Here is a 57671-nt window from a genome sequence, read left to right as displayed (position 1 = left end):
CACGGGTACTGGGGTAAAAGCGGTGGCTCCGGAGGCTACGCTAGGTGCTTTCACCGCCAGTCCTAACCCCTTCCAGGACAAGGCTAAGATTTCCTTCTCTGTGGCCACGTCAGAGGATGTGCGGCTGGAAGTATACAACCTGCAAGGCAAGTTGATGCAGACCCTGTACACTGGAAAAGCAGAACCTGGCAAGGCCTATGAGTATGAGTTTGACGGCAGCAAATACGTGAACGGCGTGTACATCTGCCGGATAACGGTAGGCGGCAAAACCACCGTGAAACGATTGCTTCTGGCCAGATAACACCACCCACCCAGAAAAGAGGCTCCCCAACGGGAGCCTCTTTTTTTTTGCCCTTCCCTGAAAAACAAGCCCTTAAACCGGAGGGGCCAAAGAGAAAACAGGTATGGGGCTATTTCGTTTTCCTCTTCTTCTGAATTCTGCGTACACTTAGACTTTCATTCACCTAATCCCTTTTCGCAAGAACAACATGCAGCACAACCGTTGGAGTTTAGAAGGCCGCAGGGCATTGGTCACCGGAGGCACCAAAGGCATAGGCGCCGCCATTGCCGAGGAGTTGCTTTCCTTCGGGGCCGAAGTACTCATTGTCGCCCGCAAAGAACTGGAAGTGAACCAGGCTGTCACTTCGTGGCGAGCCCAGGGGTTGAAGGCCTCTGGCATGGTAGCCGATGTAAGCCAGGCCGCCGACCGCCACAACCTGCTCCAACTGGTAGAAAACACCTGGGGTACGCTAGACATTCTGGTGAACAACGTGGGCACCAACATCCGCAGGAAGATTGGCGAGTACACGCCCGAGGAATACAATTACCTGCTCAACACCAACCTGACCTCGGCCTTTGAGCTTTGCCGGTTGGCGCACCCTTTCCTGAAGCAATCGCCGCACGGCAGCGTGGTGAACGTGTCTTCCGTGGCCGGGCTGGGGCACGTGCGCACCGGCGCCATCTACGGAATGACCAAAGCGGCCCTGGTGCAGCTCTCCAAGAACCTGGCGGGCGAGTGGGCACCAGACGGCATCAGGGTCAACTGCGTGGCTCCCTGGTACATTAGAACGCCTTTGGCTGAGCAGGTGCTGCAGAACGCTGAGTACCTGGAAAGCGTGCTGAGCCGTACCCCTACCCGCACCATCGGCAACCCCGAGGATGTGGCCTCCGCCGTAGCCTTCCTCTGCATGCCCGCCGCCGCCTACATCACCGGTCAGTGCCTGGCCGTAGACGGAGGCATGAGCATCAACCTGTTTGGGTAAAATACCTGCTTTCAAATAAACAGAAATCCCTCCCAGGCAGGTAGCTCAGGAGGGATTTCTGTTTTAAGGTCAGCTTGGGATGTATACCGCTACGATTCTTCGGGAGAGGGTTTGATTCCTGCACCAAAGTATTAAATTGATTTTTGAGTATGGTTCAAGTTTTCAACTTGGACCTAAAATGGTCGGAAGTTTTAAACTTCCGTGAGGCGTAGCCTAAAATCGACTTTTGCTTACGCAATCCGTTTATGCCTACCTGTCATTCCTTTTAAAGATGGAATGATCACCTTCTGCACCTCGTGCTGCTCTGCCTGGCAGAAGCAAGGTAAGCAAGGAAGCCTTTTTTGAGGCTGTCGCCTCACGGAAGTTGCAAACTTCCGATCATCATGGGTCCAAGTTTATAAACTTGAACCATGAAAGGATAGAAGAAAAAAGTCCCCCTTTGAAGGGAGCCGATATGCGTACAGACATATAGGAAGGCATTCTCTCAGGACTATATGGTTTCAAAAACATGTTTAAATGGCCATGTCTTGCTCACCTAGTGTACATCGTTTCAACCCTGCTTTTCAGAAAAAAGGCCTGAAACGCAGGGAGGCAGCCCAATTGACGCCATATCCTGCAGTCTTCTTTCCTGCGTTTACCTTCCCTGCTATAGCTCCTTTACTGGTAATCTGCTAGTAAAGGTAGAGGTCATTCAAGCAGCCTGTGCTTTTGAGGCAGTTTCCTCAGAAACAAGCCTCAAACAACTGCTAGGTACGGTTACCGCAACTCCTTCAGGGCCTGGTAATAATTTTCCATGGCCTGGGGGTGGGTGTGCAGGAACAGGAAGGGTTCAATGAGTTCCAGCTCCATCAGTTGGAGTTCCTGGCCTACCACCACGCCATCTACGCGGGCGTACAGGCAGCCTTTGGCAAACTGGTCTACCAGCTTCTGGGCCTGGGGCAGCAGGTGCGCCGGGGCGGGTTGCGGATGGATGGTGCCCCCAAAGAAATGCTGGACCCTGAAATCACCGGACTTCGCCGACTTTAGCAGGCAATGGCTGTAGGTACCGTTGAAGAACAGAAATGACCATTCGCCTTCCTCCTGAATCTGGGGCATGAAAGGCTGCACCAAAAAATCCTCTTCGCGCAGCAGTTCTTCCAGCTTCTGTTCCACCGGCCCGGCCTCTGCCCGGGAAACGATGAAGGTGTTCTTCGCGCCGCCGCTCACGCTGGGCTTTACAATGAGCTTATCGGTCTGGAAGCGGCCGTAGAATTCCTCCAGGTGCGCGGCCGTTCCTTTTTTCAGGAGGGCGGTGGGTACGATGGGCAAGCCAGCTTTCTCTACTTCCAGGAGGTAATGCTTGTCAACGTTCCAGCGGATGGTGGCAAGGGGGTTCAGGGTACGGAGGCCGAGGGCTTCTATCCGGTCCAGCCACGCCCAGAAGGCCGGGAATTTGTCAAAATAATCCCAGGGTGATTTGAAGATGGCGAGGTCAAACTGCGCCCAATCTACGGCGGGGTCGTCCCAGACCTGAGGGGTAATGTCAAGTCCTTGTGCGGTGAGGTAGTTGAGAAGCTCCCCGTCTTCGGAACCGCTTAAAGAGCCATAACTGGTGATGGCGTCATAGGTTACTAATGCTACTTTCAAATCAATTTAAAATTCAGTGGTGGATAGGTAACGCATGGGCTCTAAGGCCGAGAACCTGGTTTCAAAGCAGTTTTCCTGAAACAAGCCCAAAACTTACTTAAGGGGATTGTTCAGGTAATCCAAAGCCAGGTAAGCCAGCGTACGTACGCCCAGTTTCATGCCGCTTTCGTCAATCATGAAATCAGGGGTATGGTGGGCCGGCACCTTGGCGGGGTCCTGACCTTTGGCCATGCCGCCCACAAAGATAAAAACACCCGGCACCTTCTGCTGGTAATAAGCGAAATCCTCGGCCCCGGTAACGGCTTTGGTCAGGATCACGTTGGGTTTACCGGCCACGCGCTCCAGGCTGGGCAGCATGTGGGCCGTGAGTTGCTCATGGTTGTAAGTGACGGGGGTGTTCTTGACGATCTCCACTTCGGCGGTAGCCCCGGCGCTGGCGGCAATGAGCTCGGCGGTGCGGCGAAGCTTGGCGTGCAGTTGGTTCTGCATGAGCGTGTCCAGGGCCCTGATGGTGCCGATCATCTCTACTTCCTCCGGGATGATGTTGGAGCGCACGCCCCCGTGAATGGCCCCCACGGTGATCACGGCGGCGTCTTTGGTGAGTTCCATCTGGCGGCTTACAATGGTCTGGATGCCGGTGATGATCTGCGCTGACACCACAATAGGATCTACGCTGGCCCAAGGGTAGGCGCCGTGCGCCTGCCGGCCTTTCACCCTGATCTTGAAGTTGTCTGAACTGGCCATGGTGCCCTGCGGACGGTATTTCATGGTGCCTACCTCGGTGGCGGAGTTGATGTGCAGTCCGAAGATGGCATCCACCTTAGGGTTCTCCAACACGCCTTCGGCCACCATCACGTCGGCGCCGCCTTCCTCTCCGGCGGGGGCTCCTTCCTCGGCGGGCTGGAAGATGAATTTCACGGTGCCTTTGATATCTTTCTTGTGCTGGGCCAGAATCTCGGCGGCGCCCAGAAGCATGGCCATGTGCGTGTCATGGCCGCAAGCATGCATGACGCCTACCTGCTGGTTGTTGAAGGTGGTGCGCACCTTAGAGGCGAACGGCAGGCTGTTTCGCTCGGTCACCGGCAGGGCGTCCATGTCGGCGCGAAGGGCAACCACGGGGCCGGGCTGTCCGCCCTTCAGGATGCCTACCACGCCGGTTTTGGCCACGCCCGTCTTCACCTCAAACCCAAGGCTTTTCAGGTGCTTGGCAATCTTTTCGGCGGTCTTCACCTCGCGGTTGCTGAGCTCAGGGTTCTGGTGGAAATCGCGGCGCCACTGGATCACCTTGGGTTCCAGTTTATCGGCGAGTTGGTCAATCTGGGCGTACAGGTTAGCGGTTTGCGCCTGGGCGGTCTGTACAAACGCCAGCAGCGCCGCCGCTGAGGCCCATTTCTGGAAAGTATTCATGTAGGTAAATGATTAAGGCTTTGAACGGAAACAGGAGTAGTTGCTACTTCTATGTTACACATAAATTCTGAAAAAACAGTCCGTAAACGCGACAACGATTCTTGTGGAGCCCTGGCCTGTACAACCTATTTTCAGGAAAGGAGATCACCTCTAGTGTAGCTGGGTCTGAAGCAGATGAGGCGGCTGTTTTCCGGCAGTTTCAGGAAAAGAGGCTCTAATCTAAAGTCTCTCCATTTACAAGCCTTTTCCTTCCGTATCTCCGCCTTTGTTGGTGTTATCACCAACAAACCCTAAAAGGGGTTATTCTGCTTGTTGTATCCTGCTTGTTGGTGAGAACATCAACAAAGGCAAAAACAGCCCATAAACGGGTATACCAAGCCTTGTACTGTTTTGGCTGGCACCTCCTGTTTCAAGGAAAGAAAAATCCCTTTATAGTTGCCGGAACTAAGCCTTCAGAAGCTTCTTGTTTTCGGGCATTTTTCAGGAAAAGAGGCACGAATCCGGCGGCTTTCTGCTTCAGCTTCTATCCGCTGATTTCAGGCTGCGCAACCCAGGTTGCAATTCCCCATGTGTAAAATCCCACAAAACCGGAATAAAAGGAGCCCAATCAACAGAAAGTAGTAATTTGAAGTCAAATTGACTCTTTTGATGACACATCACCGGCTTTTCTACTTAGTCCTGCTCCTGCTTCCGTTCTCGCTTTTGGCTCAGTCACCTTACTGGCAGCAGGAAGTTAATTACAAGATAGAGGTCACCCTAGACGACCAGAACCATACCCTCACTGCCACCCAGGAACTGGAATACGTGAACCACTCGCCGGAGACACTGACGTTCCTGTATTTCCACCTGTGGCCCAACGCCTACCAGGACCGTACCACCGCCTTTGCCAAACAGCAATTGCTGAACAACGATGATGAATTCCATTTCGCGCCCCAAGAAGCCCGGGGCTCTATCTCCGGCCTGGACTTCAAGGTGAACGGGCAGGCGGTGAAATGGGAGAAAGACGCGCAGCACCCTGACATCGCGAAGCTGACGTTGAACCAGCCGCTGCCCCCGGGCGGGCGCCTCACCGTCAGTACCCCGTTCCAGGTCAAGCTCCCTGATTCTTTCTCGCGGCTGGGGCACGTGGGGCAGTCGTACCAGATCTCGCAGTGGTACCCCAAACCCGCGGTGTATGATCAGCAAGGCTGGCACCCCATGCCCTACCTAGACCAGGGCGAATTCTACTCAGAATACGGTTCTTTTGACGTGCGCATCACCCTGCCGGCCAATTACACCGTGGGGGCTACCGGTCAGCTCCAGAACCCGGCAGAGCAGGCCCGGTTAGACAGCCTGGCGCAGGTGACGGCGGCCCGAAAGGAATTCAACGCGAAAGACCTGGAGTTCCCGGCTTCCGCGGCGGCCACCAAAACCCTGCATTACCGGCAAGACTGCATCCATGACTTCGCGTGGTTCGCTGACAAACGGTTTCATGTGCTCAAGAGCGAAGTCCTCTTGCCCCACTCCAAACGACCGGTGACCACCTGGCTCCTCTTCACCAACCGGGAAGCCGACACCTGGGTCAAGAGCGTGCAGGATATCAATGATGCCGTCTATTACTATTCCTTGTGGCTGGGAGATTACCCGTATGCCCACGCTACGGCAGTAGACGGGGCGCTGAGTGCGGGCGGCGGCATGGAATACCCCATGGTCACAGTCACGGAACCGGAGGCCATCATCCATGAGGTGGGGCACAACTGGTTCTATGGTATTCTGGGCAGCAATGAGCGCGAGCACCCCTGGCTAGACGAAGGCATCAACAGTTACTATGAGACGCGGGTGAAAGCCCAGCGCAATCCTTACGCCGGTATGCTGTCCAGTGAGGTGAACCAGAACAAAATCGGCCGGTTTCTGGGGGTGGCTGATTTGCCGCCCGCCGCCATTGACAACGCCGCTTTTTTATCGGCGGCCAGCCGAGGGTTAGACCAACCGGTAACGGCGCCGTCTGCCCAGTTCAGGACCTTCAACTATGGTACGGTGGTTTATCTGAAAACGGCGCAGCTGTTCCAGTACCTGGAGAAATACCTGGGCACCGCCCGCTTTGACAGCGCCATGCAGGCCTATTACCGCCAGTGGCAGTTCCGGCACCCATCTCCCCAGGATTTACAGGCTGTTTTAGAGAAATCTACCGGAGAACCGCTGGGGTGGTTTTTCCAGGATCTGCTGCCTTCTACCACCCTACCAGATGCCCATCTGGCCACGGTGACAACTACGGGTGGCACCACCCAGGCCACGGTGCGGCACACCGGAAAGCTGGCCTTGCCGGTGCAGGTGGCGGCGCTCAACGCCCAGGGGCAGGTAATGGAAACGCATTGGACTAAGCCGGGGGAACGGGAACAGACCTTAACGTTTACCGCCGCAGGCATTGATCAGGTGGTGATAGACCCAGAGTACCTCTTCCCGGAACTAGACCGCCGCGACAACCGCTACCGCATGGGCAAGATGTTCCCCAAAGCCGAGCCGCTGCGCCTGCAACCGTTCCTGAGCGTGGATCGCATTGACAAAAAACAACTCTTCTGGGCTCCCTCGTTGGGCTACAACACCCAGGACGGTTTTCAGCTAGGGGCCGCTTTCTACAACTCCTTCCTCACCGAGCACAAGTTGCGCTATGTGGTCATGCCTATGTATGGTTTCGGGGATCACCGGATTACCGGGCTAGCCGATGTGCGGTACCAAATTCCGGCGCAAGGGCTCCTGCGGAAAGTTGAGGCGGGGATACTGTTCCAGCGGTTTGCCAGCTTCCATAGCCTGGCGCCCAGCCTCACGTTCCACAACCGCCTGCACACCCCCACTACGCCCCGGCAACAGCTTAGCCTGGCCTGGCACTTGGTGGTGGATGACCTGCACCCTGATGTGCAGGCCCCGCGCCTGGCGTACCGCCTCCTTTCTGAAAACGCCGTGCAAGGCACCCTGGTAGAAGCCGACGTGACCCAGTTCAGATACGGCATCCAGGAGTTCAGGCAAGGAACGGTGGTCAGCCTGCATACGGAGCATTATGCGCCTACCCGGTTCCGGCTAAGCCTGGAGAAATGGCGCGCCTACCGGCCCGGCAAGGAAATCAGGCTACGGGGCTTTGCCGGGATCATGACGGGCACCCAGACCGGCGAGTTCTACCTGGGCCTGGCCGGTAGCCCCGATTACCTGAAGCAGACGCCCTTCTTCAACCGCACTGACATGTTCACGCAGACAGGTGGCCCCGCCACCATCCGGCAGACCGACCGGCAGGACGGCGGTTTCCGCAACGGGGTACCGGTGGTGAGCCGGGAATGGATGGCCACCCTGAACCTCACCGCTGATCTGCCCGTGACGCCCTTTGCCGTGTACGCGGATCTGGGCCGCGTGCAGGAATCAAGCCAGTTGCTGTACAGTGCCGGGCTGCAACTTTCTTTTTTCCGGAAGGCCTTCCAGATTTACTTCCCGGTGGCGGGCAGCCATTACCAGAAAGAGGTACCCGGCAGCTTCCAAGATTTCAGGAACAGCATCAGGTATTCGCTTAACCTGAACGCCCTGAACCCGTTCCGCCTGCTGGATGAGTTGCAGTAAAACCCGGGCTGAAACAAGCCTTTTCCAAAAGCAGCCCCAGGAGAAAAAGTCTCTGGGGGTTCTGCTGGAAAGAATGCCGTTTTTGGCCTATCTTACAGAAAACAGACGCCAAACCTACCTGCTACCCTTGCCTATGCGCTCCGTCACCCTAAAGAAATGGCAGCTCCCGCTGTTGCTGCTCACCTTGTTCTGCCTTAGCTGTAAACCCGATTACCCCAATCTGCCCGCCATCTCGGAGACCAAGCACTGGCAGGCGGTGGTGGAAACCTCTTCGGGCTCCACACTGCCTCAAGTTTATGATGCCAAAGAGAAAAAGTTCGTGCCGCAGCTGGAAGCCGGTCAGCCCCGCAAGCTGGAGTTTCTGCCCTACCCCGGCAATGAAGGCTTTATTCCCTCTACCCTGGTAGACTCCGTGGAGGGCAGGTCGGCGGCGCCCCTGCCGGTGCTGGTGCTGGGCAACCAGAAAGAGCCGGGCACCGTGCTGGAGATTGTGCCGGTAGGCGTAATGATATTGGAAAGTGACGGGGAACTGCGGCATCTGGTGGTGAGTGTGCCCGCCAAGCCCAATGAGCAAACCATCACCCCCAATTCCTACAGTGATTTCTCGGCCCGTTACCCGGCTGTGAAAAAGATCCTGGAGCAATGGTACCTCAACGTGAATCCCCGTCAGCCCACCCGCCTTATGGGGTGGCGCAATGAAGCCTTCGCAGACCAGCTGATCCAGAAACACGTGAAATAACCAGGAGCCTTTTTGGCTTCTTTTCAGTAAAACAGGCTTAAAACGTCTGGCAAGGGCCTGCCTCTTCGCGGAGCGTGGGTAAACTCTTTTTCCTAAAGCCGGCACAATTCCTAACTTCGCTCATCATAGAACCGATAAAACCAGACCTACATGTTTCCATCCATAAACCCCACCACCACCCAAGCCTGGGCGAAACTGACGCAGCATTACGCGCAAATCAAAGACAGCCACCTGAAAGACGCGTTCGCGCAGGACCCGCAGCGGTTCAAGACCTTCAGCGTCACGTTTGAGAACATCCTGCTGGATTACTCTAAAAACCGCATCACCCAGGAAACCCGCCAATTGCTGGTGGACCTGGCCCAGGAATGCGGTTTGCCCGCCGCCATAGAGGCCATGTTCTCCGGCGAGGAAATCAACTTCACCGAAAGCCGCTCTGTGCTGCACGTGGCCCTTCGGAACCAGGCCAACACGCCGGTGCTGGTAGACGGCAAAGACGTGATGCCCGAAGTTAACCGGGTGCTGGCGCAGGTGGAGAAATTCTCCACCGCCGTGGTGAACGGGGAGTGGAAAGGCTACACCGGCCAACCTATTGACACCATCGTGAACATTGGCATCGGGGGTTCAGACCTGGGCCCCGTGATGGTAACCGAGGCCCTCAAAGCCTACCAGAAGCCCAACATCACCACCTATTTCGTCTCCAACGTAGACGGCACGCACATAGCGGAGACGCTCAAGAAGATCAACCCCGAGACTACCCTCTTCATGGTGGCCTCTAAAACGTTCACCACCCAGGAAACCATGACGAACGCCCACAGCGCGCGCAGCTGGTTCCTGGAGCACGCCCAAGACGAGGAGCACATCAAAAAGCACTTCGTGGCCTTGTCTACGAACGCCTCGGCCGTGGCCGAATTCGGGATTGACACGCAGAACATGTTCGCCTTCTGGGACTGGGTAGGCGGACGCTACTCGCTGTGGTCGGCGATTGGTTTGTCTATTGCCTGCACGGTGGGGTACGAGAACTTCAGGGAGTTGCTGGCCGGGGCGCACGCCATGGACAACCACTTCCGGAAAGCACCGCTGGAAGAAAACCTGCCCGTGCTCCTTGGTTTGCTGGGCATCTGGTACAACAACTTCTTTGACGCCCAAAGCCACGCGCTGCTGCCCTATGACCAGTACATGCACCGGTTTGCCGCCTACTTTCAGCAAGGCGACATGGAAAGCAACGGCAAGTACGTAGACCGCAACGGCCAGAAAGTTAATTATCAGACCGGCCCCATCATCTGGGGAGAGCCCGGCACCAACGGACAGCACGCCTTCTACCAGCTTATCCACCAGGGCACCAAACTCATCCCCTGTGATTTCCTGGCCCCGGCCATCAGCCACAACCCCATTGGCGACCACCATCCTAAACTGATGGCCAACTTCTTCGCGCAGACGGAGGCCCTTATGAACGGCAAGACCGAGGCCGAAGTGGTGGAGGAAATGCAGAATTCAGGGACTTCTGAGGAAGAGATCAACAGCCTGAAAGCGTTCAAGGTTTTTGAAGGAAACCGGCCTACCAACTCCATCCTGTTCAAGCAGCTGGACCCCAGAACCCTGGGCAGCCTCCTGGCCATGTATGAGCACAAGATCTTTGTGCAGGGCGTGATCTGGAACGTGTACAGCTTTGACCAATGGGGCGTGGAACTGGGCAAGCAACTAGCCAAGCAGATCCTGCCCGAACTCACCTCTGCCACCGAAGTCACAGGCCATGACGCTTCTACCAACGGCCTGATCAACCAGTTCAAGGCGTTCAGGAAATAAGTAGAGAACGTGACACCTCCTTCTTGCTTCGTTGCGGGTATCTGTTCCCTAAGGACGGATACCCGCAACGAAGTTTTGTTTTTACCCTGGTTTTGCGGCCTTTAAAAGAACACACTATCACAATGTATGGATATTATCAACTTGAGAAGAGTAACGGAGCTTGACCTTAACCAGCTGCAGGAAATTGGCAGGCAAACCTTTTCAGAGACTTTTTCAGCCGGAAACTCTGAGGAGAACATGCAAAAATATCTGGAGGAAGGCTTTTCCCTTGAGAAACTAACGGCCGAGCTCCAGAACCCAAACTCTGAATTCTATTTTGCGATGCTTGACCACAGGGCCATTGGTTATCTGAAACTGAATGTTGGATCATCACAGACAGAATTAAAAGACGACAAAGCCCTTGAGATTGAACGGATCTATGTGCTAAGGGAATTCCACGGCAAAAAGGTGGGGCAGCTGCTTTATGAAAAGGCCCTGCAAATTGCGGAGCAGAAGAAGGTAGATTACGTCTGGTTAGGAGTCTGGGAGGAAAACCTGAGAGCGCTGAACTTTTATAAGAAAAACGGTTTCGTTATGTTCGACAAGCACCTCTTCAAATTAGGCGATGAGGAGCAGACAGACCTCATGATGAGACGGCAAATGAACGCGTAAATGAACTTCAACCTACAACCTTCCTTAGAGAACCAAACGCTGGTGCTTTCTCCTTTGCAGGAAAATGATTTTGAGGCATTGCATCAGGTGGCCTCTGACCCTAACATCTGGGAACAGCACCCCAATAAAGACCGCTGGAAGGAAGAGGTTTTCCGGGTGTTTTTTGACGGGGCCCTGCAAAGCAAAGGGGCATTCAAGGTCGTGGAAAAAGCCACGGGAAACATCATGGGCAGCACCCGGATCTATGACTATAATGAGCAGGAAGACAGCATTTTCATAGGCTATACCTTTTACGCTACCTCTTATTGGGGAAAGGGCGTGAACCGCGCGGTCAAAGCTATGATGCTGGAGTATCTGTTCCAGTACGTATCAAAGGTGTTCTTCCATATCGGAGCCAATAATATCCGTTCCCAGATAGCCATTAGCCGGATGGGGGCAGAAAAAATCGCGGAGCAGGAAGTAGCGTACTTCGGCGAGGCCACCAAGTTGAATTACGTGTATGAAATCAGCAAAGAGAAGTGGGAAACGGTAAAGGAGAACAAGCAGAGTGGCCCGCCCCCAGGCCACCCTACAGCCGAGCCTACCTCGTGATTACCCCTGGCGGGCTGTTCAGCGGGATTGCCCAACTAACCTGAACCAGGTAAAACCGGGCTTCATTGAAACTATAAGCCTTTCACCTTGCCGCAACACCAACCCTCCGTCCTTGGCCCACATGCCTTTTAGGAGAAGGTTGGGGTTCCTGCTACATCCAAAACAGCATGAGACTACTTCTTTTGACGTTCCTCTTACTGGGCCAATGGGTCGCCTTTGGCCAGACTGGGCTCAAAAAACCTGATTTTAGCCATAAAGTCATTGAAGCCATAGGTGACTTGAACAAAGACGGTTTACCTGATAAAGTCATTGTTTCACAAGACACCCTGCAGGAGCAGGCGCCTTATAGACTGCAGATATTTTTCAAAGACCCCAAAGGCCGCTACAACCTGATCGCGACTTCCACCAAGATCATAGCACCACAGTATCCAGACGGACGGGAGGGATATGAGACAGGGAACAGATTTTCTGAGGTAACTATCAAAAACGGTGTGGTAAGCGTAGGATTTGAATTACTGCGGGGACATTATGTGCATAAATTCAGGTTCCAGAACGGGAACTTTGAATTGATCGGCTTCTCCAAAGTTGCCTCAGACGGACGGGGGGTGATGGAAACCATTGACTTCAATCTGTCTACAGGAATAAGGATAGAGAAAGCGGAACGGTATGATACAGACCAACTGATAAGCACCCAGAAAAAGAAAATCCTTATCAGGCCCTTGCCCAGGTTGCAAGAGGTAGTACCCATGGAAAACGGGCTATACTAAACACCTTGCCGCCGCCTAGGGGCAAACGGCATTTTCGCGCCCCGGCCACTCCGTTCCTACCCAAGGCCATTAAAATTAACCTAATTCCATCCCCCTTAAAACTCAACATCTCCTCTCTTCATGCAACCTCTTCACTTCAACACCCACATTGGCAAGCTGGAATACCTCATGGGCACCCACTATCTGGAGATCCCAGCCCAGATGGTGCAGCAACTGGGAGGCAAGTTCAACGTGCGGCTGTTGGTGACCGTGAACAACACGCTCACCTACCAGGGCGGCATTGTGGCCTTGGGTCAGGGACGCGGCTACATCACCTTGACCAAACAACGCCTGAAACAAGTGGGCCTGCAAGAAGGAAGCCCTGTCTCCGTTTCCCTGGCGAAAGATGACAGCCAGTACGGCACGCCCGTGCCCGAGGAACTTACTGAACTCTTCCGGCAAGATGACGAGGGCAAAGCCCGTTTTGACCAGCTCAAACCCGGCATGCAGCGCTATATCATCCAGCACGTGGGGGCGGTGAAAAGTTCTCAGCTTAGAATTGACCGCTCTATCCTGCTCATTGAAAACCTGAAACGCCTTCAGCCCGGCCAGGAGACTTTCCGGGAGATACTGGGACTGGAAAAGCGGGAAGTGTGAGGGGAGTTCTGAGGCTTGGGTTCTGAGGCTTGGGTTCTGAGGCTTGGGTTCTGATTACAGATTTATAACAGGAAACTACCGCTATACTGCCCGCTCAAAAGACCTCGTAGCGTCCGGAGGACCTGCGAGCGTCTGTGCCAACGGCCTGACGTGCCAAGGTATTTTTGGCTTTTTTCGAAAAAACCCTTCAAAACGGTTTTCCCCTGACTCATTGCCAGAGAATGCCATTCCCCTCTTACCTTTGGCCTTTGGCTAAACCCAACCACGCTTACCTTTTCCTCCATGAACCTCCGCGCCATTTGCACTGATATTGACGGAACGCTGCTCAACCAGGACCGGGAACTCTCCGCCAGAACCATTGCCGCCGTACAGCGGCTAAACAAAGATGTCCCGTTTATCCTGGCTTCCTCGCGCATGCCCAGCGCCATGCGGCATCTTCAGGAACAACTGGGCATTCTGCACCACCCCATGATCTGTTACAACGGTGGGTACGTGCTGCTGTTTGACCACCCCACCGATCAGCCGCAGGTACTGGACACCGTGCAGATACCAGCCGCGGTTTGCCAGTCTATTGTGGCCATGACGCAAGGCACCAGCGTGCACGTGAGCCTGTACCAGAACGATGCCTGGCACGCCCCCCAGCACGACCACTGGACCCAGCGCGAGATCAGGAATACCAAAGTCCATCCGGCCCTTGGCTCTTTAGATCAGGTACTGCAGGAGTGGGAACAAACGGCCACCGGGGCGCACAAAGTCATGTGCATGGGCCCCGAAGACGAGATTCAGCAGATCTGGGAGAACCTGAGCCAGCAGTTCGGGGAGCAGTTGCACGTGTACCGTTCCAAGGCTACTTATCTGGAAATAGCCCCTAAATCCATCTCCAAGGCCTCTGCCCTGCAACTGCTGTTACAGCACCGTTACGATTTCGGGATGGAGGCGGTGATGGCCTTCGGCGACAATTACAATGATGTGGAGATGCTGCAAGAGGTAGGGTTGGGCATTGCCGTGGACAACGGCCGGGCCGAAGCCAAGGCGGCTGCCCGCGAGGTCACTGCGCCCAGCATAGAAGACGGGGTAGCCCTGGCCATTGAAAAGTATTGCCTGTAACACTCCCTCCTTTCGGGTTACCCTGGTTGGCCTTTATGGCCGTACCACCCGTATAGAAGACCTAATCTAGCCCCTCCATGAGAAGCATCAAGAAAGTACACCAAGCTGAATACTCGCCCATTGCCGACCTGGTCACCTATTCGCCGTTGCCGTCGCGCAGTCTGCAGCAGATAGACCCGTTCCTGTTTTTGAACCACCACGGGCACCAGGTGTACCCACCTCACAACCGGGGCTTGCCGTTTGGCCCGCACCCCCACCGGGGTATGGAAACGGTCACGTTTATACTGGAAGGCGATATCCTGCACAAAGACTCGGGTGGGCATGAGAGTGTGATCACGGCGGGTGGCGTGCAGTGGATGACGGCGGGCCGGGGCTTGATCCATGCCGAGGTCTCCTCCTCAGAATTCAAGCATAAGGGCGGGCCGTTGGAGATTTTACAGCTATGGGTGAACCTGCCGGCTAAACTCAAGATGACCGAGCCCCGCTACGAGGGCCTGCAGAAGGAAAGCATTCCCACCTTCACCCCAGAGGGGAGCGACGTGACGGTGAACCTGGTTTCTGGCAATTGGGACGGGCACAAAGGCGCCTTTGAAACTTTGTCTGACATCTTGCTCAGCACTATTTCCTTTAAAGGTGGCAGTAAACTTGCCGTAGAAGTGCCCGCTGAACGCAACATCTTCTTCTACGTCATCAGAGGTACCCTCACCGTGAACGGCCAAACTGTCCCCTTCCGGAACCTGGTGGAATTCCAACAAGATGCGACCCGCGTAGAGATAGAAGCGTCAGAAGACAGTATCCTGCTCTTCGGCCACGCCGTGCCTTTTCAGGAACCGGTGGTGGCGCAAGGCCCCTTCGTGATGAACACGCAAGCGGAGATCCACCAGGCATACGCAGATTACCAGCAGGGCAAGTTCGGGTCCTGGAGCCATTAACCCATTGCATGTCCTCTCCTGTTTTAGGCCTTATTTTAGAATTCAGGGCCTGAAATGGGTCTTAGGCCTTTGTAAATCTGCTTTCTGGTACCGCTTGAGGTAGGTAAGAAGATGATTCCTGCCTGCCTAAAAGAAGGGTCCAAGGGAAATGATTCCATCAGAAAAACCCCATCCTTTGTTTTCTCCCAGCAGGCTCTTTTCAACGCCTTTCTTTCCGAAGGCCCCTGCCACAAGCTACCAATTCAGGGATGGTTTCAAGAAAACAGGCTGTAAACGGGAAGGGCCAGAGCAGTTTGCCCTGGCCCTTCCCGTTTAGGTAGTGTTTCTTACTTAATCTTGTCCAGCTTCGCTTTTACCAGCTCCACGGCGTGGCGCATGTTCTCTATCTCCTTTTTGTTAGCCGCCTGAAGTTTCAGGTTGTCCTCCGCTTCTTTTTTCAGTTGCTCCAGTTCCTGGGCGTTGGCCACCAGAGCGGCTTCCAGTTCCAGCTTTTTCTGCTGGTTTTTGGCAATCCGGGTCTGAATCTCGTTGGCTTCGCGCACCACTTGGTCCGCCTTGGCTTGGGTGTTCAGCACTACTTTCTCGGCATCAGCCACCTGCAGCTGCACGTCTTGCCGGTAGAGGTTGCGGGCAAACTGCTGTAGCATGGCCTCGGCGCGGGCCCATTCCTTGGGGGTTTCTTTCTGACCCAGGTAGGCATTGCCCATGTCTAGGGACCACCACACCGCCGTGCCTCCTTTGGTAGCTTCTACCTTGGAGACAATGCGCAACGGGTTGCTGCTGATAGAGTCAAGGCTAGCTTTGTCAACGGTATAAATACCTTTGCCTGCCTGCGCTTTGGTGGTAGGCAGCAGGGAAGGCCCCTTGACCGCGCCGCCAGCCGTTTCCTTGAGGTAGGCGGCCCAGGCTTTCTCCACTACTTTGCTGTCTAGCTGCACCAAAAGGCGCTGGCCTTTGCGGCTGATGCCGTTCACCGCTACTTCGGCTTCCTCTACCGCTGGGCGTTGTGCCCAAGCCGTGGTAGCCAACCCCCAGAACATCAATAACAGGGCTAGGGCCCTTACCCGCGTACGTGTACTTTGCATGGTCAACTCTTGGTTTTAAAAGCCGTTTCTTTGGCTTGCGAAAGGAAGGCAGGAACTTCTGCCCCGCAAATTTATAAAGCCCCCTTATAGTATAAAAGCGCCAAATGAAAACTAAATTGCCCCTACTCCTGTTTTGAGCCTTATGAATGTGACCGTTTGCCGAAAAGAACATTTCAACGCTGCCCACCGGCTCCATAACCCCCATTGGACGGATGAACAGAACCAAAACGTCTTCGGGTTGTGCAACAACCCCAACTTCCACGGCCATAACTACACGCTCATTGTGAAGCTGACCGGGCCCGTAGATGAAGACACGGGTTACGTCTATGACATGAAAAACCTGAGTCTGCTGATAAAAGCCGAAATTTTAGATAAATTTGACCACAAAAACCTGAATCTGGACACCGAGGAGTTTCAACATCTAAACCCTACCGCCGAGAATATCGCCATTGTTACCTGGCAGCGCCTGCGCCCGCACCTGCCAGAGACCTATGCGTTGTCCGTCACTTTATTTGAAACCGAGAGAAATTTTGTTGAATACCATGGATAGAAGGGATTGGAACGAGGAAGATCCCGAAGAGGAACACGTGGCTGGCTCTTTAGACACCCCCCTGCGCGCAGACGCGTTTTCCCTCACAGATGAGCAGAAGATAGAAGGCATTGCCCACCATTTCAGGGAGATCATGCAGATCCTGGGCCTGGACCTGGAAGACGACAGCCTTAAAGGCACCCCGCGCCGAGTGGCCAAAATGTACGTGAAAGAGATCTTTGACGGCCTCAACCCCGAGAACCGTCCGGTGGCCCGCCTGTTTGAGAATAAATACGGCTACCGCCAGATGCTGGTGGAGCGCGACATCACCCTTTACTCCAGCTGCGAGCACCACTTTGTGCCCATCATCGGCAAAGCGCACGTGGCCTACATCCCCAATGAACACGTGATAGGCTTATCCAAGCTGAACCGCATTGTGCAGTACTTCGGCCGGCGGCCGCAGGTGCAGGAACGCCTGACCCGCCAGATTGCCCAGGAATTGCGTGATGTGCTGCATTCTGACAACGTAGCCGTGCTGATAGAGGCCGACCACCTGTGCGTGATGAGCCGCGGCGTGAATGACGTGAGCAGCAGTACCATCACCTCTGAGTACTCCGGTCTTTTTGAGCAGGAATCTTACCGGCTGGAGTTTCTACAGGCCATACGCAACCACAGATAATGGCCTGCGCGAACCTCTGGAAAGATGAATTTTTCAGGCATACCCGGTGTTTCCACTTTGCTGGTCTGGAGAAGGCGAGCCGCCCTACCCATTTAGGCCAAACGCCGTATACCTTGGTCTGGGCATAGACTGTAGATAACGCAACATGTCAGATAAGATATTGATCGCCGGGGGTACCGGCTTATTAGGGACACGCCTGTCAGAGATGTTGATTGACGGCGGGTATGAGGTAGCCCACCTTAGCCGTACCCCAGATAAGTATGCCCGGTACAAAACCTTCAAATGGGATGTACAGAAAGGCTTCATTGATGAAAACGCCATCCGGTACGCAGACTACATCGTGAACCTGGCGGGCACCTCCGTTTCCGGGGAGAAATGGTCGGCGGCGCGCAAGGCTGAAATCCTGCATAGCCGTACCCACACCACCAACCTGCTGTGCCAGTACCTGGAGAAAACCCCGCACCATGTGAAGGGCTTCCTGGCCTCTTCGGCGGTGGGTATCTACGGCAACTCCGGAGACCGGCTCATGATGGAGGAAAGCACCTACGGCTCAGACTTCCTTTCTGAGGTCTGCAAACAGTGGGAACACGCCTCCTGGCAGGTACACAACCTGGGCATCAGAACCGTCATCTTCCGGATTGGCATAGTGTTGAGCAACAAAGGCGGAGCCTTGCCCCAGATAGCCAAACCGGTGAAGATGCTGGCGGGCGCCCCGCTGGGTTCCGGCAAGCAGTACGTCTCCTGGATCCACATTGACGACCTGTGCCGGTTGTACATCAAAGCCATTGAAGACCGCCAGATGCAAGGAGTCTACAATGCCGTGGCCCCTAACCCCATCACCAATGAGGAACTGACCCGTACCTTGGCCAAGGTGATGCACAAGCCCATGGTGTTCCCCAACGTACCGGCCTTCGGTCTTAAACTGATGATGGGCGAGATGAGCGAGATTGTGCTCAACAGCGCCCGCGTAAGCGCTACCAAAGTGCTGCAGACAGGTTTCACCTTTGAGTACAGCCAAGTGCAGGAGGCCCTGGAATCTTTCTATGACAAACACAGCTAGACTATCAGAACCCGCTATAAAAGCAGAGGCCCGCTTCTTGTGAAGGAAGCGGGCCTCTGCTTTTATAGCTTTATAGTTTCAGGCTCCTTTTCTAAAAAGTCCCCTAAAACTTGGTTAGAACTGCGTAGAGATACTGTCGTTTAACCTCTCCAGCATGGAATCTACGGCCGTGGAATCTGCCACTTTTGGCTTACGCGGCACCACCGTGATGCAGTTATAGGGCTTGGTGATCTTCGTCTTGGGTTTAGGGAAAGGCCCTAGTTTGATACCCAGGTCTGGCTCGCGGTACACTTTCTCCATAAAACGGCCGTAGATAGGCAGGGCCGTTTTGGAACCCTCGCCGGTACCCGAGGTACGGAAGTGGATACTACGGTCTTCGCCGCCCACCCAAACGCCGGTCACCAGGTCTTTGGTCACGCCCATGTACCACCCGTCTGAGTAATTAGAGGTGGTACCGGTTTTGCCGCCTACCTGGTTTCCTTTCTTCCAGAGGTCATACTCCCACAAAGCCTGCGAGGTGCCGCCTGGCTCTTCCATGGTGCCTTTGAGCATGTGCACCATCAGGAAGGCGGTTTCCTCTGAGATCACCCGTTTCTGCTGCGGGTTGAACTGGTCTACCACGTTGCCGTTGCGGTCTTCTATGCGCATGACCAGCATGGGCTTGTTCAGGAAACCGTTGTTCACAAAGGTGCTGTAGGCCATCACCATCTCATAGATGCTCACGTCTGAAGAGCCAAGCCCAATAGACGGCACCGCCGGAATAGGGCTGGTAATGCCCAACCGGCGGGCAAACGTACGCACCTTGTCCCAGCCAACAGCTTCGGTTAATTGTGCGGTCACGGTATTGATGGAGCGGCCCATGGCGTGCCGCAAGGTCATCTGGCGTCCAGATACGGAATAGCTGGCGTTGTTGGGCGTCCATTCCATGGGTTTGCCGTTCTCCACGTATTTGATGGTGACCCGCTGGTCCTGGAACTTGTCACAAGGCGAGTACCCGCCGTCAATGGCGGCGCCGTACACAAAAGGCTTGAACGTGGAACCCGGCTGGCGCTTGGCCTGCTTTACGTGGTCATACTTGAAGTTCTCGTAGTCAATCCCGCCTACCCAAGCTTTGATATGGCCGGTGAACGGATCCATGGTCATCATGCCCGCGCGCAGGAACCGCTTGTAATACCGCAAAGAATCCATGGAGCTCATGGTCATCTCTTTGGGGCCGTTCCAACTGAAGACGGTCATCTTCTTAGGCGTGTTCAGAGCTTCATTGATGGCGGCAGTATCATCACCGAACTTATTTTTCAAGGATTCATAGACCCCGGTGCGCTTTATGGCACTTTCAATAAAGCCTGGTATTTCTTTGTTCTGGTCGTCCACCCACGGGTTCTTGCCCCGCCAGTGGCCCTCAAACCGGCTCTGCAGGCTCTTCATGCGCTCTTTCAGGGCATCTTCGGCCAGCTTCTGCATGCGCGAGTCAATGGTGAGGTAGATTTTCAGACCGTCAGCGTAGATATCCAGCTCCCGCTCCTCGGCCCACTTGCGCACAAACTCGTTCACCGTTTGCCGGTAGTAGGCGGGCACCCCGTCCAGGTGTTGCTCTACGCGGTACTTGAGGTCAATGGGCAACTGGGACAGCGAATCTGCCTGGGCGGCGGTCACCACCTGGTTGCGGGCCATCTGCTGCAAAACCACGTTGCGGCGGGCCAGGGCATTCTTGGGGTTGAACCGCGGGTTATAGGTAGTAGGGGCTTTCAGGACACCCACCAATATGGCGGCTTCCTCTGGCTTGAGTTTGTCTGGCGTGGTGCTGAAAAAGGTCTTGGCCGCCACTTTGATCCCGAAGGCGTTGCTCCCGAAGTCCACCGTGTTCAGGTACATGCCTAGGATCTCGTCTTTGGTGTAGCGCTGCTCCAGCTTGATGGAGGTGTTCCACTCTTTGGTCTTGGCCACCACCGTAGACACCAGCGGCACGTGCCCCAGCACGCCTTTGGTGTTCTTGGTACGGGTTTTATAGAGGTTCTTGGCTAACTGCTGGGTAAGCGTGGATGCCCCCCGCGAATCGCCTTTCAGGTTGTCTTTCACCGCGGCCAGCACCGAGATAGGGTCAATGCCCTGGTGCTCGTAGAACCGTTCGTCTTCGGTGGCCACCAGCGCTTTGATCATGACCGGGGCTATGCTGTCAAAGGGGACCAGGTCACGGTTCTCCCGGAAGTACCGGCCCACCAGCACCCCGTCGGCGGTGTAAATCTCAGACGGCAGGTTGTTACGCGGGTTCTCCAGGTCTTCCAGCCCCGGCGATTCCCCAAACAGGTAGAACAGGTTCTGGTCAACGGCAACGAAGTATAAGATGATGAACAGCCCCCCAAAAGCAAAGAGCTTCCAGAGGTTCCTGATCCATTTATGGTATTTGGTACGCGGGGGTGTACTGGTCTGTTCTTCTGACATGCGGCTATTCACGGGCCTAGAACCCGCTTTCTCAAAAACGCCCAAAGTTACGGGAAAGTGTTGGGTTTCCCGAGGTTGCGCAATTGTTTCAGGGTTCTTTTCTAAGAAAAGGGTAAAAAACAGAAGGCTGCCAAGGGATCGCCTCCACGCCCCCAGATGGAAACACCTCCTGTAAAGTTAACCCAGGGCTGAACCTTTAAAACCATTTCAGCCTCCATCTTTCACCAAAGGAACCGGGCCACGTTTGGGCTCTAGATTCAGAAAAATAGCCGGTAAGTTGTAACTGCAGGAGGAAGAAAGCCCTGAAAGATGCCTGCCTGAACCTGGTGTACACTCCCTTGATCAAAGACGGACCAAGCAAAAGCCGCTGGGTGACGTTCATGGCTAGAAGTGTTTAAACTTTCCGCCAGGATAGGCCCAAATGACAACTTGAAGCAGGTTCTTGCAAGCACCCTTACGTTTACAGGCTCTTTTTGTACAGATGGTATAAAACCTTCTTGTCCTCGTCGGTGAGTACGCCGTTTACCTCTTTCTGGATAAAATGGAGCTTAAACGCCTTGATGGCCGCATCCAGGTTCTTCACGTCATAGCCGATGATCCGGAGGGCATCTTTGGGTTGGAACGAAGCCGGAATGGTGTCAACGGCCACTACCGTAGCAGGAGCCGGCAATATAGGCACTGGTACCGCCGCACTGTCTACGGCCGCAGAATCCTGGTACGGCGGAATCACGGTCTCAAACACCGAGTTACGCACGGCCTCCTCGTCATACCAGATCCCATAGCCGGCCTCGGCCAGTTTCTTCCAGGGAAAAGTGGGGTTAGGGTCTACCTTGCGGCTGGGGGCAATGTCTGAGTGTCCTATGAAATTGGCAGCCGGAATACCGTGCGTTTTCTTCAAAATGGCCAATACCTGCAAGAGGCTGTTGATCTGCTCTTCGGCAAAGGGTTCGGCGCCGTTGTTGTCCAGCTCAATGCCAATGGAAGACGAGTTGAGATCTGTGTTATTGCCCCAGCGGCCAGAGCCTCCGTGCCAGGCCCGCAGGTAATCGCTGAGCATGTGGTACACCTTTCCATCGCGCCCAATCACGTAGTGGGCGCTCACCTGGGTACGGGTCACCGTGAAGGTCTTGAGGGTCTGTTCCGTAGAATTTTGGGCCGTGTGGTGGATGACCACGTAATTGGGCTTTCGGAGGTTGAAGTTCACGGTGCCCACCCACTGGTCTCCCATCTGCAGGCTGTCCTGGCCGGGGGTGGTGACGGGCGTGGCTTGCAGCGTCTTGGCGAAGGCTTTGGCTTTTTTCTTGTATTCGCGGTTGGTGGTGGCGTAAGGATGAGGGGAACAGGCCGCCAAGGAAAGGGAAAGCAAGAACGGAAGCGCCAGCTGAAGTCTGAAAGGTTTCATAGTGGAAGTGTTAGCCGCGTCAAAGATGGTAAATTTTCCTTTGGCGCCTATACCCCAACCTGAACCAAGCTGCTTGCGAGGTGCACTTCCGGATATGTTTGTTCTCCCATTTCCTTAAGCCTTCCAACCAGAATGCAGAAAACTCACAGCCCAGAAAGCCTGAATGGCAGACATGGGCGCAGGAACATACTACCGTGGTTCTCTTCTACTTAGAAAACTGGCTTCTATCCCAGATACCTGTTGGCTTGCCCTCGCTTCACTGAATCCATCGGTTATCCTTTTCCCTGGTCTTACGCGTTCGCACCCTCACCACTAGGAATATTATTTGCTGTTTTTAGCAGATTCTGCCACTTCCATAAAATAATCTTCTCGAAAAGTGATTATTTCTTATAGTATTAATAGTATAACAAAATACACTCAATCAATACCAGCTCTCCTCTGTACTTAATTTCTATATCATTTTACTAATAATCACCTATAACCACAGAACCAGATAGTTAAACTTTACACCAACCAAATATTTGTATATTTAAAAATAGTAATATACTTTTGGGACATAAATAAGAAAAGAATGAAATTAATACATATTACGATCAAATAAGCGCTAAGAATCCACCCAAATTGTATACAGTAAATGAAAAACGCCTACTTACCTTTTGTTTGCCGTTCTACAAGAAGCCTGATGGCTTTCGCTTTGGGCCTGGTTCTGGCCTTGGTTCCCTTGGTAGCCAACTCCCAGGTGGCTATAACTTCAGTTAACGGTTTTGTCTACAAGCAGGACTTCAACTCGCTTGCGCAAGCAAACGTTGCTTTCCCTAACATTGCTCTTCCGGGCTGGCAATTATCAGGTGGCGCCTCTACTACCTTAACAGCCGACGATGGCAGCACAGACGGAAGTGGCTACTACAACTATGGCAGCACTGGCTCTTCTGACCGTTCCTTGGGATTCCAAGGTACAGGTAACAAGGCTGGTGATTTTAGGTTGGCGATGAAGAACACAACAGGAAGCCCTATTAAGTATTTTAAAATAAGCTACAGGGCAGAGGTTTGGCGGAAAACGGTAGGTAATTCCTCTCCCATAGATTTCAGCGTCAGTACTGACCAAAGCACTTTCACCAATGTTGATGCCTTAGATGCAGAAACTTACATCTCTGACAACGGCGGCGCCATTAACGGTAACCAGAGATTTGTCCAGAAAAGCTTTATCATCAGAAACGCGCCCTTAGCCGCTAACGGCACCATTTGGTTTAACTGGACACTTCATTCTAAATGGGGCATTTCCATTGATGATGTCGTGATTGAGCCGGTAAACGTGGTTGACTTTTACAACAAAGCCGGCGAAGATCTTGCTTTATTGACGAGCTGGGAAACCAAACTCCTTGGGCAAACCATTCAGCCCTTAAGTTTCTCAGATGCGGATCAGGTATTCCGGATTGAGAACCCTACGGCCATCACCAATGGCCTCACCCTTTCTACTCACCTCCCTGTGACCGGGGTTGATTCTAAACTGGTGATAGGCGACGGCACAACCCGCATACAAATGACCCTGGCTGGCGGACAGACCCTTAAAGGCACGGTGGATATCCTGGACCATGCCACTCTGATCATCAACACGCCTCAGGTTCCGGTTTTTGGGCAGTTAAGCTCTGGTAGCACCGTTGTCTTTGAAAAAGGCGCGCCCTCTGTCATCCAGGAAGGGACGGAGTTTGGCCGCGTCATCTTCAATACGGCTAATACAAACAAGTTCTCCAAGAAAGTCAAAATCAAGGGACAGCTAACGCTTCAAAACTCAACCCTTGAGTTAGGGGACAATGACCTGGAACTGGCCGCCGGAGCCACTATCGTGAATAGCTCACCCAGAAACTACATCAAGGTGAATGGCAAGGGCCGCGTGCGCAAGGCCTTGAAAGCAGGTGAAGAAGCGTTGCTCCCGGTGGGCAACGCAACATACAACCCGGTAAAGATCAAGCTCGCTTCCGGCTCACAAGAAGACGTGTTCAGTGTAGGAATCATGGAAGGCGTGTACGGTACCTACACCAATGACCTCCCAAACCCCCTCACACTCCTTTCAGAGAACTTGGTGAGCAAGACCTGGGTGGTGAGTGAAGATGTAAAAGGTGGCTCAGACATCACCCTGACCCTCTCCTGGAGCGCGTTGGACGTCCTTCCGGGTTTTAACAAGCTCAACTGCCACATCAAGCACTATGAGAACGGCGTCTGGGATACCGTAGAGTCTACCGCCGCATTACTGGACCCTATCAGTTTGACCTACTCCGTCTCCCGTTCCGGCATCAAGTCTTTTTCTCCTTTCACCGTCGCCAACAGGGGCGAACCAGGCACGATCATAGGCGGCCCTGAGCCATTTGTGCTGCCGGTAGAACTGATAAACTTCCTCGTGAAAGCAAAAGCCAACACCGTAGCGTTAACCTGGGCCACTGCCTCTGAAAAAGACAACGACTACTTTGCAGTTGAGCGCAGCATAGATGGCAAGAACTTCACAGAGGTGGGCCAGGTGAAAGGAAACGGAACCAGCCAGGTGCGTAATGAGTACAGCTTCACTGACTACCACCCAATGGCCGGCACCTCATATTACCGCCTGCGCCAGGTGGACTTTGATGGCCAACACGAGTACTCTCCGGTGCGCTCCGTCAACGCGCAGAACTCACAGGTTGTCTCCCTGAGCCTTTACCCTAACCCCACCCAGGGTACAGAGGTGACGTGGCAAATGCAAGGCCTTGCCCCCGGGGAGGAAGCTACGGTGATTCTAACGGACATCACCGGTAGAAACGTTCTTCAACGCACCTTGCCAACGGGCGGCACAGGAGTTCTGGCCACTGCTGGCCTGAAAGCTGGTACGTACCTGGTAACCGTCCATTCCAGAGCCGGTGCCAAAACCCAAAGGCTGGTGGTGCGGTAAAGAAATAACTTCAGCTATTTAAAGCTCCCTGTGACCGCTCTTTAAAAGCACTCACAGGGAGCTTACTTTTTAACCAGTACCTTCCTCTCCCATGCAGGCTAGGCCTGAAGAAGGCTCCAGACAAGTCATTTCCTCTTCTAGCCTTCTGCTGTCTGGGACTGAACCTTTCGCCGGCCTTCCTCCTTCCCGCTGGAAGCTTACTTTGGGTTCTTAGGCTCAGCCCTTTCCCTCCAATTGGTCATTTAGAGGTAGTTTTCAGAAAATCGGGTTAAAAGGGAGTTCCACTTTTTAGAAAAGGGCACGTAAAATCTTACCTTAGTCTTTTATAGCCTTGTACTTCCACCCATCATGGATTTACCGCCTATTCACCTTGCCCATGAGTTTGAGCCCCTGCCGCCAGAGCTGTACTGCGAGGCTACGGGCCAGCCGTTCCATACCTGCATCACCTGCGACGGTCCCCTGCTGCGAGACGGGGTGAGTTACCTGGTGGAAAAAGCGGTGCGGTTCTACCCCAAAGACGGGGTGCAGGACATCACCTTTGAGTACGCCATGTGCCTGGGCTGTGCCCAGAAACTTCGGGAAGAACTGTCTGTGGAATCCAGGAACCGGATTGACGCTTTTTTTGCGGAACGGGTGAACCTGGTGGCCCGGCGCGAGGCCCTGCTTTCCCTGCCCAATCCCCTGCAGCTGGACCACTGGCTTTCGCACTGTCTGGTCACGGGCCGTCCGCGCGAGGCCTGCAAAGAATACCAGATCTACGCCCAATGTGACGGGCCAGACCTGCTGTACACCTATATGCCCTACCTCATCAGCGGCGAGGCCATGGAGGAAATCCAGGAACTGATTTCGCCGCACACCCGCCAGATCCTGGATGATTTCATGGACACGCATTTCGGCCTGCCGCCAGAACTCCGGGCCTTGCTCCAGGACAAGCTGATCCTGATTTAGCCGCGCCTTTTCTGCCTTCGCTTTGCTTCCAACTTTCCACCCTCCCCATACCCCTGTTCCATGCGCCCTTTCCTTCTGCTGCTGGTCTGCCTTTCACTCAGTGGATCTGTTTTTGCCCAAACCAGGAAAACCGCCCCGGCCGCGGCTTCTTCAGATGCCAAAGCGGTAGAGGCGGCGGTGGTGCGGTTCTTTGACGGCATGCGGGCCAGCGACAGCACCATGGCCCGCTCGGTGCTGGCTCCCAATGCCCGCCTGTTCTCGGTGGGCGCAGGCAAAGACGGCACCGTGCTGGCCCGGGAAACCCCCATGGCCAAGTTTGTGGAAATGATTGGGCAGAAGCACCCGCAGGTCTTGGATGAGCGCATCTGGAACGTGAAAGTGAACCTTGACGGTGACCTGGCCACCCTTTGGTGCGACTACGCCTTTTACGTGGGTGATACTTTCAGTCATTGCGGTGCAGACGCCTTCCAACTCTACCGCAGCGCGGAAGGCTGGAAAATCTTCTCCATCACAGACACCCGCCGCAAAGAAGGCTGTGACCTGAAAGCCGCCCAGGCCGCCAAGGCCAAAACGAGCCGCTAAAGCCTTCCCTGCTTCTCATCAGAGGCTTTGCCGGGGCTAGATCGCCGCTTACCGCCAGCGGCGAATATGTTTGAATCAGGGCTGGTTTATTGCCCTGAAGTAACTTTAGCGTTGTAGGGTGGGCGGGCCAGCCATCTTGTTTGGCAAAATGGAGTAAACCGCTTTGAATCCCTCATGGAATTACTGTTGACACCCCGACCTTCAACCCAGCGCCCAAGTGACTTAGGGTTATCCCTTTTCCTGGCTGGCCTGCTAGTTCTGTTTCTGGCGCCTTTTCCCGGAAACGCGCAGGATCTGCAAACCCCTTTCACCCAGTGTGGCGTGCAAGGCAGCATCACAGTGTTTGACCCGCAGAAAAACCAGTGGACCTTCAGTGACCCTGACGACGCGGAACGGGCCTCTTTGCCGGCTTCCACGTTCAAGATCCTGAACTCGTTGATTGCCCTGCAGGAAAAAGCCGTGCGTGATGAGCACGAGGTTCTGAAATGGGACTGGCAGGTACCCGGCGTCCCCGCCTGGAACGCTGACACCGACCTGCAAGCCGCTTTCCCGAATTCCACCGTCTGGTTTTACGTGCGGCTGGCCGAGCGCATCGGGATGAAGAAATACCAAAGGTATTTGAAACGCGTGGGGTACGGCAATGGCAAAACCACCAATGCCGCCGGCGCAGATTTCTGGAACTACGGTGACTTTGCCCTCTCGCCCAAAGAGCAGATTGCCTTTCTGCGGCGGTTTTATGAAGGCAACCTCCCGTTTGCCCCGGAGAATATCCAGAAGGTGAAGCAACTGATGGTGGCCGAGCAGACACCGCACTACACGCTGAGCGGCAAAACCGGCCTCACCACTTACGGCGGCACCCGCAGTGGTTGGTACGTGGGCTACGTGGAAACCAAAGGCAAGGTCTACTACTTCGCCACGCGGCTGCACCAAGACGCCAAAGCCAAGAATGACCACTTCTCCGCCTGCCGGAAAACCATTACCCAACAGGTGTTGCAGGCGTTAAGCATTCTTCCCACCTCGTAACTTCTTTCCGCTTTAGGTCTGCTTTACAGAAAAAAGGCTCAAAACCACTGAACACAAGAAAGGCGCCCCAGGGCGCCTTTCTTGTGTTGATCTATACTTTTTTCAGGAAGCAGGTTTTCAAGACCATCACGGTTCGTTCTACACGGCCTTCAATTTCTTCGGCGTCATCAGTGAGTCTTATTTTTTTGACCACCGTGCCTCTTTTGATGGTGGTAGAGGAGCCTTTCACTTTCAGGTCTTTGATCACCGTGACATTGTCGCCCTCGCCGAGCAGGGTACCGTTGCTATCTTTTACTTCCATGGGTATGGGCTTGTTGGTAAAAAGAGCCCAAAAACCGATGGGCAGGCCACAAAGCTACTTTCATTTGCCATGCTATACAAACCCGCTTCAACGCCCGAAGGGTTTGCGAGTCCAGCACCGGCTCTGTTTTGGAGCCGTTTTCCATGGGCAAGAACCGTTTGAGGCGGGTTTTCAGAAAATCAGTCCCTAAACGGGTTACCCGATGGTAATAGTATAGGCCGCCTCAAAGGTCTCCTGCGCACCCAGAGACTGCATGCCTTCTTTCTCGCTGAGTTCCACGGGGGCTCCGGCGCTGCCGGCAATGCCATACCAGGGCTCCAGGCACAGGAAAGGCGCACCCACGCGTTTGGTCCAGATACCCAGGAACGGGAAGTTGGCGAACTGCATCTGCACAAAGTGCGGGTGGTGGTCGCTTTTGAGGGTGACCCGCTCTGACCGGAAGTTCTTGAAGACCAGCGCGTCTTTCTCATAATGCTCATACCTAAGCGGCAGCACGGACATGTTGTCCAGCACGGGCTCCGTTTCGCCGTTCTGCAGGCCCGTGCCGTCTTCCAGTAAGTATCTAGATAAGGTCTCCGGCTGGGAGAACTCCAGGTAGTAGTCTTCAAAAGACCCGCCGGACAGCATAGGCACGTTGAAGGCCGGGTGGGCGCCAATGGAGAAAAGCATCTCGCCCTGGCCCAGGTGGTGCACCTGCCATTTCACCTCCAGGGTCTGGTCTTGCAGGGTATACATGATGCGTAGCGCGAAATCAAAGGGATACACTTTTTTGGTGTCAGGCGCAGCCCTCAGTTCATACACCAGTCGGTTTTCCTTTTCTTCCAGCAACGCAAACTCCTGGTCGCGGGAAAAGCCGTGCTGGGGCAGCGAGTAAGTTTGGCCCTGGTGCAGGTACTGGTCTTTGGGCAACCGGCCCACCGTAGGGAAAAGCACCGGCGCATGGCGGTTCCAGAAAGCCGGATCGGCTTGCCAGAGGTACTCGCGCGCGCCGTCTTTCTTGAAGAGGCTGCACAGCTCGGCGCCCACGCTTTTCACGCTCACGCGCAGGTATTCGTTTTCCAGGTAAGTAGTCTTCATGAGAGGAGGTTAAGGGTGATAGACGGTTTCTACGGCTTCCAGGGCTTTCTGTAAGCGGACCGCGGCACTGCCGGAAATCTCTACGAAGGGCGCGCCCATCTGTTCCAGTTCGCGCTTGTACCAGTCATAGAAGAACTGGCGCAAATGCGGATGCTCGCGCTGCGGGTCCGGTTGCCAGGGCAAATCTATGTCCAGCAGCAGGTACAGATCGCAGGCTTGCCGCCGCAGCTCCTGCTGAATGAACGATGGGCAGAAGCCGTACGCGTGCTCAGACCAGATCTTGAGCACCAGCAGCTCGGTGTCCAGGAAGAGCAAGGGCGGGTTCTTCGCCTCCTCCTCCTGCCAGAGCGCCAACTGCCCCTGGGCAATAGTCTCCAGGTCTGGGGCTTCATACGGACGGCCCAACCCATCCAGAAAGGTGCGGGCGTATTCCGGTACCCAGGGCGCGCCGTAATGCTGGGCCAATTGCGCCGCCAGGGTAGACTTGCCGGTACTCTCTGGTCCGGTGATCGCTATTTTAACCAAGGAACTGTTCTTTAAAGCCAACCCGTTCCAGGCCTGTTTTCAAGAAACGGCCCCCAAACGGGAATCTGCGGGCAAGGTACAGAATTTAAGGCGGGCTATTCCTGCGGAGCGGGGTTCTTCTTCCGGAAGTCAAGGTTATAGGTGAGGCCTACCTGTAGGGTGTGGTTGCTCTCAAACCAGATGCCGTTGCGCTGCGCCACGTGCTGGTGCAGGTAGCCTACCTCCAGGGTGGCGTCTTTGTGGAAACGGTAGCCCACCGCGGCATAAGCCCGGTTCTGATCAAAGATATTCTGGGTCACATTGGGCCCGAAATTCACGAACACCTCGTCATACAGCCCCAGATAAAACTCTTTGTCTTCCAAGGTGGCCCCTTGCAGCGGAAGGGTGGCCCTGAACTGGTAGCGCGCGCGGTTCAGGTAGGTATAGTCTTCCGCCCCGGGGAATTTGATCCAGCGTTGCTCCAGCCTGAACCGGTGCTGCAGGATAAAAATGCCCTGTTGGTCTCTGAGCTGCAGTTGCTGGTAGGTGCGCTGCTCGGGGAAGGCCTCACGGGCGGGGTTGTCGCCGTAGGGGTAGGTGCGCACGTAGGCGTAGCCCGCCGCCACCGAGGCCCGGTCTGAGAGGCTGTAGGTCAGCGCTACCCGGGGCAGGAACTGTTGGGGATGGGAAACCACCTGGTAGCGCCGCAGCTGGAACTCAGTGTGCAGGCCCCACTTATCAGTGAGTTTGTGGGTGCCGAAATACATGAACCAGCCGTTGTAGTTGGTGTCATGCCGCCGGTTGTTCTGGGCAAAAGTCTCTGAAAAGGTGAAAAAAGAGAGCAAGAGGCACAAAGAGAGCAGCTTTTTCATAGGCAGGTTATAAGACAGGCGTCGGTTTTATGGCTAGATGCAGGCTAGGTTATCCCGCAAATCAACTATGGAAGACGGTCAACCTCCAAATGGTCAGCCTTTTTTCAGCCTCTTTTTCTGAAAATACCTTGAGAAGGGAACGGGCCATAAACGTAAAAGAGAGACCTCTGGCTTATATCCAAGGTCTCTCTTCTGCGTTTGCTGGCAGAGGCCGCGTACTTCCCTCTGTATAGCTGAAAGAAAGGTTAATTCAGTTCACCCTGGTAGATATGGGTACTTCTTTTCCGGTTTCGGTAATCATCTAAGTTCATGCTGAAAGCGAAGCCAGGCACCCCGTAAATGTAGGTAGGTGACAATTGTACAATGGATGGTTTCCGGCCCCAGCGGTTACGGTGCGAAAGGTACGCCAAGTGCGAAGACAACATACCAATACCCGCACCCACAAACACATCAGACTGCCAGTGCTTGTTGTTCAGCATCCTGAACGCTCCCACGCTGGTGGCAATGGTGTAAGCCCCTATCCCGTACCACGGACTCTTGTGCTTCAACTCTGAGTTTAAAATGGAGGCCGCCAGAAAGGCCTGGGCCGTATGGCCAGAAGGCATGGATTCAAAGTTTTCGCCGTTGGGCCGCTCCTGGTTAGATACCCGTTTTATCCCAAAAACGGTGATGGCGAAAATGGCCTCGGCCTTCAAGATCAGAATGGAGGTATTCAGGAAATCATTGTTAGACTTTATGTTGAAGAGGTTGGCGGCGGCCAGTTCCACATAAGGGGCTATGAGCAGCGGGTTGTCAATCTTGGTCTGGAAATTAGGGAAATGCCGCTGGATGTCTCTTTTGGCGTCATAGCTGCTGTAAATACCGTTGTCTTTGATAGTACTTAACCCGTACGCGATCAAGATGGTAGGGATAATGGTGGCTCTGAAGGCCTTTGATTTGAAAAAAGGCTGTTTTCCAGGAGTGGTAACTGAATCCTGGTATTTTTTTAAGGTATCTGCTGCTACTACCGGAGTCTGGTACTTCTTCAGGGAATCTGCTTCCTGGGCCATGAGTTCCTGCGAAGTCAGGCCGAAACACATGGTAAGGGCAAGCCAAATACGTACTAGGTTTTTCATATGCCAATCATTGTAGAGGTGAGAAAGTAATCCTCTGCATATCGTGAGAAACGGCAAAGGGTTTCCTCTGGCAGGCATTTTTTTTGAGCAGCCCCAGTCACCTCAAGCACCCACCACCAATCAAGCCCCGGAAAAGGAAAAGCAGGATTACTTCTAACCCCTTCTCCTTCCTAAAGTTAGCCAACGCCCAGACCAGTTTCCAGGCTACCCAAAGGTCATGCTTTTCAGGTACCGCACCATAGATTACACCACGGTCGGCGGCAGTAAGAACCGCTGCCAGCCACAGGTTCCTGAGAGAAGGGTTAGCTTGGGAAAATTGAGGTAAGACAGAAACAACAGGAGCGGGAAGCTAGCAGGCCAGGCAAAAGGCCCGGCACCACAGGCAGCTATAATGGCGGAATTCAGTATGCGTAGGCACCTCAGGACTATATGTTCTTGTCCTGCCCAACATTCGCTCCCGCTTCTCCTCCTTACTCCCCTGCTAGACGGCTATCTCCTGAGAAGGGTTGGCCATGCTTTTCTTCCAGTCAAGATAGCCCCACCAGGCCAGGCCCAGGTACAGGAAATACAGGCCGGCGGTAGGGTACAACTCTTTATAGAGATAGATGGGCACATACACGGCATCCACCACAATCCAGATAAGCCAGTTCTCCAGTTTTTTCCGGCTCATGAGCCATTGCGCGCCCAGGCTGACGGCTGTAGTGCCGGCATCCCAAAAGGCTAAGTCGGCGTCTGTGTTCTGGTGCAGGAAAGTGCCCAGGCCCACGGTAAACAGCGGCACGAACACCAACAGGTAGGCCCACTGCCGCCGTGTGGTGCGGGTAACCGGACGTTCCTCGCGTTGGTTCCCTTTGTAGAGCCACAGGTACCAGCCATAGAAGTTGAGCCCGGCGAACATGACCTGCAGCCCCATGTCGGCGTAGAGGCGGGCCTCGTAGAAGATGACAATGTACAAGGTAACGCTGATGAGCGCGGTGGGGAAGGTCCAGATGTTCTGCCTGGCGGCCAGCCACACGCACAGCAAACCGGTCACAACACCTACCACTTCCGTGATGGTATCCAGATCCCATTGGCTGGGGGAGAGAAAGTCCATAGAAAAGAAATTGCCGCCTTCGCTGTTTTGGCGGGCTTTTTAAAAATAGGCCCCTGAAACAGCGAACCGCGAAGGTAACGGCCACAAAAATAGAAGCTTCACGGTGGGTTCAAGCCCTGGCCCTGGGTTTTGGGTAAAAATTTCAGTGTACCTTTGCCCTATGCTCCCAGAGATCACACCCACCCAACTCAAAGAACGCCTGGACCGCCAGGAGCCCTTACAACTCATTGACGTGCGTGAGCCGCAGGAATGGGCCATCTGTCACCTGGGCGGCGAGCTGATCCCGCTGGCAGACCTTCCTAAGAAAGCCGCCTCCCTGGACAAGGAGAAAACCACCGTGCTGATCTGCCACCACGGCTTCAGAAGCGCCCAGGCCCTCCTGTTTTTGCAGCAACGCCACGGCTTCACCAACCTCCTGAATCTGAAAGGCGGTGTGCACGCTTGGGCCCTGGAGGTAGACCCGGCTTTTCCGGTGTATTAGGGAAGTAAGCTTTGGTTCTGTTTTGCTGAAAACAGCCCTGAATTGACATGAGCTCAGACACTCGTAGGAGCTGCGCACACTACGAGGCCTTTTGAGCGGGCGTTATGGGGCGGTTGGAGACAAGCAATGCGTGGGAGACAAGGCGGTGCCATTGTCTCTACAGGGTTCTCCTCAGGGTCTATGCGACTTTCCCCTGTTCCAGTCTTTCCCGAGCGCGCCTCGCTTTTGGCCCTAGATAGACGATTACTAAAAGAAAAGGACAGTACAGGCCGAAAGGGCAGTGCGAGAGGGGAAGACGGGGCCTCGCGGCCGTGAGCGCTCGGAGGGCAACTATGGAAAGGCCAAGTATAAGGGCCTCGCATCACCCGGCCGCTACGCCAGCAACGGCAAAAGGCGTGCACAGAACAGCCACATGTGAAACAAGCGGCTGGGAGACGCAGTTTTGGTTGTTGGTGAGAACACCAACTACGGCGAACAAGGGAGCATAAGGGTCTGTGCCAATACTCGCCACTACGCCAGCAACGGCATAAGGCATGCACGAATTCTGTCAGCAACTGTAAACGGTTGGCTCCCGAAAAAATACAAGCTTGCCAGCCTAAGATAAACCCAAAGCCCTGCTCCCGTTACAAGGCTGATTTTCTATAAATACCCCAGAAACTATAGGTTTTTCAATTTTTCCCTTAACTTTACGTGGCAAATACCATACATGCTATTTGCTATGCAGTCTCACGCTCCTAATCTGTTGTTCGAAGCCCTGACTTACGACGACGTCTTATTATTACCCGCTTATTCTGAGGTACTTCCCAAAGACACCAATACTTCCACCCAACTTACCCGCAACATCAGAGTAAACATCCCGCTTATCTCGGCGGCCATGGATACCGTGACCGAGGCGGACATGGCCATTGCCATGGCGCAGGAAGGGGGCATTGGCTTCATCCACAAAAACATGAGCATCAAGCAGCAGGCCGAACAGGTGCGCAAGGTGAAACGCTCAGAGAGTGGCATGATCCTGGACCCCGTGACCCTCAATGAGCATGCCACCCTGGGGGAAGCCATCCAGATCATGAAGGAACACAAGATAGGTGGCATTCCTATCGTGAACGATCAGAAGAAACTGGTGGGCATCATCACCAACCGCGACCTCCGCTTTGAGAAGAACTTCTCGGTGAAGGTCTCTGAGATCATGACCAAAGACCGCCTGGTGACCGCCCCTAAAGGCATTGAACTGGACAAGGCCGAAGACATCTTGCAGGAATACAAGATTGAGAAGCTGCCGGTGGTAGATGACCACGGAGTCCTGGTGGGCCTCATCACTTATAAAGACATCCTGAAAAGAAAACACCGTCCGTATGCTTGCAAAGACGAGTTCGGGCGGTTGCGCGTAGGTGCCGCCGTGGGGGTGACCCCCGATGTGCTGGACCGCGTAGGTGCCCTGGTAGAGGCGGGCGTGGACGTGATCAGCGTAGACACCGCCCATGGCCACTCCAAAGGAGTCATGGACGCCGTACGCCGCATCAAAGACGCGTTCCCCAACATTGACCTGATTGCCGGCAACGTGGCTACCGCCGAAGGGGCCCGGGCCCTGGCCAACTCGGGCGCTGATGCCGTGAAAGTGGGCGTAGGTCCTGGTTCCATCTGCACCACCCGTATCATTGCCGGTATTGGCGTCCCCCAACTTTCAGCGGTCATGGAAGCCGTGAAAGGCCTGGAAGGCACGGGCGTTCCCGTGATCGCCGACGGCGGCATCAAGTTCTCCGGTGACGTGGTCAAAGCCATTGCGGGCGGCGCCAGCACCATCATGATCGGGTCTTTGCTGGCCGGTACTGAGGAAGCCCCCGGTGACATGCAGATCTACGAAGGCCGTAAATTCAAGACCTACCGCGGCATGGGCTCTATTGAGGCCATGGGCGAAGGCTCTAAGGACCGCTACTTCCAGGATGCCGAGGACGACGTGAAGAAACTGGTACCCGAAGGCATTGTGGGCCGTGTGCCGTACAAAGGCCTGGCCGGCGAGGTGTTGTACCAACTGGTAGGTGGCCTCAAGGCCGGCATGGGCTATTGCGGCGCTCCGGACATTGAGACCCTGAAAAAAGCCAAAATGGTGAAGATCACCGGGGCTGGTCTGCGTGAAAGCCATCCGCATGATGTGCAGATCACCCGCGAGGCCCCTAACTACAGCCGCTAAGCATTCTATAAAGGCCTCACCAGCCAACTAATTTACGGAAACCCCATGTCATGCTCTGCCTTTGGATCTCTAAGGGCAGGGCATGTTTGTTTACAGCCGCTCCAGTCTCACCAGAAAAAAATGAAAAATCCTCTTGCATCAGTCACCCTTACAAGCTACTTATAAACAAGAGGTTACTTATTTTTAGCCATCACCTTTCAGCTGCAGACACTCTTTCTCTGGTTTGGCCATGAATTATTGCATAAGATTTAGCGTTCCCTATATATGTTTCCGCTATTGCGTAAAGGAGACACGCCATGGAATTGAAAAGCTAGATTCTCTTCACCAGCCACTTAGGCTCCCGGCAGAACCGGAGAGCGGCCTGGCTTGAAGAAGATTACTTTTTTTTAACTACTTTTAAAAAAAATCTCGTATCCACCCAAATCTGCCATACAGCCAACCTCAGCCGGCCCTCCCTCCAATGCCCCTAGACACAAGATTCAAGCGGTTAACTTTTCTTTCCGGATGCGTGAGCTGGGTATTGCTGTTGGTGAACGTCTTGCTTCTGGCCCGCCAAGGCTTTGAAGGGGAAACCAATGCGGCCGCCCCCTACCTGAACAACCTGCTGTCGGTGATCTTCATCCTCTCGGTTTTCCTGTACCATAGGACAAATGTGCCTGTCCAGCGCAGCGCAGAATTCACCGCCCCCCTGTGGTCTCTGTTTGCAAAGGGGGGCTTGGGGGCTTATGTGTGCGTGTTACTGTACGTGGCCTACCCAGACCTGAACCAACGGTGGTTTACCAGCCCCTACCTGCTAGACATCTTCTACCAGGTGCTCTTTGGGCTATTGGTTTATTTCCTGGGCAAAGGGTTCTACACCTGGCGGCAACTGATTCTCTACCACAAAACCAAAGACATCCAGAGCCAATGGAAGTGGTTTGAGATTCTGGTGTTCCTGTCCCTGTTGGTGCCCTTGTTCAATGTGGAGTACATGAACCACATCTTCCTCATCCTGGACCTGGCCTTGCTCCTGGCCTACTGCCTGTACCTGAGCGTGCACCAGCGGTGGGTCGCGTTCCTGACCCTGGACAAGAAATGGGGCTGCATCCTGCTCCTGACCGCCATCATGGCCTCCGGCACCTTGTTCGCGAACTTCCTTTTCCGCTACGCGGATTCCCCAGACCTGGTAGTAGACTATACAGACAACCCGTTTATCCTCCTCACGCTGGCGTTTGTGCTGCTGTACGCGCTGGCTTCTTTGCTGGTGGCCCTTTTCAGTTTGCCTACTTCCCGGGTTTTTGAGCAGAAAAACGCCGACTTGTTGAGCTTCCAACGCCTGAGCCACATCATACAACAAGGCCAGAGTGAGGAAGAAGTATACAACATGCTGTTTGAGAGCGCTATCAAGGCCTCTGGGGCAGACGCGGCCTGGCTGGAGATCAATGACGAGACGCATCTGGACACGTCACAGGTCACAGGAAACCCCGTAGACGCGCAGGTGCAGGCTCTGGTGAAAGAAATGCTGATGCGGGCGCAGGAACTGGACAGATCAGCGGCTGAGACCGTCTTTCTAAACGGAGACCTGCACCTGGACCCTGTCTTCAAGAGCCTCAACAGCCCGTACCTTTCCTTGCTGGTGGTTCCCTTGTTCTCTACCAAGCGGCGTTACGGCTACCTGTACCTTTTGCTGGAGGTAGAGCAGGGTTTTGACCCAGACACGGTGAGCGTGGTGCAATCCTTTGCGAACCAGACCGTGCTCACCATTGAGAACCTGCGCCTCATGCAGGAATCGTTGCAGAACGAGCGCTACAAAGAGGAACTCAAGATTGCTACCCTGGTCCAGGACCGCCTGAACCCCAAAACATTTCCCGCCGACACCTGGTTTGACATAAGTACATACTCACAGGCGGCCAAAGAAGTAGGCGGTGACTTCTATGATTACCTGCAACTGAGCAAGTCCCGGATTGCCATCATCATTGGCGACGTGTCTGGGAAAGGAATCTCGGCGGCGTTCCACATGGCCCAGATGAAAGGGATCTTCCACGGGCTCATGCAGCAGGATTTACTGCCAGATGAGTTCATGGTGCAGGCCAACAGCGCCCTGAGCCGTTGCCTGGAACGCACCTCGTTTATCACCTCTGCGCTATACATCATTGATTATGAGATGCAAGGCGTTTCTTTTGCCCGCGCGGGCCATTGCCATACGCTTTACTACAACTCTATGATGGAAGATACGTTCTATTTCCAGACGGAGGGTCTGGGGCTAGGCATCATCAGAGACCCCTCCTACGCCAAGCGCATTCACCGGCTGCACTATGACTACAACCCCAATGACGTGATGGTCATCTACACCGATGGGATTGTGGAAGCCCGTAACACCCGGCAAGATGAGTATGGCGAGGAGCGCCTGAAGTACATGCTCTCCCAAACCTACCACCTAGAGGCCGAGGACATCAAAAGCGCCATCATCAACGATGTCAACGACTTCAGCAGCGACATCCTGCATGACGACCAAACCCTGCTGGTGATCAAGTTCAAACAGCGTCAACCTAATAAATAGATGATTCGTAAAGAAGCACGATGAAAATAAAACATACCATAACCGACAACACGATCACCATCAGCTTAGATGGTGAATTAGACGCCAGCTCCTCTGTGCTGCTGGATGAAGAACTTTCCAACCCCAGCATCATGATGTTTGGCAAGATCTTGGTTGACTGCAAGAACCTCAATTACATCTCCTCGGCGGGTCTAGGGGTGTTCATCTCGCATTTACAGCGCTTTGAAGATGCCCAGATCAAGTTGATTTTCTTCAACATGCAGGAGAAAGTACGCAACGTCTTTGAGATTCTGGGTTTAGACCTGCTAATGACCATTGTCTCTTCTTATGAAGAAGCTGTGACCATTGCCAATGACTAACAGGATCAGGGTCAGCTGTGACAGGAAGAACCTTAAGCTCATCCGCGCCTTCGTGACGGATACCCTCACGCCTGTCCATTTGTCTGAGATCACGTTAAACCAAATCATTCTGGCCGTAGATGAGATCTGTGCCAACCTCATCATCCATTCCAACCAGGAAGACAGCCGGAAAAACCTTTGCCTGACCATTCATCACGGCAAGCAAGAGATCGTGATTGAACTGGAAGACAATGGCACCCCCTTTGTGCAGGCCAACTACAAAGAGCCTAACATCCATGACAACATACGGGCGGGCAAAAAAGGAGGGGTAGGCGTGGCGCTGGTGAACCGCATCATGGACAAAGTAGAATACAGCGTGCAAGGGTCCACCAACATCTGCCGCATGTACAAATACCTGGCCTAGCGTCCAGGTATTTTTTCTTTTCACACAATAAAAACCGTTTCAGGCCTGTTTTGTGCAAAAGATGCCTGAAACGGAACGGGGTATTGTGCACCCGTTTCCTGGGCACTATGTTTTTCAATAGTAGCCTGTTCTCTCCAAAAAAATGAGTAAAATTGCATCATGTTAGGGGTGCCTTTCCTGGGCATCCTGCATTTTGCTGACACCTATGCGAGTATCCTCTTTGTATGTGGGCTTAAGCGCCCTGCTGCTATTCCAGTGTACCTCCCCTAAGAAGGCCACTGAACCCGTTCTGCTCACCATTGGCCCAGAGAAAGTACCTGTTTCTGAGTTCTCGTATGTCTATGAGAAAAACAACAGCAGCAGTGACAGCGCCTTCTCCAGCGCCAGCGTGCAGGAGTACCTGGACCTCTACACCAACTTCAAGCTGAAGGTGGCAGAGGCCAAAAGCCGCGGCTTAGACACCACGCAGGCTTTCAAGACCGAATTGGGAGGCTACAAAGAGCAGTTAGCGCAGCCGTTCCTCACCGAGAAGAGTGTAACCGACCAACTGGTGCGCGAAGCCTACGAGCGCCTGAAAAAAGAGGTGAACGCCACCCATATTCTGGTCACGGTAGACATGGAAGCTGATCCCAAAGACACTCTGGCAGCTTTCCAGAAAATCATGGGATACCGGCAGCAGGCGGTGAATGGCACCTCGTTTGAGTCCCTGGCCCAACAATTCTCAGAAGATCCCTCCGCGCGGGAGAACAACGGCAACCTGGGGTATTTCACGGCCCTGCAGATGGTGTATCCCTTTGAGAACGCCGCCTACAACACGCCGATGGGGCAGATTTCCCAGCCCGTGAGAACCCGTTTCGGGTACCATCTCATCAAAGTAAACGAAGTACGCCCGGCCCAGGGAGAGATACGGGTGGCCCACATCATGGTGCGGGCCCAGCAAGGCTTGCCTAAAGCCGATTCCCTGGTGGCCAAGCGGAAAATTGACGAAATCTACAGCCGCGTTCTGCGCAAGGAAGACTGGAACAAACTCACGTCCCAGTTCTCTGAAGACGCCGCCTCCGCTGACAACGGCGGCGAGTTGCCGTGGTTTGGCACCGGCCGCATGATTCCCTCGTTTGAGGAAGCCGCCTTTGCCCTGGCCCAGCCGGGCGCAATCACCCCGCCCGTACAGACCGCCTACGGCTGGCACATCATCAAATTGCTGGAGCGCAAAGAACTGCCTACCTATGAAGAGATGGAAACCTCGCTCCGGAACCGGATTGCGAAAGACTCCCGCTCTGAACTGAACAAGGCCGCTTTCCTGCGCCGCATCAAGACAGAGAATAAATTCCAGGAGACCCCTGCCATCAAGGCGGCGGCCCTGAAGCTAGCTGATTCTACCTTACTGGCCGGAAAATGGAAATTCGTGGTTCCTGCCGAACCCAAGAACCTACCCACCGCCACGCTTTTCACCATCAACGGCCGGCCGTACACGGTAGGCACCTTTGCCACCTACGTGGAGGAAAACCAGCGCCCGCGCCAGAATGCGTCGCCGGCCCACGCCATGAACCTGCTTTATGACCGTTTCGTGGAAAACAGCCTGTTTAACTACGAGCGCGAGCATCTGGAGGAGAAACACAAAGACTACCGCATGCTGGTGAATGAGTACCATGACGGCATTTTGCTGTTCCAGCTCATGGAGGAGAAAGTATGGGCCAAAGCCGTGGAAGACACGGTAGGTCTGAAAGCCTTCTTCGCCGCGAACCAAAGCAAATACATGTGGGGCGAGCGAGCACAGGCCACTATCCTGAGCGCTGCCAGCCCAGCAGTACTTGACCAGGCCCAGAAACTATTGGCCTCCGGCAAGTTCCCGGCTACCCGACTTAAGCAACCAGACCTCACCTTTATGGCAGGTAGTACCACGCTTTCCAAAGCAGCTACGGCGCAGTTAGACCAGTTGGCCGCTGCCCTGCAGGTAGACACCAGCCTTACCCTGGAGGTAACCGGCTACGCCGACGCCCGGGAGGCGGCTAACAAGAAGAACGCCGGCCTGGCGGCCCGCCGGGCCGCGGCGGTGGTAGAGTACCTGCAACAGAAAGGCGCCCCTGCGGCCAGCCTGCAGACGGTTCCAGCCACAGGTCGGGCCACCGGTGCCCGCCGGGTAGCCCTTAGGTTATTCACCTCTGATGTGCAGGCACTGGCCGAACAGATAAACCAGAACAGCCCGCTGGCCCTGCAGGTGACTTCCCGCAAGTCCCAACGCGGCGAGAACAAGCTGCTGGACACGGTAGACTGGAAACCGGGCACCCATACCCTCACCCAAGACGGCCGGGCCATCTGGATCAGGATTGAGGCCGTGGAACCCCCAGCCCCTAAGAAACTGAACGAGATCAGAGGCACGGTGATCTCTGACTACCAAACCTACCTGGAGCAGGAGTGGATCAAGGAACTGCGTCAGAAATACCCCATCAGCGTGAACCAGCAAGAGGTGCAGAAGCTTATTCAGAAGTAAGCCGGCAGAAGTTTTATTTAATGCAGCCGTTTACCTAGCTTTGTCTGTTTACGACTCATACTATTTTGCAAGAGAAGCGGTTGTATAGAGAGCAACTGCTATAAAGAATACCATGAAAATCAGCATTTCTTTTTCTTCTTTCTTCAAGTGCCTCCTTCTGGTGGGCGTGCTGGCTACCTCTGCTCCACGCGCTGAAGCCCAGCAGGCCACGTTGATAGATAACATTGTGGCTAAGGTGGGTGGGCACATCATCTTACGCTCAGAACTGGAGTTCCAGCATGCCAATGCCGTAGGCCAGGGGTACAAATCCCCTACCCTGCGCTGTGATATTTTGCGGTCACTCGTACAGAACAAACTCCTCTTGGCCCGCGCCGAGGTGGACTCTGTGGTGGTGGATGAAAGCCGGGTTACGGGTGAACTGGATGGCCGTTTGAACAGCATGATTGCCCAGATCGGCGGCGCCGATAAGCTGGAGGCCTACTACAACAAGTCTATGAGCGAGATCAGAAGTGATATTCGCCGTAGCCTCAAAGAGCAGCTCACGGTACAGCAGATGGAACGCGAGATTGCCGGTAAAATCAAGGTAACCCCCAAAGAGGTACAGCAGTATTTCAACCGGATTCCCAAAGACAGCCTTCCCTATTTCTCCACCGAGGTGGAAGTAGGTCAGATCGTGAAGATCGCGCAGGTGGGCAATGCCCAGAAACAGGCCGCCAAAGCACAACTGGAGGATCTTAGGAAACGCATTCTGGCCGGAGAAGACTTCGCGGCCCTGGCCCGCCAATTTTCCCAGGACCCAGGTTCCGGGGCACAGGGCGGAGAGCTGGGCTTCTTCAAGAAACGCGAGCTGGTACCGGAGTATGAGGCAGCAGCCCTGAAACTGCAGCCCGGTGAGACCTCTCCCGTGATTGAGTCTATGTTCGGGTACCACATCATCCAGTTGCTGGAGCGTCGTGGCGAGGAGTTCAATACCCGCCACATCCTCATCAAACCCGCCACCGCACAGGTAGACATGCAGCAAACGGCCCAGCAGTTAGACAGCATCCGGGCGCTTGTCATGAAAGACAGCTTGTCTTTTGCCAAAGCAGCCAAAGATTTCTCAGATGACATGGCTACCAAAGGAAACGGCGGCATGATCACCCTGCCCGGCAGCCCTACCACCTACATACCGGTAGACAAAGTAGACCCTTCCATCTTCTTCGTGATTGACACGCTGCAGGTAGGTTCTATCAGCAAGCCGCTTCCTTACCGCACCGAAGACGGAAAAGAAGCCCTGCGCATCCTTTACCTCAAATCAAAGACGCCTCCGCACCAAGCCAACATGCGGGATGATTACCAGAAGATTGCGGCGGCGGCCCTGGCCGACAAACGCAACCGGGCTATCGCGGACTGGTTTGAGAAAAACAAAGACACGGTGTTTGTGGACATTGTGCCTGACTTCAAATCCTGTAGTTTAGACGACTAACGCACCCATTTATGCCTCCCTTTGCCTCTGACAAAGAAGCTGCAGACGCGCTTCACCAAGCCTACAAGCGTTTAACCGCTGAAATCTCCCAAACCATCATTGGCCAGGAGGAAGTGGTGAAACTGGTGCTGACTGCCGTTTTTTGTCAGGGGCATTGCCTTTTGGTAGGGGTGCCCGGTTTGGCCAAGACCCTCCTGATCCAGACCATCTCCAACTCCCTGGACCTCTCCTTCAACCGGGTGCAGTTCACGCCAGATTTGATGCCTTCAGACATTCTGGGCTCCGAAACCCTGGACAATAACCGGCAATTCCAGTTCGTGAAAGGCCCGGTGTTCGCCAACATTGTCTTGGCAGATGAGATCAACCGGACGCCTCCCAAAACCCAGGCGGCCCTGCTGGAGGCCATGCAGGAATACTCAGTAACAGTAGCGGGCCACCATTACAAGTTGCCGCGCCCTTTCTTTGTACTGGCCACCCAGAACCCCATTGAACAGGAAGGAACCTATCCCCTGCCCGAGGCGCAATTAGACCGCTTCATGTTCCACATTTCGCTCTCCTACCCTTCTTATGAGGCTGAGCTGCAGATAGTGAAGAACACCACCGGTGACCGCGTTCATACACCCTCTGTGGTTTTGCATGCCGAGGAGATCACCGCTTTCCAGCAATTAGTGCGCCGCGTACCCGTGACGGACAACGTGGTGGAATACGCCGTGAAACTGGTGCATAAAACCCGCCCGGAAACCGCCATGGCTGGTCCACAGACTAACCAGTACCTGGAATGGGGCGCCGGCCCGCGGGCTTCGCAGCACCTGATCATGGGCGCCAAATGCAACGCCCTCATCAGGGGCAAATACTCGCCAGACATTGAAGACGTGCAGGCTGTTGCCGTGCCTATCCTGCGTCACCGTTTGGTGCGCAATTTCAAGGCCGAGGCCGAGGGCATTACCGTAGAGCAGATCATTAAGGGGCTGCTGTAGCGTTTAAGACCTGTTTTCAGGAAGAAAGGCCTGAAACACGGAGCGAATAAGGATTTTCTACGTAGGAGGATTTCTTGGTTGGGCGTACTAGTACCCGATACCAAAGGAATCCTTTTTTGTTTCTTCTTAAACCAGTCACCGGGGCATGCGGCACGTCATCGCGATTATTGGAGGAGGGTTCAGCGGCACCATGGTAGCCGTGCATTTGCTCAGGCAGCAGCAGTGCCAGGTAGAGGTGGTGCTGCTCAATGAAGGGTATCCTACCGGAAAAGGAATCGCCTACTCCGCTGACCAAGATACCTTCCTGCTCAATGTGCACGCAGGCCGCATGAGCGCCTTGCCAGACGAACCCAACCATTTTGTGGAGTGGCTTTTGCAGGAACCCGCTTATGCCGGGCATACGCCTGAGGAACTGGCGGTTTCGTTCATGCCCCGTCAATTGTATGGCCGGTACCTGCACCAGCTCCTCTCCCAGGCCATTGCCCGCCCCGCCGGCAAAAGCACCTGCCAGGTGGTAGAGCAGCGGGTAGAGGACCTGCGGCATACTCCCGGCGCTCAACGTCCGTTTCACCTCCGGCTCAAGACCGGCGAAACCGTTTCAGCAGATCAGGTGGTATTGGCCCTGGGCAATTTTTTACCCGCTCCCCTCCGCTGTGTGGCGGCCGCCCCGCCCCTACCCCCGCATCTGTACGAAGCCAATCCCTGGAAACCAGAAGCCTGGCAAAACCTGCCCCCGGCGCCTACCCTTCTCCTGATTGGCACCGGGCTCACCAGCATTGACATCATCCTGGCCCTGCTCACCCAGAACTTCACCGGAAAGATCACGGCGGTCTCCACCAATGGCTACCTTCCTTTCCCGTACCAAACACCCGTGCCTGACCTTGCCTTCAGCGCCCGGGTGGCCCAGGCTACCACGCTGCTGGAGGTACTGCGGCACTTCAAAACCCACCTGCGCCAGGCAGAACCCGGCCACTGGGAAAACCTGGTCAATGGCCTGCGGTCTCAGACCCAGGACCTCTGGAAGCGCTTTTCCTGCGCAGACAAGATCAGGTTCAGCAAGAAGCTGGGGTCTCTCTGGGCAGTCGTACGGCACCGGCTCCCGCCCCAGGTGCACCAAAGAATCCAGGAAGCCATCGCAGAAGGGATCTTGGAGATTGTACCGGGCCAGATAGAGGCAGTAACGTCGCATGAGACGGGGGTGCAGGTACAGGTGAAAACCAGCAGGGGAACAGAGACGCGGTGGGCGCACCGGGTCCTCAACTGCACGGGGCCGCAACTCAACTACGCTGCTATCCCAGACCCGTTGGTTAGGTCACTGCTGGCACAGAAACTCATTTCGCCGCACCCTATGGGCATGGGCTTGGAAACCGATGGCCTTTACCAGGTACGGCAGCCAGGTGGCTCCGTCACGCCGGGCCTGTTCACCCTGGGGGCCTCGTTGCGCGGGGAACTGTGGGAGTCCAACGCCGTGCCCGAACTCAGGGAGCAGGCCCAGGAACTGGCGGCCCACCTCCTGGCTTCGTTTCAGGGCGTTTTTCCCGAAAAGGGGCCTAAAACCCAAACCGCCTGACGCGCAGGCAACACCAGGTGGTGAAAAAGAGTAACGCATTGTGTACTTTTGCCCCTGATTCCCTTAAACCACATCCGCATGGAAGCAGCAGCTCTTTACGAACGCTTTGAAAACAACCTTGAAACCATCTTCTCCTACATTAAGAGAGGCCTGGACGTACGCACTACGCCGTACCACATCTCTATGCCTCTGGAGTTGAATCTTTTGTGTGATGTCCTGACCAACGCCGGGTTTCCCTGCAAAGTCACCAAAGAAGGGTTTGACGCGCTGGTGGAGTTCCACGAGGTATACCTGCAGCAGGGCAAGCGCGTGTCTGACGTGATGCACCAGATACTGGACGACAAGCGCACCTACCTCCGCACCCCAGAGGGCACGGTTTTAATGAAAGAGCAGTTGATCAGACGCTTAGAGTATTTCAATGAGATTGCCCACTCCATGGAAGTGATTGCGCGTCTGCAGCAACTGGGGAGCCCCATGCAGTACAACTACCCGTTCCTGAACGAATCCAATAAATAACCCCTAGAATCCGGCAGGAGAGGCCTCCTGCCACAGGCTAGCCAGACAAAAGGCAGGTGCTCCACTAACGGGTACCTGCCTTTTGCCTGGCTAAGGTTTGTTGTACCCTAACACATGCACCTGCATTTTCTGGTCTGCCTGTTTCGGTTTTTTGAACGTGATCCAGGCTTCCTGTCTGCTTTCTTTGGGGGCAATGGGGAAACTCACCTCGGCTTTGTCTATCTCCTGGCCCTGGTGAAACAGCGTGATCTCTACCAGTACGTTCTCGGCGGTCTGTTCGCCCCGGTTCGTTAGCTCCACCCGGTGGATGTTCTGCTGGGGCCGGCCCTTCTCCGGAAAGATCTCCACGTGCAGATCAGGCGGCGTATGCTGGTAATGGAAGGCTTTCACTCCCAGGTACCCCAGCAGCGCCAGAATCAGCACCACACTCAGACCAAACACAAACCACTCCAGCGGATTCTTCTTCATAGCCGTTTACTTATATTCCTGGTCAAATAAAAACCGGCCGGCGGATGCCCCCAGCGAGGAGACCATGCCCAAGACCACGGTGGCCTCAATACAGACCTGCAGGCCCACTCCATCAAAGCGCCCAAAGAACCACAACGCCCCCGCCGAGGTACAGAAGGCGGTAGCATAGGTAAGGCTCAGGCCCCACACCACCTCCAGGAATTTAGGCTTTTCGTTGGCGGGGGTTTCATAAGATCCCCTGAACCCCACATAGAACAGGATGGCCCCGTTCAAGGCCAGCGAGACAAAGAAGACCAGTAACAACTGCAGCGGGTTGGCATCTGCCGAGATCTTGATGACCTCTTCCGTAGGCGCAATGTTGGCCCCAAACAGCATGCTGGCACAGGTAGCCAACATGATCTGCTCCAGGGTAGAAGCCTGGCCCTGGTTCTGGGTGGGCAGCATGCTGTCTTCAGGGTCTTTCTCCTCGGCCTCGTCTTCTTCCTCGTCTTCGCCAGAGGTGCCCAACTGGGCAGTGCCTATGGAAACCCCAATGGCTACCGGCATGGCTTCTATCACGGTCATGTAGATGATGCGCTCCAGCGACATGTCATACACCTGTACCACGCCCAGCAACCAGAGAAACAGGAACGCCAGCACCAGCCCAAGCCCCATCTCCTCTACAGAGTCTACGGCTATCTCTTTCCAGGAGGCACTGGAGCGCAGGCCGGCATAGGTGTTATACCCCAGAAGCAGGACCGCCGTCACCACGATGTAGAGAATCAAAAGCCACGGAGACACCTGAAAGCTGGTCCACCACACTTCCATGGTATACAGCAGGGGCAGGCTGAACAGCAGGCCGCCAATCACGCCCCGCCCGTACTCCTGCAATGACTGTCCAATGCTTTTATTGCGCATGGTTTTCTGAAAACGAGGTAAAAACGAACTTCCCGTAGGCGATTTTCCTGCGTAGCCCCAAGCCAACCAGCCACCAGAAGACTCCAGGAGCCCTGGTGAAAAGGTCGCTTATTGGCTTGATGATGAAACCAACCTGCGGGAATTCCCTATGTACGGCTTCTGGTGCGCCCATGATGCCTCCTTTCCTTTCACCCGGCGGGAATGCACTGCAGACTAGTCTTTGGGCTTACCTAAGTTTCTTTCCACAGACGTCTGTCAAGACCTTCTTCCGCAGAAAGCAGGGAGAGGAACCTGGCTGACAATTTTGTATCTTTTTGCTATCCGTGCCCATCCAGCCTCGTACAACCTGCTAAGACCATTTCACCGTCTATGCCCGCACCGCCCTCCTCTTATCCTGTCACCAGCATAGAGCTTTCCACCAAGAGGCTTCGGATACTGCCTTACACCCCAGAAATGGCGCTTGACTTCTGGCAGCTCCTCCACCAGAACCGGGAACGCCTGCTCCCCGACTTCCCAGACCGCACGTCTGCGGTGGTGACCGTGCGTGATGCCCAGGCCCGGATCAAGGTGTTCATCTCCCAGCACCGGGCGGGTGACTTGTATTCGTTTGGGATCTGGCGCAAAGAAGCCGGCGACTATATTGGCGATATCACGCTGCGCCGCTTGGCCCGGGGCAAACCCTTCTCTGAGGTGGGGTATTACCTGAGCGCCGAGGCGGAAGGCCAGGGCTACGTGACCGAGGCCCTCAAAGCCATGGTCCACTATGCCTTTGACGTGCTCCGGATGGAATGCGTGAACTTACGCTGCGCCCAGGGGAATGAGCGCAGCCAGCGGGTGGCCGAGCGCTGCGGCTTCCGCCTCCTGAAAACCTATACCCCCACCCAGGCCGAGAGTGAAGAAGCTCAGCCCCGGCCCATCCATGTGTACCAGCTTAAGAAAGAAGATGCCTCCTAAGACCCTTGGGTTTAGCGCCTGTTTGGCAAAAATGGCTTAAAATCCGGTTTTATCTCTTTTTAAGGCGGGTCAGGAAGAAGTCTGAGTTGAAGTTCAGGTGCAGGCTGTTGGAGAATTCCAGTTTGGGGAAATCCAGGTCAAGGTACGGCTCCAGACGAAGGGTCAGGGAAAGGCCCTGCGTCAGCTCCAGGTCATGCAGAAAGCGTAGAATGAGTACCTGCCGGTTTTTCTGCGTGTACCCTGGCGTCTTGAAATTAGAGGAAACCGAGGGGAACAGCCGCCCCCCTAACTCTGAGTAATACCCGCTGCCACGCCAGTAGCTCAGCATCACGTTCTGGTATTTGGTGTCTATGCCTGCGTTCAGGTACAAACCGCCGCCCTGGGTAAAGGGCTGGGCCTTGGTGTTGGAGAAGTCTTTCCAGCCCACCACGTACGGCTGAAAATGCAGGGCTTTCAACACGTTTCTGTTGTAGGTCTTCCTGATGACCAGGCCCGCCGCCACGTTGGATAAGGTCACCAGGGGTAACTGGGTGTCATCAATCTGCCCGCCCCGGTGCTGGGCCGTGAATTGCAGCGGTACCCCAATATAGGTTTCGGTTTGGGGCTTGTTTTCCGGAAAGTCCATAGAAACGGGTGTGCGGTAAAGCGTCAATTCGGCAGAGGCGCCGCCGGCCACTTCCTCTTGGAACGGGTCCAGGCGCCGGATGTAGCGCTGCCAGTCAATCCAGACGTCCAGCTTGGCCCCGGGTTTGTCCAGCAGGAACTGGAGGCCGTTTTCCAGGCGGTTCGTGATCACGCGCTCAAAGTCATAGAGGGGCTCAATATAGCCGTGGTTCACGTTTCCTTCCAGGGTCCCGAACAGCAGGGCCATGCCGTTTTCCTCATAACGGATGGTAAACGTAGGTTGCACCAGTGAGTAACTGCGGGTCCCGAAGTCTTTCTGCACCTGGGCGCCGGCGTCTATCCTGACCTTGTCTGTGGGGAAATAGATGAGCCGCGGGTTCAGGTGGTAGCCAAACAGGGTATAACCTTCGGCGATGTCATTGAAGTACTCGTTGTTCTTCTGGTACCCAAAGGCATTAAGGCCCAGTTGCAGCTCCCCGGCCTGCCCCGGCTTTACCGGCCGCCTGAATTCAAGGGCTTGGTTGTTCACCTGCGCCCAGGCACCTGATCCCGCCGCCAAGGCTGCTACTGCCACTAAAAGCCACTTTCTTAACATAAACAATCTCAATCCTTAAGGAGGGAACAAAGGCCAGGCAGCCACCATGTGCTAACAACAACGAGGAAGGAGCATCTCAGTTCTCTTTCTGCCGCCAAAGCGAAAGATAGGCGAAAACGGCAATAAAAAAGAATGCCCCTTCCTCCTGCCCGGCCAGGAACGGCTAAGGGCCTAGCCTGGTTTTTGGCCTGGGTCAACTCTGGTCTTCAAGAGAAGTGCTGCTGGTGGCTTTTTTCAGGCAAATACCTGGCAAGGACTGTAACTTAAAAGCAGGAATAGTTGTTGCAGGAAAAGGAAAGAACCAGACCACCAAAGGAGGCCGAACCTAGAAAACCCTGGTTTTCAAACACCTACCTGCTTGCTATTTTTACTAGCATTATTTAAGAAAATAAAACTAAATAAAATAGTAAATGAGGGCACAAATCCGGTACTTTGGGTGTTTCTTCAATACGCCTCCGGAATGAGTCTGGAAAGCAGCTGAAACGCCGCGGCAAGCGTTTGCAGATTGGCTCAGGAAGTTGTAAATTCAACAAATAATTAAGCAAAGAAAACACAGACATGAGTGTAAACACCGAAAAACTGAAAGCGCTCCAACTCACCATTGACAAGCTGGACAAAACCTACGGAAAAGGTACGGTTATGAAGCTGAACGATACCCAGGTGGTGGACGTGCCGGCTATTTCTACCGGCTCCCTTGGCCTGGACATCGCGTTGGGCATTGGAGGTCTTCCGCGCGGCAGAGTGGTGGAGATCTATGGACCGGAGTCTTCCGGTAAGACCACACTCACCATGCACTGCATTGCCGAAGCGCAGAAAAAAGGCGGGATTGCCGCTTTCATTGACGCGGAGCACGCTTTTGACAAGTCCTATGCTGAGAAGCTGGGCATTGACACAGAAAACCTTTTGATTGCGCAGCCAGACAACGGCGAGCAGGCGCTTGAAATCGCAGATCATCTGATCAGCTCCGGTGCCATTGATATTATTGTGATTGACTCCGTGGCCGCCCTGGTACCTAAAGGTGAACTGGAAGGCGACATGGGTGACAGCAAAATGGGCCTTCAGGCCCGCTTGATGTCTCAGGCCCTGCGTAAGCTGACCGGTACCATCAACAAAACCGGTTGCTTGTGTATCTTCATCAACCAGTTGCGGGAGAAGATCGGGGTGATGTTCGGGAACCCGGAGACCACTACCGGTGGTAACGCCCTTAAATTCTACGCCTCGGTTCGTCTGGACATCCGCCGTATTGGGCAGATCAAAGAAGGACCAGACAGCATTACCGGTAACCGCACCAAAGTGAAAGTGGTGAAAAACAAGGTGGCGCCTCCGTTCAAAGTAGTGGAGTTTGACATCATGTACGGCGAGGGTATCTCTAAGGTAGGCGAGATCCTAGACCTTGGGGTAGAACTGGGCGTGGTACAGAAATCCGGTTCCTGGTTCTCTTACAGCGGTGACCGCTTAGGCCAGGGCCGCGACGCCGTGAAGCAGTTCCTGCTGGATAACGAGGAACTGATGCAGGAGATCGAGAACAAGATCCGGGACATTGTGAAGGGTGAGCCAGAGAAAGTGGCCGCTGCTTTAGAAGACACCTCGGCTGAGTAATTATCATCTATTTTTCCAGAAACGGCACCTTTTCAGGTGCCGTTTCTGTTTACGTTGAGTTCCACCTGAAAATCTATAACTTTGGCTACCTCCTACCCCGGCAGGGAATTGGTACGACATTTGAATAGCCTCAGGTATACTGGAAACATTGGCTTATGCGTGTAAAACATCAACTACTACTTATAGTACCCCTGTTAGGATTGGTTTTGAGTGGCTTTGCAGTTAATGACACCCTGCGCACAGTGAAGAATGACTCTTTTGGTCCTGGCGAGGTCTTGCAGTACAAAGTGCACTATGGCGTCATCAACGCCGGTGAGGCCACCATCCATGTATCACCCAATATCCAGCGCATCAATAACCGGCCCTGCTACCAGACCACCGTCAGCGGCAAGACCTTGGGCTCCTTTGATTTCTTCCACCGCATAAGAAACACCTGGACTTCTTACATAGACACCTCCTCCATGCTGCCGCTGCGTTTCCACCGCAACATTGAGGAAGGCAAGTACCGCCGCAAAGAAACCACTGACTTTGACCACTACAAGAACACCGTGGTGGTGAACGACAGCCGCGACGACAAGAAAAACCAGGTATTCAAGGTGCCAGACAATGCCCAGGACATGATCAGTGGGTTCTATTACCTGCGCACCCTGGACCTGCACAACTTCAAACCAGGCCAGACCGTGCGCATGCAGGGCTTCCTGGGCGATGAGGTCTTTGACATGAACGTGACTTACCGGGGCAAGGTGGTGGTAGAAACCAAGGCCGGCAAAATACGTGCCCACCGCCTGGTACCCAAAATGCCTAAAAACAGATTGTTCAGCGGCGAAGACGCCATCTCGGTTTATTTCTCTGATGATGAGAACAAGGTGCCGGTGCTGTTTCAGGCGGAGATGTTCGTGGGCTCCGTGAAGGTGGACCTCTACAAATACAATGGACTCCAGAGCAGACTTAGCGTAGTGAAATAAGCTTGTAGCGTCTGAAAATAAAAAAGGGAAGCACCGCCTGGGATAAGACCTGGGCGGTGCTTCCCTTTTTGGGCCTCTTTTCCCGGGAACAAGCCAAAAACAACTTTAGACAGCCTACTTTAAAGGGCTACAGGTTAACAAATTGTTACTATTGCTCTCCTAACTACTTAAAAATAAACAACCAGCAACTATTCCTTATCTTTGACATGGAATTCAGAGCCGGTGATTGCCCTTCGCGGCAAAGCCTGTCTGGTTTCCAGGGGAGAGGAAACAACCGTGTCTTTCTCTTTAAAGTAAACCGCATGCTATGCAAACGCCAGCTAAATACAAGATTCTGGTAGTAGACGATGACCCAGACATCGTGGAACTGCTGCAGTACAACCTGGAGAAAGAGGGCTATGAAGTGGCCCACGCAGAAAACGGCCAGGTGGCCCTTGACATGGCCCGCAAGTTTATGCCAGACATCATCCTGCTAGACGTCATGATGCCCGTGATGGACGGGATCACCGCTTGCCGCCACCTGCGCGAGAACCCCAAGTTCAAAGACATCCACATCCTGTTTTTGACCGCCCGCTCTGAGGAATTCTCTGAGGTGGCCGCCTTTGACGCCGGCGCCGATGACTTCATTGTGAAACCCATCAAACCCCGGGCCCTGATCAGCCGGTTGGCCGCCTTCAAACGCCGTGACACCAGCCAAAGCCCTGAGCAGACGCAGGTCATTGAGATAGGCGAATTGACCATTGACCGCACCAGCTTCCACGTGCTCAAAGGAGAGCAGAAAATCACCTTGCCTAAGAAGGAGTTTGAGCTGCTGGCGTTTCTGGCGGCCACGCCCAACAAAGTATTCAGCCGCGACGAACTGCTGAACAACGTGTGGGGGAATGACGTGTTCGTGATAGCGCGCACCGTGGACGTCCATATCAGAAAAGTACGCGAGAAAATAGGTGAAGACCAGATTAAGACCATCAAAGGCGTTGGCTACAAATTCAACACCGACTAAACCCGTCCCCGCCGCCGCTGCCAGCCCCAGGAGCGGGCTCAAGCTCAGTTCGCAGACCATTGCCATCATCATCTCGGTGACGGTGGCGCTGATTATCACCGTCTACCTGTTTATTTCGCCGCACCTGGAATTCAAGCAACGGGTACTGGCCCTGGCGCTCACGTTTTCCGCCTGTTTTCTGCTGGTGTACTTTTCCTATGAGGCCCTGATCTTCAAGGAAATCAACAACATCTACGGCAGCCTGGAGAAATTCAAACGCAAGGAGTTCAAGCGCATGAGCAGCAAATTCCTCTTCCGCCCAGACCCGCTGCAGCGCATCAAAGACGAGATCTACCTGCTGGCAGAGCGTAACCAGAAAGAGATTGAGGAGCTCAAACGCCTGCAAGCCATGCGCCGGGAGTTTCTCGCCGATGTCTCCCATGAGCTCAAGACCCCTATTTTCGCCGCCCAGGGTTTTCTGCACACGCTCATAGACGGGGCCATTGATGATGAGCGCGTGCGCGATAAATTCCTGCAGAAAGCCGCCCGCAGCCTTGATGGGTTAGACACCCTGGTGCAGGACCTGATCACCATCTCCCAACTGGAGAAAGGCGTGATCCAGATGAAGAAAACGCAGTTTGACCTGAACGACCTGGGCCGCGAGGCCGTGGAACAGCTGGAAGCCAAGGCCCGCACCCGCAACACCACCATTCACCTGGTCAACGCCCCTGAAGAAACCTTTGAGGTCATTGGCGACCGCGGCCGTATCAAGCAGGTGCTGCTCAATCTCATTGACAACGCCATCAAATACGGGGCAGAGAACGGCAACATCTGGCTTTCCTTCCATGATGGCAAGAAGAAAACCGTGGTCACCGTACGGGACGATGGCCCCGGCATCCACAAGGAGCACCTTACCCGCATTTTTGAACGGTTCTACCGCATAGACAAGAGCCGCACCAAAGATTCCTCGGGGGGTGGTTCCGGGCTGGGCCTGGCTATTTCCAAGCACATTGTGGAGGCCCATAAATCAGTGATTGCTGTGGTAAGCACCGTAGGCGAAGGCACTACCATGCGTTTCAAACTGCCTCGGGTAAAGGTCTGAAGTGGGTTTAAAGTCCGTTCTTGGCAAATAAGCCCGAAACCGCTCCGCCACTAACCCAAAATTTTAGGTAACTTGCAGCCCTTTTGGCGCTTGGCCTGTTTAACTCCTCTTTCCGTAAAAGGAGGACAGAAACAGCCTTAAGGCCAAGTGCCACATACCCATTTCTATGAAGTTACCCGCCTTTAGCGATCTTATTGTCTTTGAGAATGATGACTTCATTGTTGTCAACAAGCCTCCTTTTCTGTCTACCCTAGAAGACCGGTCTTACAACGCCACCAACCTACTTACCCTGGCCCGCCAGTACCATGAAGATGCCCAGGCCTGCCACCGGCTTGACAAGGAAACCTCAGGCTGTCTGGCCATTGCCAAGAACCCAGAGGCCTACCGCCATCTTTCCATGCAGTTTGAGAACCGGCAGGTGCAGAAGATCTACCACGCCGTAGCCTGGGGCAGCTATGATTTTGACAACTTGTTGGTAGACCGCGCCATTCAGCCGGGCCTGAAAGGAATTGCCAAGCTGGCCTACAAAGGAAAATCGGCCCAAACCTACTTTACCACGCTGGAGAAATTCGGGCGGCATACGTTGGTAGAATGCAAACCCATCACGGGCCGTATGCACCAGATCAGGCTGCACCTGGCCTACCTGAAGGCGTCTATTGTGCAGGATGAACTCTACGGCGGCGAGCCCCTGTTCCTCTCCAGCCTGAAGCGCAAATTCAACCTGGCCAAAGACACCGAGGAACAACCGGTCATCAAACGCTTCGCCCTGCACTCTTACCAGTTAGGCTTTACCCTGCTGAACGGCGAACCGCTGCTGGTCACCGCCGAGTACCCCAAAGACTTTGAGGTGCTGCTGAAACTGCTCAGGAAAAACGGGTAAAACGAAAAGGTGGCAGCGTTCCACCCTAACGGCGTGCGCTTCCGAAGAGGCTCAGTCTCTATGGAAGGAGGCTTCTGTTCCCACCCAAAAACCTCGTCTGATGTCTCTGTGAATTCTGCTTTCCTACAATAGAATCATTCTGTTGCATAGCACCCCGGCGTTACCGTGTAACGCCGCTACCGGGCAAGAATCCCGTTTCAGGCTTCCGTTCCGGAAAGGAGGCCCGAAACGGGATTTTCCCTTTGAACGCCACCCTCCTTTGTTACCGCCCTTAACTATTTACCTTGTTTTCAAGGGAATAATATAAACGCGGGTTGCACCACAGAAAAAATACCCCTATCTTTGTGACCATTTTTCAAAGTAGAGATACTTTATTTTTTCACTCGTTAACCATTTACAATGGACCATTTAAGTTATAAGACGCTATCAGTTAATAAGGCGGCCGCAAACAAAGGCTGGGTAGTGATAGACGCCGGAGACTCAACCCTTGGCCGCGTGGCCAGCCAGATCGCGATGATTCTTCGCGGCAAGAACAAACCTTCTTTCACGCCCAACGCTGACTGCGGTGATAGCGTGATCGTGATCAACGCAGACAAAGTGCGTATGACCGGTAAGAAGTGGGACAAGAAAACCTTCGTGACGCACACTGGTTACCCAGGTGGTCAGCGCACGTTCACTCCCCGGGAGTTGAAGGCCAAGTCTTCTACTCTGTTGGTTGAGCGCGCGGTACGCGGTATGTTGCCAAGAACCCGTTTGGGCCGTGAGCAATTCCGCAACCTGTTCGTGTACACCGGTGCAGAGCATCCACATGAGGCACAACAGCCTGTTACAGTAAAACTTACAAAATAACCTAGTCATATTTAATGGAAATTCTCAATACATCTGGTAGAAGAAAAACCTCGGTGGCGCGCATCTACATGACGTCAGGGCAAGGGAATATCACTATTAACGATAGAGATATTAAGGAATACTTCCCTAGTGAAGTATTGCAAACCATCGTTCAGCAGCCATTGTCGCTGATTGACGCGGTTGGCAAATACGACATCAAGGCGAATATCAAAGGCGGTGGCGTTGCCGGTCAGGCAGAAGCCCTTCGTTTGGCCATCACCAAAGCTTTGGTGGAAGAAAACGCTGAGACCCGTCCAGCCCTGAAAAAAGAAGGATTCTTAACGCGTGACCCCCGTATGGTGGAGCGTAAGAAGTTCGGTAAGCGCAAAGCCCGTCGTTCTTTCCAGTTCTCTAAACGTTAATATATCATCAGCTGTATCAATATCATGGCTAATACCACATATAAAGAATTACTGGACGCCGGTGTACACTTTGGTCACCTTACCAGAAAATGGGATCCTAAAATGGCTCCGTACATTTTCATGGAGAAAAACGGTATCCACATCATTGACCTGAACAAAACCTTGGTTTCCCTGGATGAGGCAATCTCCGCTATTAAGCAGATTGCTAAGTCTGGCCGCAAGATTTTGTTTGTCGCTACCAAAAAACAAGCCCAGGACATAGTAGCAGAAGAGGCCAAGCGCCTGAAGATGCCTTACGTGACCGACCGTTGGTTAGGTGGTATGTTGACTAACTTCCAGACGGTTCGTAAGTCTTTGAAGAAAATGTCTACCATTGACAAAATGGTGAAAGAGAACACTGCCTATGCCGCCATGGCAAAGCGTGAGCGTTTGATGCTGTCTCGTGAGCGTGAGAAACTTGACCGTGTGTTGGGTGGTATCGCTGACTTGTCACGTCTTCCTGCTGCTTTGTTCATTGTAGACGTGAAGCGTGAGTCTATCGCTATCAAAGAAGCACAGAAACTGAACTTGCCGGTATTCGCGATTGTAGATACCAACTCTAACCCAGAGCTGGTGGACTTCCCAATCCCGGCCAACGATGATGCTTCTAAGTCTATCTCTCTGATCACTTCTTTGATTGGCAAAGCCATTGAAGAAGGTTTGTCTGAGCGTAAAGTAGACAAAGACGAGACCGAGAAGAAGCGTTCAGAAGAAGAAGGCATCCAGGAGAAAATTGACGCTGAATAAGCCTCTTTGTCTCATAAGATTATCTTAAAGGAAACTGAACATTAGGAAGCCTAGCCACTGATGTTCAGTTTCTTTTTACTCTTACCGGTGCCGGCTTGCCAAAGCAGCACCACCCTCCTATTGAAACTTATTAACCGTAATTCTTAATAAAAGAACAATGGCTATTACAGCACAAGATGTAAACAGACTTCGTCAGGAAACTGGCGCAGGTATGATGGATTGCAAAAAAGCACTGACTGAAGCTAACGGCGACTTTGAAACAGCCAAAGATATCCTCCGCAAGCAAGGCCAGAAAATTGCCAGCAAGCGTGCCGATAACGCTACCTCTGAAGGTGCCGTTTTAACGCAGGTAAACGCTGATGGTACTGTAGGAACAGTGATCGCGCTTGCCTGCGAGACTGAGCCCGTTTCTAAAGTAGAAGATTTCAAAACATTGGCCCAAACTGTTTTGGCGGCTGCCGTTGCCAACACGTCTGGTTCTAAAGAAGACTTATTGGCTACGCCTCAGGCAGATGGCCGCTCGCTGCAAGACCACATCACTGACCTGATGGGTAAGATTGGTGAGAAAATTGACGTGGTTTCTTACGAGACTGTTTCTGCTGAGAAAGTGGTTGCCTACAACCACTCAAACGGTAAATTAGGTGTATTGGTAGGCTTAACCAACACCGGCGGAAACGAAGTGTCTGAGGTTGGCAAGGACGTAGCCATGCAGATTGCTGCTATGCGCCCTATCGCGGTAGACAAAGATGGAGTTGATGCCGCTACCATCCAACGTGAGATTGAGATTGGAAAAGAGCAGGCCCGCGCTGAAGGCAAACCAGAGGAAATGCTGGAGAAAATCGCGCAAGGTAAAC

At 54.1% G+C, this 57671-nt stretch carries 52 protein-coding genes (2 of these 52 cut by a window edge); 38 read left to right on the top strand and 14 right to left on the bottom strand.

What is annotated here, in order from left to right; genetic code table 11:
- The coding region annotated (locus FOE74_RS02610; RefSeq protein WP_225840600.1) for a T9SS type A sorting domain-containing protein crosses the window boundary (this coding region is incomplete at its 5' end): on the top strand, positions 1 to 301 show 301 of its 854 nt. Its footprint begins 553 nt before the window's first position.
- 187 nt (positions 302 to 488) lie between these two features.
- Positions 489 to 1262, top strand: coding sequence for an SDR family oxidoreductase (locus FOE74_RS02605; protein WP_149097034.1), 774 nt, complete (start codon positions 489 to 491; stop codon positions 1260 to 1262).
- 756 nt (positions 1263 to 2018) lie between these two features.
- Here FOE74_RS02605 and FOE74_RS02600 read toward each other — a convergent pair.
- Both FOE74_RS02600 and FOE74_RS02595 read right to left on the bottom strand, forming a co-directional pair.
- Entirely contained in the window at positions 2019 to 2888 is an 870-nt protein-coding gene (locus FOE74_RS02600) for an ATP-grasp domain-containing protein (protein WP_149097033.1), read from the bottom strand.
- Between the two features lie 93 nt (positions 2889 to 2981).
- Positions 2982 to 4295 carry an amidohydrolase gene (locus FOE74_RS02595; RefSeq protein WP_149097032.1) on the bottom strand — a complete coding sequence of 438 codons (1314 nt, stop codon included), beginning with the start codon at positions 4293 to 4295 and terminating at the stop codon, positions 2982 to 2984.
- 648 nt (positions 4296 to 4943) lie between these two features.
- Between FOE74_RS02595 and FOE74_RS02590 the strand changes: the two genes are divergently transcribed.
- The 9 genes from FOE74_RS02590 (at position 4944) to FOE74_RS02550 (ending at position 15103) form a co-directional block, all read left to right on the top strand.
- Positions 4944 to 7877, top strand: coding sequence for a M1 family metallopeptidase (locus FOE74_RS02590; RefSeq protein WP_149097031.1), 2934 nt, complete (start codon positions 4944 to 4946; stop codon positions 7875 to 7877).
- Positions 7878 to 8010: 133 nt separating this feature from the next.
- The gene (locus FOE74_RS02585; RefSeq protein ID WP_188686336.1) at positions 8011 to 8616 is read left to right on the top strand and encodes an inorganic diphosphatase; all 606 of its coding nucleotides are present in this window, start codon (positions 8011 to 8013) and stop codon (positions 8614 to 8616) included.
- A 150-nt stretch (positions 8617 to 8766) separates the two neighbouring features.
- Positions 8767 to 10419 carry a glucose-6-phosphate isomerase gene (gene pgi / locus FOE74_RS02580; protein ID WP_149097029.1) on the top strand — a complete coding sequence of 551 codons (1653 nt, stop codon included), beginning with the start codon at positions 8767 to 8769 and terminating at the stop codon, positions 10417 to 10419.
- 126 nt (positions 10420 to 10545) lie between these two features.
- Positions 10546 to 11070 carry a GNAT family N-acetyltransferase gene (locus FOE74_RS02575; protein ID WP_149097028.1) on the top strand — a complete coding sequence of 175 codons (525 nt, stop codon included), beginning with the start codon at positions 10546 to 10548 and terminating at the stop codon, positions 11068 to 11070.
- Entirely contained in the window at positions 11071 to 11661 is a 591-nt protein-coding gene (locus FOE74_RS02570; protein ID WP_149097027.1) for a GNAT family N-acetyltransferase, read from the top strand. It abuts the gene before it with no gap.
- Positions 11662 to 11828: 167 nt separating this feature from the next.
- Positions 11829 to 12428, top strand: coding sequence for a hypothetical protein (locus tag FOE74_RS02565; RefSeq protein WP_149097026.1), 600 nt, complete (start codon positions 11829 to 11831; stop codon positions 12426 to 12428).
- A 120-nt stretch (positions 12429 to 12548) separates the two neighbouring features.
- Entirely contained in the window at positions 12549 to 13064 is a 516-nt protein-coding gene (locus tag FOE74_RS02560) for a YdeI/OmpD-associated family protein (RefSeq protein ID WP_149097025.1), read from the top strand.
- A 282-nt stretch (positions 13065 to 13346) separates the two neighbouring features.
- Positions 13347 to 14171, top strand: a complete 825-nt coding sequence (locus FOE74_RS02555) for a Cof-type HAD-IIB family hydrolase (RefSeq protein WP_149097024.1) — start codon at positions 13347 to 13349, stop codon at positions 14169 to 14171.
- 77 nt (positions 14172 to 14248) lie between these two features.
- Complete coding sequence (locus tag FOE74_RS02550; protein ID WP_149097023.1) at positions 14249 to 15103, top strand: pirin family protein; 855 nt, start codon at positions 14249 to 14251, stop codon at positions 15101 to 15103.
- A 326-nt stretch (positions 15104 to 15429) separates the two neighbouring features.
- Here the strand turns inward: FOE74_RS02550 and FOE74_RS02545 are convergent, their stop codons facing one another.
- The gene (locus FOE74_RS02545; protein ID WP_149097022.1) at positions 15430 to 16188 is read right to left on the bottom strand and encodes a DNA repair ATPase; all 759 of its coding nucleotides are present in this window, start codon (positions 16186 to 16188) and stop codon (positions 15430 to 15432) included.
- Between the two features lie 142 nt (positions 16189 to 16330).
- Between FOE74_RS02545 and FOE74_RS02540 the strand changes: the two genes are divergently transcribed.
- The 3 genes from FOE74_RS02540 (at position 16331) to FOE74_RS02530 (ending at position 18456) form a co-directional block, all read left to right on the top strand.
- Positions 16331 to 16738 carry a 6-pyruvoyl trahydropterin synthase family protein gene (locus tag FOE74_RS02540; RefSeq protein WP_149097021.1) on the top strand — a complete coding sequence of 136 codons (408 nt, stop codon included), beginning with the start codon at positions 16331 to 16333 and terminating at the stop codon, positions 16736 to 16738.
- Positions 16731 to 17396, top strand: coding sequence for a GTP cyclohydrolase I FolE (gene folE, locus FOE74_RS02535; protein ID WP_149097020.1), 666 nt, complete (start codon positions 16731 to 16733; stop codon positions 17394 to 17396). The genes FOE74_RS02540 and folE overlap by 8 nt, the downstream gene beginning before the upstream one ends.
- 145 nt (positions 17397 to 17541) lie before the next feature.
- Positions 17542 to 18456: a TIGR01777 family oxidoreductase gene (locus FOE74_RS02530; RefSeq protein ID WP_149097019.1), complete on the top strand. Its 915-nt coding sequence runs from the start codon at positions 17542 to 17544 to the stop codon at positions 18454 to 18456.
- 114 nt (positions 18457 to 18570) lie between these two features.
- On the opposite strand, the gene FOE74_RS02525 is transcribed toward FOE74_RS02530, so the two are convergent.
- The gene (locus FOE74_RS02525; RefSeq protein WP_149097018.1) at positions 18571 to 20895 is read right to left on the bottom strand and encodes a penicillin-binding protein 1A; all 2325 of its coding nucleotides are present in this window, start codon (positions 20893 to 20895) and stop codon (positions 18571 to 18573) included.
- Positions 20896 to 21355: 460 nt separating this feature from the next.
- Positions 21356 to 22297, bottom strand: coding sequence for an N-acetylmuramoyl-L-alanine amidase (locus FOE74_RS02520; protein ID WP_149097017.1), 942 nt, complete (start codon positions 22295 to 22297; stop codon positions 21356 to 21358).
- A gap of 682 nt (positions 22298 to 22979) precedes the next feature.
- Here FOE74_RS02520 and FOE74_RS02515 point away from each other — a divergent pair.
- From FOE74_RS02515 to FOE74_RS02500, 4 genes are all read left to right on the top strand, one after another.
- Positions 22980 to 25214: a T9SS type A sorting domain-containing protein gene (locus tag FOE74_RS02515; RefSeq protein WP_188686339.1), complete on the top strand. Its 2235-nt coding sequence runs from the start codon at positions 22980 to 22982 to the stop codon at positions 25212 to 25214.
- 348 nt (positions 25215 to 25562) lie between these two features.
- Positions 25563 to 26162 carry a hypothetical protein gene (locus FOE74_RS02510; protein ID WP_149097015.1) on the top strand — a complete coding sequence of 200 codons (600 nt, stop codon included), beginning with the start codon at positions 25563 to 25565 and terminating at the stop codon, positions 26160 to 26162.
- A 60-nt stretch (positions 26163 to 26222) separates the two neighbouring features.
- Positions 26223 to 26744 carry a nuclear transport factor 2 family protein gene (locus FOE74_RS02505; RefSeq protein ID WP_149097014.1) on the top strand — a complete coding sequence of 174 codons (522 nt, stop codon included), beginning with the start codon at positions 26223 to 26225 and terminating at the stop codon, positions 26742 to 26744.
- 174 nt (positions 26745 to 26918) lie between these two features.
- Positions 26919 to 27767 (top strand): class D beta-lactamase, encoded by an 849-nt coding sequence (locus FOE74_RS02500; protein WP_149097013.1) that lies wholly within the window; start codon positions 26919 to 26921, stop codon positions 27765 to 27767.
- Between the two features lie 91 nt (positions 27768 to 27858).
- On the opposite strand, the gene FOE74_RS02495 is transcribed toward FOE74_RS02500, so the two are convergent.
- The 6 genes from FOE74_RS02495 to pnuC all read right to left on the bottom strand — a co-directional run bounded on the left by FOE74_RS02495 (position 27859) and on the right by pnuC (position 32729).
- Entirely contained in the window at positions 27859 to 28068 is a 210-nt protein-coding gene (locus tag FOE74_RS02495; RefSeq protein WP_149097012.1) for an alkylphosphonate utilization protein, read from the bottom strand.
- Positions 28069 to 28263: 195 nt separating this feature from the next.
- Complete coding sequence (locus FOE74_RS02490; RefSeq protein WP_149097011.1) at positions 28264 to 29145, bottom strand: aldose 1-epimerase family protein; 882 nt, start codon at positions 29143 to 29145, stop codon at positions 28264 to 28266.
- 9 nt (positions 29146 to 29154) lie between these two features.
- Positions 29155 to 29670, bottom strand: a complete 516-nt coding sequence (locus FOE74_RS02485; RefSeq protein WP_149097010.1) for an AAA family ATPase — start codon at positions 29668 to 29670, stop codon at positions 29155 to 29157.
- 95 nt (positions 29671 to 29765) lie between these two features.
- Entirely contained in the window at positions 29766 to 30521 is a 756-nt protein-coding gene (locus tag FOE74_RS02480; protein WP_149097009.1) for a DUF2490 domain-containing protein, read from the bottom strand.
- 245 nt (positions 30522 to 30766) lie between these two features.
- The gene (locus FOE74_RS02475) at positions 30767 to 31636 is read right to left on the bottom strand and encodes a phosphatase PAP2 family protein (RefSeq protein ID WP_188686342.1); all 870 of its coding nucleotides are present in this window, start codon (positions 31634 to 31636) and stop codon (positions 30767 to 30769) included.
- A gap of 481 nt (positions 31637 to 32117) precedes the next feature.
- Positions 32118 to 32729, bottom strand: a complete 612-nt coding sequence (pnuC, locus tag FOE74_RS02470) for a nicotinamide riboside transporter PnuC (protein ID WP_149097007.1) — start codon at positions 32727 to 32729, stop codon at positions 32118 to 32120.
- A 160-nt stretch (positions 32730 to 32889) separates the two neighbouring features.
- Between pnuC and FOE74_RS02465 the strand changes: the two genes are divergently transcribed.
- From FOE74_RS02465 to FOE74_RS02420, 10 genes are all read left to right on the top strand, one after another.
- Positions 32890 to 33210: a rhodanese-like domain-containing protein gene (locus FOE74_RS02465; RefSeq protein WP_149097006.1), complete on the top strand. Its 321-nt coding sequence runs from the start codon at positions 32890 to 32892 to the stop codon at positions 33208 to 33210.
- Positions 33211 to 33916: 706 nt separating this feature from the next.
- Positions 33917 to 35398 carry an IMP dehydrogenase gene (guaB, locus tag FOE74_RS02460; protein ID WP_225840599.1) on the top strand — a complete coding sequence of 494 codons (1482 nt, stop codon included), beginning with the start codon at positions 33917 to 33919 and terminating at the stop codon, positions 35396 to 35398.
- A gap of 460 nt (positions 35399 to 35858) precedes the next feature.
- Positions 35859 to 37937 (top strand): PP2C family protein-serine/threonine phosphatase, encoded by a 2079-nt coding sequence (locus FOE74_RS02455; RefSeq protein ID WP_149097004.1) that lies wholly within the window; start codon positions 35859 to 35861, stop codon positions 37935 to 37937.
- Positions 37938 to 37957: 20 nt separating this feature from the next.
- On the top strand, positions 37958 to 38296 hold the full coding sequence (locus FOE74_RS02450) for an STAS domain-containing protein (RefSeq protein ID WP_062544051.1): 339 nt from the start codon (positions 37958 to 37960) through the stop codon (positions 38294 to 38296).
- Complete coding sequence (locus FOE74_RS02445; protein WP_149097003.1) at positions 38289 to 38699, top strand: ATP-binding protein; 411 nt, start codon at positions 38289 to 38291, stop codon at positions 38697 to 38699. Before FOE74_RS02450 ends, FOE74_RS02445 begins: the two co-directional genes overlap by 8 nt.
- Before the next feature lie 205 nt (positions 38700 to 38904).
- Positions 38905 to 41190 carry a peptidylprolyl isomerase gene (locus FOE74_RS02440; protein WP_149097002.1) on the top strand — a complete coding sequence of 762 codons (2286 nt, stop codon included), beginning with the start codon at positions 38905 to 38907 and terminating at the stop codon, positions 41188 to 41190.
- A 112-nt stretch (positions 41191 to 41302) separates the two neighbouring features.
- Positions 41303 to 42655 carry a peptidylprolyl isomerase gene (locus FOE74_RS02435; RefSeq protein ID WP_149097001.1) on the top strand — a complete coding sequence of 451 codons (1353 nt, stop codon included), beginning with the start codon at positions 41303 to 41305 and terminating at the stop codon, positions 42653 to 42655.
- Between the two features lie 11 nt (positions 42656 to 42666).
- A complete protein-coding gene (locus FOE74_RS02430) occupies positions 42667 to 43632 on the top strand; it encodes an AAA family ATPase (protein ID WP_149097000.1) in 966 nt (321 codons plus the stop codon).
- A gap of 145 nt (positions 43633 to 43777) precedes the next feature.
- Positions 43778 to 45202, top strand: coding sequence for an FAD/NAD(P)-binding protein (locus tag FOE74_RS02425; protein WP_149096999.1), 1425 nt, complete (start codon positions 43778 to 43780; stop codon positions 45200 to 45202).
- Between the two features lie 78 nt (positions 45203 to 45280).
- Positions 45281 to 45718 (top strand): hypothetical protein, encoded by a 438-nt coding sequence (locus FOE74_RS02420; protein ID WP_149096998.1) that lies wholly within the window; start codon positions 45281 to 45283, stop codon positions 45716 to 45718.
- A 90-nt stretch (positions 45719 to 45808) separates the two neighbouring features.
- Here FOE74_RS02420 and FOE74_RS02415 read toward each other — a convergent pair whose 3' ends face one another.
- Both FOE74_RS02415 and FOE74_RS02410 read right to left on the bottom strand, forming a co-directional pair.
- A complete protein-coding gene (locus FOE74_RS02415; protein WP_149096997.1) occupies positions 45809 to 46186 on the bottom strand; it encodes a hypothetical protein in 378 nt (125 codons plus the stop codon).
- Positions 46187 to 46192: 6 nt separating this feature from the next.
- A complete protein-coding gene (locus FOE74_RS02410; protein ID WP_149096996.1) occupies positions 46193 to 47083 on the bottom strand; it encodes a TIGR02587 family membrane protein in 891 nt (296 codons plus the stop codon).
- Between the two features lie 369 nt (positions 47084 to 47452).
- Between FOE74_RS02410 and FOE74_RS02405 the strand changes: the two genes are divergently transcribed.
- Positions 47453 to 48037 carry a GNAT family N-acetyltransferase gene (locus tag FOE74_RS02405; RefSeq protein ID WP_149096995.1) on the top strand — a complete coding sequence of 195 codons (585 nt, stop codon included), beginning with the start codon at positions 47453 to 47455 and terminating at the stop codon, positions 48035 to 48037.
- Positions 48038 to 48086: 49 nt separating this feature from the next.
- Here FOE74_RS02405 and FOE74_RS02400 read toward each other — a convergent pair whose 3' ends face one another.
- Positions 48087 to 49256 carry a hypothetical protein gene (locus FOE74_RS02400; RefSeq protein WP_225840598.1) on the bottom strand — a complete coding sequence of 390 codons (1170 nt, stop codon included), beginning with the start codon at positions 49254 to 49256 and terminating at the stop codon, positions 48087 to 48089.
- 558 nt (positions 49257 to 49814) lie between these two features.
- Here FOE74_RS02400 and recA point away from each other — a divergent pair.
- The 9 genes from recA to tsf all read left to right on the top strand — a co-directional run.
- A complete protein-coding gene (gene recA, locus FOE74_RS02395) occupies positions 49815 to 50855 on the top strand; it encodes a recombinase RecA (protein ID WP_149096994.1) in 1041 nt (346 codons plus the stop codon).
- A gap of 155 nt (positions 50856 to 51010) precedes the next feature.
- Positions 51011 to 51820, top strand: a complete 810-nt coding sequence (locus FOE74_RS02390; RefSeq protein WP_149096993.1) for a DUF3108 domain-containing protein — start codon at positions 51011 to 51013, stop codon at positions 51818 to 51820.
- A 307-nt stretch (positions 51821 to 52127) separates the two neighbouring features.
- A complete protein-coding gene (locus FOE74_RS02385) occupies positions 52128 to 52820 on the top strand; it encodes a response regulator transcription factor (protein WP_149096992.1) in 693 nt (230 codons plus the stop codon).
- The gene (locus FOE74_RS02380) at positions 52795 to 53901 is read left to right on the top strand and encodes a sensor histidine kinase (protein WP_149096991.1); all 1107 of its coding nucleotides are present in this window, start codon (positions 52795 to 52797) and stop codon (positions 53899 to 53901) included. Before FOE74_RS02385 ends, FOE74_RS02380 begins: the two co-directional genes overlap by 26 nt.
- A gap of 166 nt (positions 53902 to 54067) precedes the next feature.
- Positions 54068 to 54781 (top strand): RluA family pseudouridine synthase, encoded by a 714-nt coding sequence (locus FOE74_RS02375; RefSeq protein ID WP_149096990.1) that lies wholly within the window; start codon positions 54068 to 54070, stop codon positions 54779 to 54781.
- 399 nt (positions 54782 to 55180) lie between these two features.
- Positions 55181 to 55630: a 50S ribosomal protein L13 gene (gene rplM, locus FOE74_RS02370; protein WP_149096989.1), complete on the top strand. Its 450-nt coding sequence runs from the start codon at positions 55181 to 55183 to the stop codon at positions 55628 to 55630.
- 14 nt (positions 55631 to 55644) lie between these two features.
- The gene (gene rpsI, locus FOE74_RS02365; protein WP_048919361.1) at positions 55645 to 56031 is read left to right on the top strand and encodes a 30S ribosomal protein S9; all 387 of its coding nucleotides are present in this window, start codon (positions 55645 to 55647) and stop codon (positions 56029 to 56031) included.
- 24 nt (positions 56032 to 56055) lie between these two features.
- Positions 56056 to 56817, top strand: coding sequence for a 30S ribosomal protein S2 (gene rpsB, locus FOE74_RS02360; protein ID WP_149096988.1), 762 nt, complete (start codon positions 56056 to 56058; stop codon positions 56815 to 56817).
- A gap of 157 nt (positions 56818 to 56974) precedes the next feature.
- Positions 56975 to 57671 carry the 5' portion of a translation elongation factor Ts gene (gene tsf / locus FOE74_RS02355; RefSeq protein ID WP_149096987.1) on the top strand. The gene runs 137 nt beyond the window's last position, so 697 of the gene's 834 nt are visible here — the first part of the coding sequence; the start codon lies at positions 56975 to 56977; the stop codon falls past the right edge of the window.

Source organism: Rufibacter glacialis (assembly GCF_008271745.1).
Taxonomy (GTDB): Bacteria; Bacteroidota; Bacteroidia; order Cytophagales; family Hymenobacteraceae; genus Nibribacter; species Nibribacter glacialis.
The sequence above is the reverse complement of the archived record's forward strand: the minus strand, read 5'-3'. Positions and strand labels throughout refer to the sequence as shown.

What these genes read in the sequence shown, in the direction of transcription:
- FOE74_RS02605 (WP_149097034.1), top strand. Translation starts at nt 489, where the DNA reads ATGCAGCACAACCGTTGGAGTTTAGAAGGCCGCAGGGCATTGGTCACC.
- FOE74_RS02595 (WP_149097032.1), bottom strand. Translation starts at nt 4,295, where the DNA reads ATGAATACTTTCCAGAAATGGGCCTCAGCGGCGGCGCTGCTGGCGTTT.
- FOE74_RS02590 (WP_149097031.1), top strand. Translation starts at nt 4,944, where the DNA reads ATGACACATCACCGGCTTTTCTACTTAGTCCTGCTCCTGCTTCCGTTC.
- FOE74_RS02585 (WP_188686336.1), top strand. Translation starts at nt 8,011, where the DNA reads ATGCGCTCCGTCACCCTAAAGAAATGGCAGCTCCCGCTGTTGCTGCTC.
- pgi (WP_149097029.1), top strand. Translation starts at nt 8,767, where the DNA reads ATGTTTCCATCCATAAACCCCACCACCACCCAAGCCTGGGCGAAACTG.
- FOE74_RS02575 (WP_149097028.1), top strand. Translation starts at nt 10,546, where the DNA reads ATGGATATTATCAACTTGAGAAGAGTAACGGAGCTTGACCTTAACCAG.
- FOE74_RS02570 (WP_149097027.1), top strand. Translation starts at nt 11,071, where the DNA reads ATGAACTTCAACCTACAACCTTCCTTAGAGAACCAAACGCTGGTGCTT.
- FOE74_RS02565 (WP_149097026.1), top strand. Translation starts at nt 11,829, where the DNA reads ATGAGACTACTTCTTTTGACGTTCCTCTTACTGGGCCAATGGGTCGCC.
- FOE74_RS02560 (WP_149097025.1), top strand. Translation starts at nt 12,549, where the DNA reads ATGCAACCTCTTCACTTCAACACCCACATTGGCAAGCTGGAATACCTC.
- FOE74_RS02555 (WP_149097024.1), top strand. Translation starts at nt 13,347, where the DNA reads ATGAACCTCCGCGCCATTTGCACTGATATTGACGGAACGCTGCTCAAC.
- FOE74_RS02550 (WP_149097023.1), top strand. Translation starts at nt 14,249, where the DNA reads ATGAGAAGCATCAAGAAAGTACACCAAGCTGAATACTCGCCCATTGCC.
- FOE74_RS02545 (WP_149097022.1), bottom strand. Translation starts at nt 16,188, where the DNA reads ATGCAAAGTACACGTACGCGGGTAAGGGCCCTAGCCCTGTTATTGATG.
- FOE74_RS02540 (WP_149097021.1), top strand. Translation starts at nt 16,331, where the DNA reads ATGAATGTGACCGTTTGCCGAAAAGAACATTTCAACGCTGCCCACCGG.
- folE (WP_149097020.1), top strand. Translation starts at nt 16,731, where the DNA reads ATGGATAGAAGGGATTGGAACGAGGAAGATCCCGAAGAGGAACACGTG.
- FOE74_RS02530 (WP_149097019.1), top strand. Translation starts at nt 17,542, where the DNA reads ATGTCAGATAAGATATTGATCGCCGGGGGTACCGGCTTATTAGGGACA.
- FOE74_RS02525 (WP_149097018.1), bottom strand. Translation starts at nt 20,895, where the DNA reads ATGTCAGAAGAACAGACCAGTACACCCCCGCGTACCAAATACCATAAA.
- FOE74_RS02520 (WP_149097017.1), bottom strand. Translation starts at nt 22,297, where the DNA reads ATGAAACCTTTCAGACTTCAGCTGGCGCTTCCGTTCTTGCTTTCCCTT.
- FOE74_RS02515 (WP_188686339.1), top strand. Translation starts at nt 22,980, where the DNA reads ATGGCTTTCGCTTTGGGCCTGGTTCTGGCCTTGGTTCCCTTGGTAGCC.
- FOE74_RS02510 (WP_149097015.1), top strand. Translation starts at nt 25,563, where the DNA reads ATGGATTTACCGCCTATTCACCTTGCCCATGAGTTTGAGCCCCTGCCG.
- FOE74_RS02505 (WP_149097014.1), top strand. Translation starts at nt 26,223, where the DNA reads ATGCGCCCTTTCCTTCTGCTGCTGGTCTGCCTTTCACTCAGTGGATCT.
- FOE74_RS02500 (WP_149097013.1), top strand. Translation starts at nt 26,919, where the DNA reads ATGGAATTACTGTTGACACCCCGACCTTCAACCCAGCGCCCAAGTGAC.
- FOE74_RS02495 (WP_149097012.1), bottom strand. Translation starts at nt 28,068, where the DNA reads ATGGAAGTAAAAGATAGCAACGGTACCCTGCTCGGCGAGGGCGACAAT.
- FOE74_RS02490 (WP_149097011.1), bottom strand. Translation starts at nt 29,145, where the DNA reads ATGAAGACTACTTACCTGGAAAACGAATACCTGCGCGTGAGCGTGAAA.
- FOE74_RS02480 (WP_149097009.1), bottom strand. Translation starts at nt 30,521, where the DNA reads ATGAAAAAGCTGCTCTCTTTGTGCCTCTTGCTCTCTTTTTTCACCTTT.
- FOE74_RS02475 (WP_188686342.1), bottom strand. Translation starts at nt 31,636, where the DNA reads ATGAAAAACCTAGTACGTATTTGGCTTGCCCTTACCATGTGTTTCGGC.
- pnuC (WP_149097007.1), bottom strand. Translation starts at nt 32,729, where the DNA reads ATGGACTTTCTCTCCCCCAGCCAATGGGATCTGGATACCATCACGGAA.
- FOE74_RS02465 (WP_149097006.1), top strand. Translation starts at nt 32,890, where the DNA reads ATGCTCCCAGAGATCACACCCACCCAACTCAAAGAACGCCTGGACCGC.
- guaB (WP_225840599.1), top strand. Translation starts at nt 33,917, where the DNA reads ATGCTATTTGCTATGCAGTCTCACGCTCCTAATCTGTTGTTCGAAGCC.
- FOE74_RS02455 (WP_149097004.1), top strand. Translation starts at nt 35,859, where the DNA reads ATGCCCCTAGACACAAGATTCAAGCGGTTAACTTTTCTTTCCGGATGC.
- FOE74_RS02450 (WP_062544051.1), top strand. Translation starts at nt 37,958, where the DNA reads ATGAAAATAAAACATACCATAACCGACAACACGATCACCATCAGCTTA.
- FOE74_RS02445 (WP_149097003.1), top strand. Translation starts at nt 38,289, where the DNA reads ATGACTAACAGGATCAGGGTCAGCTGTGACAGGAAGAACCTTAAGCTC.
- FOE74_RS02440 (WP_149097002.1), top strand. Translation starts at nt 38,905, where the DNA reads ATGCGAGTATCCTCTTTGTATGTGGGCTTAAGCGCCCTGCTGCTATTC.
- FOE74_RS02435 (WP_149097001.1), top strand. Translation starts at nt 41,303, where the DNA reads ATGAAAATCAGCATTTCTTTTTCTTCTTTCTTCAAGTGCCTCCTTCTG.
- FOE74_RS02430 (WP_149097000.1), top strand. Translation starts at nt 42,667, where the DNA reads ATGCCTCCCTTTGCCTCTGACAAAGAAGCTGCAGACGCGCTTCACCAA.
- FOE74_RS02425 (WP_149096999.1), top strand. Translation starts at nt 43,778, where the DNA reads ATGCGGCACGTCATCGCGATTATTGGAGGAGGGTTCAGCGGCACCATG.
- FOE74_RS02420 (WP_149096998.1), top strand. Translation starts at nt 45,281, where the DNA reads ATGGAAGCAGCAGCTCTTTACGAACGCTTTGAAAACAACCTTGAAACC.
- FOE74_RS02415 (WP_149096997.1), bottom strand. Translation starts at nt 46,186, where the DNA reads ATGAAGAAGAATCCGCTGGAGTGGTTTGTGTTTGGTCTGAGTGTGGTG.
- FOE74_RS02410 (WP_149096996.1), bottom strand. Translation starts at nt 47,083, where the DNA reads ATGCGCAATAAAAGCATTGGACAGTCATTGCAGGAGTACGGGCGGGGC.
- FOE74_RS02405 (WP_149096995.1), top strand. Translation starts at nt 47,453, where the DNA reads ATGCCCGCACCGCCCTCCTCTTATCCTGTCACCAGCATAGAGCTTTCC.
- FOE74_RS02400 (WP_225840598.1), bottom strand. Translation starts at nt 49,256, where the DNA reads ATGTTAAGAAAGTGGCTTTTAGTGGCAGTAGCAGCCTTGGCGGCGGGA.
- recA (WP_149096994.1), top strand. Translation starts at nt 49,815, where the DNA reads ATGAGTGTAAACACCGAAAAACTGAAAGCGCTCCAACTCACCATTGAC.
- FOE74_RS02390 (WP_149096993.1), top strand. Translation starts at nt 51,011, where the DNA reads ATGCGTGTAAAACATCAACTACTACTTATAGTACCCCTGTTAGGATTG.
- FOE74_RS02385 (WP_149096992.1), top strand. Translation starts at nt 52,128, where the DNA reads ATGCAAACGCCAGCTAAATACAAGATTCTGGTAGTAGACGATGACCCA.
- FOE74_RS02375 (WP_149096990.1), top strand. Translation starts at nt 54,068, where the DNA reads ATGAAGTTACCCGCCTTTAGCGATCTTATTGTCTTTGAGAATGATGAC.
- rplM (WP_149096989.1), top strand. Translation starts at nt 55,181, where the DNA reads ATGGACCATTTAAGTTATAAGACGCTATCAGTTAATAAGGCGGCCGCA.
- rpsI (WP_048919361.1), top strand. Translation starts at nt 55,645, where the DNA reads ATGGAAATTCTCAATACATCTGGTAGAAGAAAAACCTCGGTGGCGCGC.
- rpsB (WP_149096988.1), top strand. Translation starts at nt 56,056, where the DNA reads ATGGCTAATACCACATATAAAGAATTACTGGACGCCGGTGTACACTTT.